Below are 57,671 nucleotides of genomic sequence, written 5' to 3'. Positions count from 1 at the left end.
GCGACAGGACACGCTGGAGGACTACGCGACGTACCTCCGCGCCCTCGTCGACCTGACCTCGATCCGCCCCCTGAAGGTCGTCGTCGACGCGGGCAACGGCATGGGCGGACACACCGTCCCGACCGTGTTCTCCGGCCTGCCGCTGGAGCTCGTCCCGATGTACTTCGAACTGGACGGCACCTTCCCGAACCACGAGGCCAACCCGCTCGACCCGGCGAACATCGTGGACCTCCAGAAGCGCGTCCGCGAGGAGGGCGCCGACCTCGGCATCGCCTTCGACGGCGACGCCGACCGCTGCTTCGTCGTCGACGAGCGGGGCGAGCCGGTCTCCCCGTCCGCGATCACGGCGCTGGTCGCCGCACGCGAGCTGGCCAAGCACGGCGGCGGCACGGTCATCCACAACCTCATCACCTCCTGGTCGGTCCCCGAGGTCGTCCGCGAGCACGGCGGCACTCCGGTCCGCACCCGTGTCGGCCACTCCTTCATCAAGGCCGAGATGGCGAGCTCCGGCGCGATCTTCGGCGGCGAGCACTCCGCCCACTACTACTTCCGTGACTTCTGGAACGCCGACACCGGCATGCTGGCCGCCCTCCACGTCCTCGCCGCCCTCGGCGGTCAGGACGGCCCGCTCTCCGGCCTCGTCGCCGAGTACGACCGCTACGCCGGCTCCGGCGAGATCAACTCCACCGTCGACGACCAGGCGGCCCGCCTCGCCGCCGTCCGGGCCGCCTACGAGGGCCGCGAGGGCGTCACCATCGACGAACTCGACGGTCTGACCGTGACCTCCCAGGACGCCTGGTTCAACGTCCGCCCCTCCAACACCGAGCCCCTGCTCCGCCTCAACGCGGAGGCCCGCGACGAGGCGACGATGGCCAAGGTGCGGGACGAGGTGCTGGAGATCATCCGAGGCTGAGGGTTCCTCGTCCGGACCGTCGGCGGCCGACTGCCGACGGGCCGGCGAGGGCGAACACGGGACGCGGGCCGCAGAGGGCCCGCGGACCCGCCCGCACGCCTCCACCAGCCGGTGCCGCACCCCGGCATCAGGCTTCCCGCAGCGGTACCCTGACCAGGCCGCATCCACCGTTTCGGAAGGACACCCCATGCCGCTCGAAGCCGGCCTCCTGGAGATCCTCGCCTGCCCGGCCTGCCATGCCCCGCTCAAGGAGCAGGAGACCGAGCTGATCTGCACGGGAGCGGACTGCGGCCTCGCCTACCCGGTCCGCGACGGCATCCCCGTACTCCTGGTCGACGAGGCCCGCCGCCCCGCGTGAGCGACACGGTCGCCCCGCCGACAACGGCGTCGCGACCGCCGCGCGCGAGGCGACAGCCGCGCCGTCCCCGCCCGCGGACTTGCCGACGGCGCGGCAGGCACGACGACACCCGACGACAGGCGACAGCGCCGCCGCCCGCACGGACAACGGCGACGCCGCCGCACCGATCGGCGACCGGCGCACACCCGGCCGGCACCCGGTCCGACCCAGCGCCGCTCGTCAGCTCGCGCGAGCGACCCCGTGCAAGCGACCCCGGCGGCTCACGCGCAAGCGCCGCCCCGGCGACCGGAGGCTCCCGACCCCATGCTCGACGAATCGCTCCTCGACGATCCTGACGCGCTCGCCCGGGCCGACCGGCGGGCGCTGCTCCGTGGCGCGGCCGAGGCCGGCGCCCGGGTGCGCACCGCGGTCCGGCACGCCACCGAGGCCGGCGTCTCCGAGCTGAAGCCGGACGGCCGCCCACGCGCCGTCCTGATCGCCGGCCCCGGCATGGCCGCCACCGGCGTCGCCGAACTGCTCGGCACCCTCGCCGGAGCGAGCTGCCCCCTCACCCGGCTCACCCCCACGGGAGTCGCTCCCGCCGGGGGTGCCCTGCGCTGGGAACTGCCCGGCTGGGCGGGCCCCGTCGACCTCCTGCTGATCGCCACCCCCGACGGCAGCGAACCCGGCCTGGAACTGCTCATCGAGCAGGCCTACCGGCGCGGCAGCACCGTCGCCGCCGTCGCCCCCGGCGGCTCCCCCCTCGCCGAGTGGGTGGAAGGCAGCCACGGCCTCTTCGTACCGATGGCGACCGCCCCGTACGAGCAGGACGAGCCCCTGGCTGCCTCGGCCCCCGGCGTGCTCTGGGCCCTGCTCACCCCGCTGCTCGCCCTCCTCGACCGCACCGGCCTGGTCTCGGCCCCGCCGGAGGCCCTGCAGAAGGTCGCCGACCGCCTCGACCGCGTCGCCGAGCGCTGCGGCCCCGCCATCGCGGCGTACAGCAACCCGGCCAAGACCCTCGCCGTCGAACTGGCCGAGGCGCTCCCGGTGATCTGGACGGAGGGCACCTCGGCGGGCCCGGCGGGCCGCCGCTTCACCGCCGCGCTCGCCGAACTCGCCGGCCGCCCCGCGCTCACCGCCGAACTCCCCGAGGCGCTCGCCTCGCACAGCGTGCTGCTCGCCGGCGCGCTCGCCGCCGGCGCGGACCCCGACGACTTCTTCCGCGACCGCGTCGAGGAGGCCCAGGCGCTGCACGCGCGCGTGGTGCTCCTCCGCGACCGTCCGATCGGCGGGATCAGCGCCGCACCCGCCGCCCGCGAACTCGCCCTCGGCCACGACACCGCGATCAGCGAGCTCGAACCCGAGGAGGGCGGCGAACTGGAGACCCTCGCGGAACTGATCGCCATCACGGATTTCGCCGCCGTTTACCTGGCGCTCGCTTCGGGGGCCTGATCTTGGGCGGGACCTCCGGCCGGCGCCCGTCGCCGCCGGATCCCGTGACCGGCGCCCCTGACGCCACGCCTCCCGGCCAGCATCAGCGCCCGCACGCAGTGGGCCGAGCAGCGCACGTATGGAGAAGAAGACAGCCATGGACCGCCTCGACAACACCGTCCGCCCCTACGCCTGGGGTTCGACCACCGCCATTCCGCGGCTGCTCGGCCTGGAGCCGACCGGCGAGCCGCAGGCGGAGATGTGGATGGGCGCCCACCCGGGCGCACCCTCGCGCACCGGGCGCGGTCCGCTCAACGAGGTCGTCGCCGAGGACCCGGAGAAGGAACTCGGCCGCGCCGCAGTCGCCAAATTCGGCCCCCGCCTGCCGTTCCTCCTGAAGATCCTCGCCGCCGGCGCCCCCCTCTCCCTCCAGGTGCACCCCGACCGCGAACAGGCACGGGAGGGCTACGAGGACGAGGAGCGGCGCGGAGTCCCGATCGACGCCCCGCACCGCAACTACAAGGACGCCAACCACAAGCCCGAACTGATCTGCGCCCTCACCGAGTTCGACGGCCTGTGCGGCTTCCGCGCCCCCGAGGAGGCCGCCGGACTCCTCGCGGCCCTCGACGTCGACTCCCTCAAGCCGTACGTCGACCTGCTGCGCGCCCACCCGGAGGAGGCGGCGCTCCGCGAGGTCCTGACGGCGGTACTGGGCGCCGACCCCGACGACATGGCCCGTACGGTCACCGAGACCACGGCCGCCTGCGCCCGGCTCGGCGGCGACTACGCCCCGTACGCCGACCTCGCCCACCACTACCCGGGCGACCCCGGCGTCATCGCCGCGATGCTCCTCAACTACGTCCAGCTGCAGCCGGGCGAGGCCCTGTTCCTCGGTGCGGGCATCCCGCACGCGTACCTGAACGGCCTCGGCGTCGAGATCATGGCCAACAGCGACAACGTCCTGCGCTGCGGTCTGACCCCCAAGCACGTCGACGTCCCCGAACTCCTGCGCGTGGTCCGCTTCGAGGCGGGCGACCCCGGTGTCCTGCGCCCCGAGGCGTCCCCCGACGGCGAGGAGGTCTACGCGACCCCCATCGACGAGTTCCGCCTCTCCCGGTATGTCGTCGCCGAGGGTGCCGACCCGCACGACCTCACCCGCGAGACCCCGCAGATCCTGCTCTGCACCTCGGGTTCCGTGCGCGCCGACGGCATCGACCTCACCCCCGGCGGATCGGTCTTCGTACCGGCCGGCGAAAAGGCCGAAGTGTCCGGGTCCGGCACGATCTTCCGTGCGACAGTGGTGGCCTGACGGGGCGACTGTGCTGGCCTGAGGCGCCGCCGACGGACCGGGCTGCAAGAATGGCGCACCGCAAAGGGCGGGCAAAGCCCGGACCGGGGTACCAGGGTACGAACGTGGTCCGGACGGCGTACGAAGGGACAGCAGGAGCAGATGAGCGCTTCAGGCGGCACCAAGGCGATCGTGGCGGCACTCGGTGCCAACCTCGCGATCGCGGCAGCGAAGTTCGTGGCGTTCGCGTTCAGCGGCTCCTCCTCGATGCTCGCCGAGGGCGTTCACTCGCTCGCAGACTCCGGCAACCAGGCGCTGCTCCTGGTCGGCGGAAAGAAGGCCCAGCGCGAGGCGACCCCGCAGCACCCGTTCGGCTACGGCCGCGAGCGCTACATCTACGCCTTCCTCGTCTCGATCGTCCTGTTCTCCGTCGGCGGCATGTTCGCCGTCTACGAGGGCTACGAGAAGATCAAGCACCCGCACGAGATCGAGCACTGGTACTGGCCGGTGGGCGTGCTGGTGTTCGCGATCATCGCCGAGAGCTTCTCCTTCCGTACGGCCATCAAGGAGTCCAACGAGCTGCGCGGCTCGCACTCCTGGTCCCAGTTCATCCGCCGCTCCAAGGCCCCCGAGCTGCCCGTCGTCCTCCTGGAGGACTTCGGCGCCCTCATCGGTCTGGTCCTCGCGCTCGGCGGCGTCGGCCTCGCCCTGCTCACCGGCAACGGCGTCTGGGACGGCATCGGCACGGTCTGCATCGGTGTCCTGCTCATCCTGATCGCGCTGGTCCTCGCCGCCGAGACCAAGTCCCTGCTGCTGGGCGAGTCGGCGGGCCCCGAGGACACCGAGAAGATCGAGGCGGCGATGGTCGACGGCGCCACCGTCACCGGCATCATCCACATGCGCACGCTCCACCTCGGTCCGGAGGAGCTCCTGGTCGCGGCGAAGATCGCCGTCAAGCACGACGACACGGCCACCCAGGTGGCCTCCGCGATCGACGCCGCCGAGTCCCGCATCCGCACCGCCGTCCCGATCGCCCGGGTCATCTACCTGGAGCCGGACATCTACAGCGAGACGGAGGCGGCCAAGGGCCCGGACCGCGAGGCGACTCCCGGCGGACCGTCGCAGTCGCCGGCCGATCACTGACACCACCCGCTCGTACGCCGTCGGGGCCCGCCTGAGATCTCAGGCGGGCCCCGACGGCGTGCATCTCCGCCGTTCAGCCCTGCCGATCGGTTCCGTTGTTCGGCTCCGCCGGCCGACTCACGTGTCCCGGTCCCCGGTACGGCCCACGGCGGCATCACGGGTACCACCCGCCCCCTGAACGGGCCGGTGCCGGGCCCGCCGGACTCCGCTCTGTGCATAGGCGGACTGGGGAGGGACGGGCCCACCGGTGTAGCTTGGTCGGTGAGCCAGACGTCGCTGCTGATGGCGGTCGGGCGGTCCCACCGCGGACCGGCCGAGGGAGAGAGGGCCTCCGACGGACTGCGCTGCGCGCACCGGGCACTGCTGTGCCCTGCCGGGGCACGTCCGTGCCCCGTCGGGCATGCGTTCGTGCCGACCGCCGCGCAGAACAGCCCTACCCACCTCGCCCCGATTCCGAGGAGCAGCTCGTATGACGACTGTCGACAACCGACAGGACTTCAAGGTCGCCGACCTCTCCCTGGCCGCCTTCGGCCGCAAGGAGATCACCCTCGCCGAGCACGAGATGCCCGGCCTGATGTCGATCCGCAGGGAGTACGCCGAGGCGCAGCCCCTCGCGGGCGCCCGCGTCACCGGCTCCCTGCACATGACGGTGCAGACCGCCGTCCTCATCGAGACCCTGGTCGCCCTCGGCGCCGAGGTCCGCTGGGCCTCCTGCAACATCTTCTCCACCCAGGACCACGCCGCCGCCGCCATCGCGGTCGGCCCGAACGGCACGCCCGAGAACCCGCAGGGCGTCCCGGTCTTCGCCTGGAAGGGCGAGACCCTGGAGGAGTACTGGTGGTGCACGGAGCAGGCGCTGACCTGGCCGAACACCCCCACCGGCGGCCCGAACATGATCCTGGACGACGGTGGTGACGCCACCCTCCTCGTCCACAACGGCGTCCAGTACGAGAAGGACGGCAAGGTCCCCTCGGTCGACACCGCCGAGTCCGACGAGCACCGTGTCGTCCTCGAACTCCTGCACCGCACCATCACGGACGGCTCGCAGAAGTGGACCCAGCTCGCCTCGGAGATCCGCGGCGTGACCGAGGAGACCACGACCGGCGTCCACCGCCTGTACGAGATGTACCGCGACGGCACCCTGCTGTTCCCGGCGATCAACGTGAACGACGCCGTCACCAAGTCGAAGTTCGACAACAAGTACGGCTGCCGCCACTCCCTGATCGACGGCATCAACCGCGCCACCGACACCCTGATCGGCGGCAAGACCGCCGTCGTCTGCGGCTACGGCGACGTGGGCAAGGGCTGCGCGGAGTCCCTGCGCGGCCAGGGCGCCCGCGTGATCATCACCGAGATCGACCCGATCTGCGCCCTGCAGGCGGCGATGGACGGCTACCAGGTCACGACCCTCGACGAGGTCGTCGACAAGGCCGACATCTTCGTCACCACGACGGGCAACAAGGACATCATCATGGCCGCGGACATGGCCAAGATGAAGCACCAGGCGATCGTCGGCAACATCGGCCACTTCGACAACGAGATCGACATGGCCGGCCTCGCCAAGATCCCCGGCATCGTCAAGGACGAGGTCAAGCCGCAGGTCCACACCTGGAAGTTCCCCGACGGCAAGGTCATCATCGTGCTGTCCGAGGGCCGCCTGCTGAACCTGGGCAACGCGACCGGCCACCCGTCCTTCGTGATGTCCAACTCGTTCGCGGACCAGACCCTGGCCCAGATCGAGCTGTTCACCAAGCCCGAGGAGTACCCGACCGACGTCTACGTGCTGCCCAAGCACCTCGACGAGAAGGTCGCCCGTCTCCACCTCGACGCGCTCGGCGTGAAGCTCACGACGCTCCGCCCCGAGCAGGCCTCGTACATCGGTGTCGAGGTCGACGGCCCGTACAAGTCGGACCACTACCGCTACTGAGCACGCCCGCCGAGCAGCGATACCACCGCTCGGCGTCCGGATGTCAGCAGGCCCTCGCCGTCCCGGCGGGGGCCTGTCCCCGATGAGGACCTGAACGCCCATGCCCCGCGGCCGTTATTCGCTCCATGATCCGCACGACCACACCCCCCTGGCCGAAGAACACTTCCACTGCGCGCCCGGTCCTTCCGGCTGGCGCTACGTCTCCCAACTCACCACCCCCTCCGGCACAGAACCCGACAGCGCCTCCCGGCAGGGCACGGTCACCGGCTCCGTCGACCTCACCCTCGACGAGCTCGGCCGCCCCATCCGCCTCGAACTCCATGCCGCCGACTGGCAGGTAAAGGCCGCCGCCCTCGACGGCGTGACCTGGGTCCGCACCGACCCGACCGGCACCGAGGCCACGGAAGGCAATGTGCCCGCCCATGCCTTCACCGGCACGTCCCCCGCGTTTCTCGTCGCCACCGCCCGTCTCCTCCGCCTCACCCCTTCCGCCGACGCCCCGGCGACCCGCGTACGCCTCGTCGCCTTCACCGACCCGGTCCTCGCCCCGCGCACCCTCGACCAGTCCTGGGCCTTGATCGCAAGCGAAACACACGCCACTGACAACGGTCCGCTGACCGTGGACGAATACCGGGTCACAGCGCTGGACACGGGGGAGCAGCACGCCGTGCACATCGCGGGAGACGTGGTGCTCGCGGCCCCCGGCATCGAACTGGAGCACCTCGAGTCACCACCGTCGGTGTTCACCTGACGGCGGTTTCGCGCTGCTGTGCCGGCCTGGGATGCCGAGCTCGGCGGTGCACGCGGCTACGCGGGCGGCGCGAAGCCGGTCGTCGGACGCTCGGCCTCGTCGCCCCGCTCGGCCGGGCGGACCGGACTGACCGGGCCGGCCGTGGGCGGGGAGGTCTGCGGGGCCGCGGGCTGTCGAGCGGTGACCGGATACCCGGCAGGGACCGGTCCGACCGGATATCCGGTGGGGCCCGGTCGGCCGGCGTGGGCACCGGGTCCCGGCTGGAAGGGATACCCGGCAGGGGCACCTGGTCGGCCGGGATGGCCGACGGGACTGCCCGGCTGGACGGGATAGCCGGGTTGGACGGGATACCCGGGCTGGACGGGGTAGGCACCGGCTCCCGGTGCCGCGAACGGGCTCGGCGCGCTTCCGAACGCCCGACGAGCCTCCCGGGTCTGCCTCTCCTGCACCACGGCCGCCAGATACGCCCCCGCCGGCACACCCTGCGGCGCCGGAACTCCGGTACGAGCCGCGAGGTCCACGGCGAGCCGTTCCGCCATCGCCCCACCGACCTGCGGATCCAGCTGCTGCATCCGCGTCAGGTACTGGCGAATGGCCAGCCACAGCCCGTCCGGAACGGCGGACAGATCGAGCTCCGCGAACCGTCCCGCCAGCCAGGGCGGCGGCGGAGGAACGAACGGCATCCGTCCCACCGGTATCCGTTCCCGTACGACAAGGGTCCCCCCGAAGACGTCCCCGAGCCGCCGCCCACGCTCCGACACCAGCGAGGCGATGCAGGCGACGATTCCGAACGTCATCAGGATCTCGACCACACCCACCGCTCCGCGCACCAGCGCGTGCCGGAACCGGATCGGCCCGCCGTCGTCCCGGACCACCCGCAGCCCGCACGCCAGCTTCCCCAAGGACCGGCCGTGGCTGAGCGTCTCGACGGCTATCGGCCCCCCGACCAGCACAAGAAGGAAGCTCGCGATCGATATGGCGATCTGCGCCGCCTCGTCCAACGCGGCGGTCGACGCGACCAGACCGATGGTCACGACGATGTAGACCATCACCGCCACGGCCAGATCGAGCAACACGGCCAGCGCCCGGCTCGGCAGTTTCGCGGGGCGCAACTCCAGCGCCACCGCCTCGCCCGTCACTAGCTCACTCACGCTCGCCGTCCTTCCCCTGACCTGCCCCGAGAACAGCCAGTCTGCCAAGCTGAGGGCACATCGCGCCGCAGTAAGACAAGCTGACATCCAAGATGAGCAGCCGACGAGCAGCCGAGGAGCAGGCAAACCGATGGACCTCGACGTCTTCGTCTCCTCCCACCGAGCCGAGTGGGACAGACTCGACGCCCTGCTGCGCCGCCAGCGCCGCCTCACCGGAACCGAGGCAGACGAACTCGTCACCCTGTACCAGCGAACCGCCACGCATCTCTCGCTGATCCAGTCCAGCGCGCCGGACCCCCAGCTCACCGGGCGCCTCAGCCAACTCGTGGCACGCGCGCGCAGCGCCGTGACAGGCACCCGCCGAGCCTCCTGGCGCGATGTCGTCCGCTTCCTGACACACGGTTTCCCGGCAGCGGTCTACCGCTCCCGCCACTGGTGGGTGCCCACGGCGCTCCTGTCCACGGCGGTAGCGGCCCTCCTCGGGTGGTGGATCGGCACCCACCCCGAAGTCCAGGCCTCCATCGCCGCGCCCAGCGAGCTGCGTGACCTCACCCGGCCCGGTGGCGAGTACGAGACCTACTACTCCAGCCACCCAGCGGCCTCCTTCGCCGCCCAGGTGTGGACGAACAACGCCCAGGCCGCGGCGATGTGCCTGGTGCTAGGCATCTTCCTGGGCATCCCGGTCCTCTGGATCCTCTTCCAGAACATGCTCAACCTGGGCGTCGGCATCGGCCTGATGTCATCGGCCGGCCGCCTCGACACCTTCCTGGGGCTCGTCCTCCCGCACGGCCTGCTGGAACTGACCGCCGTGTTCGTCGCCGCCGGCACAGGAATGCGCCTGGGCTGGACCGTGATCGACCCGGGCCCGAGATCCCGTCGGACCGCCCTGGCGGAAGAGGGCCGCGCCGCGCTGGGCATGGCGATAGGCCTGGCCCTGATCCTCTTCGTCTCCGGGGCCATCGAAGGCTTCGTCACGCCCTCGGGTCTTCCCACATGGGCCCGAATCGGCATCGGAATCGCGGCTGAACTGGCCTTTCTTCTGTACGTCTATGTCCTTGGAGGTCGCGCGGCACGCTCCGGCGACACCGGTGACGTCGCGGCATGGGAGCGCAGCGCCACTCTCCCGACGGCCGCCTGATGTGCGTACACACCCGCTGACCTGCTAGTCTCCTCTTCGCCCCAGAAAACCCGTTGACAGAGGTAGACTGGGGAGGTAGATTCGAACAGTTGCCTAGAACTGGACACGTCCGGCGGCAGCGGTTAGAGTCTGCTCGCTTCTCAAAGCAATCGACACGTCGATTCAGAAGAAGCCCCTCCTGATGATTCAGAAATGGTCGCCGGTCAATCCGGTCCACGGATTCTGATAAAGTCGGAGCCGCTGGAAAGGGAAACGCGAAAGCGGATTACCTGGAAAGCACCGAGGAAACCAGGCCCGAAAGGTTCTGATAGAGTCGGACTCGCCGGAAAGGGAAACGCGAAAGCGGGAACCTGGAAAGCACCGAGGAAATCGGATACGGAAACGGTCTGATAGAGTCGGAAACGCAAGACCGAAGGGAAGCGCCCGGAGGAAAGCCCGAGAGGGTGAGTACAAAGGAAGCGTCCGTTCCTTGAGAACTCAACAGCGTGCCAAAAATCAACGCCAGATATGTTGATACCCCGTCTCCGGCCGATCGGTCGGGACGAGGTTCCTTTGAAAAAGTCCTGCCGGGCACTGCCTGGTAGGCGCATCAGCGAGGACGCTGTGAACGCCGGTCCTATTCCGACCGGTTGTTCCGCTCTCATGATGTTTCACCGGATTACCGGTAAACATTCACGGAGAGTTTGATCCTGGCTCAGGACGAACGCTGGCGGCGTGCTTAACACATGCAAGTCGAACGATGAAGCCCTTCGGGGTGGATTAGTGGCGAACGGGTGAGTAACACGTGGGCAATCTGCCCTTCACTCTGGGACAAGCCCTGGAAACGGGGTCTAATACCGGATAACACTCCTGCCTGCATGGGTGGGGGTTAAAAGCTCCGGCGGTGAAGGATGAGCCCGCGGCCTATCAGCTTGTTGGTGAGGTAGTGGCTCACCAAGGCGACGACGGGTAGCCGGCCTGAGAGGGCGACCGGCCACACTGGGACTGAGACACGGCCCAGACTCCTACGGGAGGCAGCAGTGGGGAATATTGCACAATGGGCGAAAGCCTGATGCAGCGACGCCGCGTGAGGGATGACGGCCTTCGGGTTGTAAACCTCTTTCAGCAGGGAAGAAGCGAAAGTGACGGTACCTGCAGAAGAAGCGCCGGCTAACTACGTGCCAGCAGCCGCGGTAATACGTAGGGCGCAAGCGTTGTCCGGAATTATTGGGCGTAAAGAGCTCGTAGGCGGCTTGTCACGTCGGTTGTGAAAGCCCGGGGCTTAACCCCGGGTCTGCAGTCGATACGGGCAGGCTAGAGTGTGGTAGGGGAGATCGGAATTCCTGGTGTAGCGGTGAAATGCGCAGATATCAGGAGGAACACCGGTGGCGAAGGCGGATCTCTGGGCCATTACTGACGCTGAGGAGCGAAAGCGTGGGGAGCGAACAGGATTAGATACCCTGGTAGTCCACGCCGTAAACGGTGGGAACTAGGTGTTGGCGACATTCCACGTCGTCGGTGCCGCAGCTAACGCATTAAGTTCCCCGCCTGGGGAGTACGGCCGCAAGGCTAAAACTCAAAGGAATTGACGGGGGCCCGCACAAGCAGCGGAGCATGTGGCTTAATTCGACGCAACGCGAAGAACCTTACCAAGGCTTGACATACACCGGAAAGCATTAGAGATAGTGCCCCCCTTGTGGTCGGTGTACAGGTGGTGCATGGCTGTCGTCAGCTCGTGTCGTGAGATGTTGGGTTAAGTCCCGCAACGAGCGCAACCCTTGTTCTGTGTTGCCAGCATGCCCTTCGGGGTGATGGGGACTCACAGGAGACTGCCGGGGTCAACTCGGAGGAAGGTGGGGACGACGTCAAGTCATCATGCCCCTTATGTCTTGGGCTGCACACGTGCTACAATGGCAGGTACAAAGAGCTGCGAAGCCGCGAGGCGGAGCGAATCTCAAAAAGCCTGTCTCAGTTCGGATTGGGGTCTGCAACTCGACCCCATGAAGTCGGAGTTGCTAGTAATCGCAGATCAGCATTGCTGCGGTGAATACGTTCCCGGGCCTTGTACACACCGCCCGTCACGTCACGAAAGTCGGTAACACCCGAAGCCGGTGGCCCAACCCCTTGTGGGAGGGAGCTGTCGAAGGTGGGACTGGCGATTGGGACGAAGTCGTAACAAGGTAGCCGTACCGGAAGGTGCGGCTGGATCACCTCCTTTCTAAGGAGCATCTAGGCCGCCGAGTTCGCTTGGTGGTCCAGGGCCATTACGTCGGCACACGTTCGACGGTGGTTGCTCATGGGTGGAACGTTGATTATTCGGCACTCTCAGTCATCTCGGGCTGCAAGTACTGTTCTTCGGAGCGTGGAAAGCTGATCATGAGTGGCGAGGGTGTCGGGCACGCTGTTGGGTGTCTGAAGGTACGGCCGAATGTTGGCTGCCTTCAGTGCCGGCCCCAGTGCACTCGAACTACTGGTTCGGGGTGATGGGTGGTTGGTCGTTGTTTGAGAACTGCACAGTGGACGCGAGCATCTGTGGCCAAGTTTTTAAGGGCGCACGGTGGATGCCTTGGCACCAGGAACCGATGAAGGACGTGGGAGGCCACGATAGTCCCCGGGGAGCCGTCAACCAGGCTTTGATCCGGGGGTTTCCGAATGGGGAAACCCGGCAGTCGTCATGGGCTGTCACCCACTGCTGAACACATAGGCAGTGTGGAGGGAACGCGGGGAAGTGAAACATCTCAGTACCCGCAGGAAGAGAAAACAACCGTGATTCCGGGAGTAGTGGCGAGCGAAACCGGATGAGGCCAAACCTTGTATGTGTGAGACCCGGCAGGGGTTGCATGCAAGGGGTTGTGGGATCTCTCTTTCACAGTCTGCCGGCTGTGAGGCGAGTCAGAAACCGTTGATGTAGGCGAAGGACATGCGAAAGGTCCGGCGTAGAGGGTAAGACCCCCGTAGTCGAAACATCAACGGCTCGTTTGAGAGACACCCAAGTAGCACGGGGCCCGAGAAATCCCGTGTGAATCTGGCGGGACCACCCGCTAAGCCTAAATATTCCCTGGTGACCGATAGCGGATAGTACCGTGAGGGAATGGTGAAAAGTACCGCGGGAGCGGAGTGAAATAGTACCTGAAACCGTGTGCCTACAAGCCGTGGGAGCGTCGCGCATTGAGTTTACTCAATGCGTCGTGACTGCGTGCCTTTTGAAGAATGAGCCTGCGAGTTTGCGGTGCGTTGCGAGGTTAACCCGTGTGGGGAAGCCGTAGCGAAAGCGAGTCCGAATAGGGCGATTCAGTAGCGCGCTCAAGACCCGAAGCGGAGTGATCTAGCCATGGGCAGGTTGAAGCGGCTGTAAGAGGTCGTGGAGGACCGAACCCACCAGGGTTGAAAACCTGGGGGATGACCTGTGGTTAGGGGTGAAAGGCCAATCAAACTCCGTGATAGCTGGTTCTCCCCGAAATGCATTTAGGTGCAGCGTCGTGTGTTTCTTGCCGGAGGTAGAGCACTGGATAGGCGATGGGCCCTACCGGGTTACTGACCTTAGCCAAACTCCGAATGCCGGTAAGTGAGAGCGCGGCAGTGAGACTGTGGGGGATAAGCTCCATGGTCGAGAGGGAAACAGCCCAGAGCATCGACTAAGGCCCCTAAGCGTACGCTAAGTGGGAAAGGATGTGGAGTCGCACAGACAACCAGGAGGTTGGCTTAGAAGCAGCCACCCTTGAAAGAGTGCGTAATAGCTCACTGGTCTAGTGATTCCGCGCCGACAATGTAGCGGGGCTCAAGCGTACCGCCGAAGTCGTGTCATTGCAGCAATAGGGCCAACGCCCGCTGTGATGGGTAGGGGAGCGTCGTGTGCCGGGTGAAGCCGCGCCGGAAGGCAGTGGTGGACGGTTCACGAGTGAGAATGCAGGCATGAGTAGCGATACACACGTGAGAAACGTGTGCGCCGATTGACTAAGGGTTCCTGGGTCAAGCTGATCTGCCCAGGGTAAGTCGGGACCTAAGGCGAGGCCGACAGGCGTAGTCGATGGATAACCGGTTGATATTCCGGTACCCGCTGTGAAGCGTCAAACATTGAACCAGGCGATGCTAAGTCCGTGAAGCCGCCCCGGAGCCTTCGGGCAAAGGGGAGTGGTGGAGCCGACGGACCAGACCTGCAGTAGGTGAGTGATGGGGTGACGCAGGAAGGTAGTCCATCCCGGGCGGTGGTTGTCCCGGGGTAAGGGTGTAGGCCGTGTGATAGGCAAATCCGTCACACATCAAGGCTGAGACCTGATGCCGAGCCGATTGTGGTGAAGTGGATGATCCTATGCTGTCGAGAAAAGCCTCTAGCGAGTTTCATGGCGGCCCGTACCCTAAACCGACTCAGGTGGTCAGGTAGAGAATACCGAGGCGTTCGGGTGAACTATGGTTAAGGAACTCGGCAAAATGCCCCCGTAACTTCGGGAGAAGGGGGGCCATCACTGGTGATCCGATTTACTCGGTGAGCTGGGGGTGGCCGCAGAGACCAGCGAGAAGCGACTGTTTACTAAAAACACAGGTCCGTGCGAAGCCGTAAGGCGATGTATACGGACTGACGCCTGCCCGGTGCTGGAACGTTAAGGGGACCGGTTAGTCACTCTTCGGGGTGGCGAAGCTGAGAACTTAAGCGCCAGTAAACGGCGGTGGTAACTATAACCATCCTAAGGTAGCGAAATTCCTTGTCGGGTAAGTTCCGACCTGCACGAATGGCGTAACGACTTCTCGACTGTCTCAACCATAGGCCCGGTGAAATTGCACTACGAGTAAAGATGCTCGTTTCGCGCAGCAGGACGGAAAGACCCCGGGACCTTTACTACAGTTTGATATTGGTGTTCGGTTCGGCTTGTGTAGGATAGGTGGGAGACTGTGAAGTCATGGCGCCAGCCATGGTGGAGTCGCCGTTGAAATACCACTCTGGTCGTGCTGGATGTCTAACCTGGGTCCGTGATCCGGATCAGGGACAGTGTCTGATGGGTAGTTTAACTGGGGCGGTTGCCTCCTAAAGAGTAACGGAGGCGCCCAAAGGTTCCCTCAGCCTGGTTGGTAATCAGGTGTTGAGTGTAAGTGCACAAGGGAGCTTGACTGTGAGACCGACGGGTCGAGCAGGGACGAAAGTCGGGACTAGTGATCCGGCGGTGGCTTGTGGAAGCGCCGTCGCTCAACGGATAAAAGGTACCCCGGGGATAACAGGCTGATCTTCCCCAAGAGTCCATATCGACGGGATGGTTTGGCACCTCGATGTCGGCTCGTCGCATCCTGGGGCTGGAGTCGGTCCCAAGGGTTGGGCTGTTCGCCCATTAAAGCGGTACGCGAGCTGGGTTTAGAACGTCGTGAGACAGTTCGGTCCCTATCCGCTGTGCGCGTAGGAATATTGAGAAGGGCTGTCCCTAGTACGAGAGGACCGGGACGGACGAACCTCTGGTGTGCCAGTTGTCCTGCCAAGGGCATGGCTGGTTGGCTACGTTCGGGAGGGATAACCGCTGAAAGCATCTAAGCGGGAAGCCTGCTTCGAGATGAGTATTCCCACCCCCTTGAGGGGTTAAGGCTCCCAGTAGACGACTGGGTTGATAGGCCAGATCTGGAAGGCGGGCAACCGCTGGAGGTGACTGGTACTAATAGGCCGAGGGCTTGTCCTCAGTTGCTCGCGTCCACTGTGTTGGTTCTGAAACCACGAACAACCGTCGTAGCTATGCCACGGCTCCGGTTGACAGTTTCATAGTGTTTCGGTGGTCATAGCGTGAGGGAAACGCCCGGTTACATTCCGAACCCGGAAGCTAAGCCTCACAGCGCCGATGGTACTGCAGGGGGGACCCTGTGGGAGAGTAGGACGCCGCCGAACAAATTTTGAAGAAAACCCCCGTACCGGGAAACCGGTCACGGGGGTTTTCTGCGTTTGTGGTCCTTTTCCCGGGACCCCAAAGGGCCGGTCCTTTCTGTATTCGCTTACAAGCGGCCTGCGGACTTCAGCGCCAGATAGGCGTCCGCGAGAGCCGGCGCCAGGTTGTCCGGGGTCGCGTCGACGACCGTGACTCCGCGGCGTTGCAGTTGCTCGGCCGTGCGTCGCCGCTCGGCCTCGGCCTGGGCCGCCGCCGCTGCCTCGTACACCGCGTCGGTGTTTCCCCTGGCCTTCGCCATACGCGCGATGTGCGGGTCCGCGACGGATGCCAGCAACACCGTGTGACGCTGGGTGAGGCCGGAGAGGACGGGGAGCAGGCCCTCTTCGATGGGGGCCGCGGCGAGGCTCGTCAGGAGCACGATCAACGAGCGGCGTGGGGCCGTACGCCGGGCGGTGGCGGTGAGACCACGGGCGTCCGTCTCCACGAGCTCCGGTTCCAGGCCGGCCATCGCGTTGACCAGGGACGGGAGGACGTCGCCTGCCGCGCTGCCCTGGACGAGGGCGCGTACCCGACGGTCGTAGGCGAGGAGGTCCACGCGGTCTCCGGCGCGAGAGGCCAGGGCGGCGAGGAGCAGGGCCGCGTCCATGGAGGCGTCGAGGCGAGGGGCGTCGCCGACGCGGCCCGCGGAGGTGCGGCCGGTGTCGAGGACGAGAAGGATGTGCCGGTCGCGCTCGGGACGCCAGGTGCGTACGGCGACCGTCGTCCGGCGGGCTGTGGCGCGCCAGTCGATGGAACGGGTGTCGTCGCCGGGGACGTACTCGCGCAGGCTGTCGAACTCCGTGCCCTCACCCCGCGTCAGCACGCTGGTGCGGCCGTCGAGTTCGCGGAGCCGAGCCAGTTTGGAGGGGAGATGCTTCCGGCTGGTGAAGGGGGGCAGGACGCGTACGGTCCAGGGGACCTTGTGACTGCCCTGGCGGGAGAAGAGGCCGAGGGGGCCGTAGGAGCGGATGGTGACGCGGTCGGCCTGGCGGTCGCCGCGGCGTGTGGGGCGCAGACGGGTCGTCAGGCGCCGGCGTTCGCCGGCGGGGACCGTCAGGTGCTGACGGGAGGCCGTGACCTCGGTGCCGGGTTCCCAACTGCTCGGCGGCCAGGCGTCGCGGAGGTGCGCGCGCAGGGGGCGGCCGGAGGGATTGGTGACGGTGAGGGTGACGTCCGCGGACTCGCCCAGGCGTACCGAGGTGTCGCCGGAGCGGGTCAGGCCGAGGCGCCGTACGGGAGCCGCGAGGGCGGCGTCGCAGGCGCAGGCCAGGGCCAGGGGGGCGTTCACGGCGAGGATGCCTGTCCAGCTGGGTTCCCAGATGCCGACGGGGAGTGCGCCCAGGGCCGCCAGGAGGGCGGCGCGTCCGGTGAGTGCCATCAGCGGGGGACGGGGACGTGGGCAAGGATCGCGTTGATGACGGAGTCGGCCGTCACGCCCTCCATCTCGGCTTCGGGGCGGAGTTGGATGCGGTGGCGGAGGGTGGGCAGGGCCAGGGCCTTCACGTCGTCGGGGATGACGTAGTCGCGGCCGGTCAGCCAGGCCCAGGCGCGGGCTGTGGCGAGCAGAGCGGTCGCGCCGCGCGGGGAGACGCCGAGGGTGAGGGACGGCGACTCGCGGGTGGCGCGGCAGATGTCGACGACGTAGCCGGTGATCTCGGGGGAGACGGACGTCTTGGCGACCGCGGCGCGGGCGGCTTCGAGGTCGGCGGCGCCGGCCACGGGGCGCAGACCGGCGGCGCGCAGGTCGCGCGGGTTGAAGCCCTCGGCGTGGCGGGTGAGGACGTTGATCTCGTCCTGGCGGGAGGGCAGAGGGATCGTCAGTTTGAGCAGGAAGCGGTCCAGTTGGGCCTCGGGGAGGGGATACGTTCCCTCGTACTCGACCGGGTTCTGGGTCGCGGCGACCAGGAACGGCTCGGGAAGCGGTCGGGGTGTGCCGTCGACCGTGACCTGGCGTTCCTCCATCGCCTCGAGCAGCGACGCCTGGGTCTTGGGAGGCGTGCGGTTGATCTCGTCGGCGAGCAGGAGGTTGGTGAACACCGGGCCGGGCTGGAAGGAGAACTCGGCGGTGCGTGCGTCGTAGACGAGTGAGCCGGTGACGTCGCTCGGCATCAGGTCGGGTGTGAACTGGACGCGTTTGGTGTCGAGTTCCAGTGCGGACGCGAGGGCGCGGACGAGCAACGTTTTGGCCACTCCGGGGACTCCTTCGAGGAGAACGTGTCCGCGGCAGAGGAGGGCGACGACGAGACCGGTCACGGCGGGGTCCTGGCCGACCACGGCTTTGGCGATCTCGGCGCGCAGGGCCTCCAGGGAGGAGCGGGCGGTGTCCGCGTCCCCGGAGTACCCGGCGTACCCGGCGTTGTCAGTGGTCGGGTCCATCATGAAATGCGTACCTCTCTTTCGAGGGCGTCGAGTTGGTCGGCAAGGGAGACGAGGGCCGCGTCGTCGCGGGGCGGCGGCCCGAAGAGGAGCGGGAGCAGGGCCTGTCCGTCGCCTTGGAGGCGGGCGGACAGGGCGGGGAGCAGGGCTTCGGGCGCGTGGGCCTGGGCCGGGGGCACGCCGATGAGGGGGGCGAGGCGGGTGCGGGTGGCGGAGCGCAGAGCGGAGGCCGCGCGGTCGCGGGCGTTGGCCTTGCGGTAGAGGCGGGCGCGGCCTTCGGCGGTTTCGGAGGCGCGGATCGCGACGGGGAGGCGTTCGGGTACGAGGGGGCCCATCCGGCGTGCCCGCCACAGGGCGGCCAGGATCGCCGCGATGAAGAGCTGCAGTGTGCCCCAGAGCCAGCCCGAGGGGAGCAGGTCGAAGAAGCTCTGGTCGCCCGCGTCGGTGGCCGAGTCGTCGGAGAGCGAGGGGAGGTACCAGACCAGGTGGGAGCGGGAACCGAGGAGTTGGAGCGCGAGCGAGGCGTTGCCCTGCTCGTCGAGGCGGTCGTTGTAGAGGATGTCGGGGGCGCCGAGCACGACGGTGTCGCCGCTTCCGGTGGTCGCCGGTACACGCAGGAGCGTGGGGAGGCCGTCGCTGGGGTAGCAGGCGTCGGTGCCCGCGGCGCCGGAGGTGTAGCGGACGCCGCCCGTGTCGGCGCCGCCCGCTCGAATTGCGGCGGGCAGGGTGCAGTCGGGGGAGAGCGTCGAGTCGAAGCTCACCGCTGGATCGGCGGAGACTCCGGGGACGAGGGTGCCGACGGAGGGCGATCCGGGGGTGATCAGGACCGTGCGGCCGTCGGAGGTCTCCAGCGCCCGCTTCAGGAGCCTCTGCTGACGTTTGGCCAGCAGGTCGGGAGCGGCGATGAGCAGGGTGGTGTCGGCGGCGGCGGCCGCGCGGGCCTCGTCGAGGGTGGTGACCACGCGCGTGGAGACCCCCTGCTCGGCGAGGAGTTCGGCGACGGCTCGGCTGCCGTAGGGGTCGGCGGAGCGCGGGTCGAGTTGGCCGTGCCGGGCGTCCGAGCGGACCGCGGCCATCACGACGGCGGCCGTCAGCAGAAGGACGAGCGCGAGGACGACTCCGCGCGCGCGGGTCCACCACTGGCCGGCGGTGGGCGAGGCCGAGGTGGAGGTGAGGGTGGCCTCGGTCATGAGGCGGCCCCCTGGTGGCTGTCGCGGTTCGTGTTGCGGTTCGTGCTGTGGGCGCTGTCCGTGAGTACGGGCTTGGTGCGCTCCAGGTCGCGGTCGAGCTCGGTGAGGCGCTGGTACGCGCGTGGGTCGCCGGCCCGGCCCCCGTACGTGACGTCGTCGAAGTCCCTTGCCGCGGCGCGCAGTCGGTCCGTGTGGGCGGGCAGGGTGCGGCTCGCCTCCGCGGCTGCCTCGTCGGCCGTGCGGCCGGGGCGCGGGTCGAGCAGGGCGCGTTCCTCCAGGGAGCGGACGATGGCGCGCATCCGCTCCTGGACGGCCTGGTTCCAATGGCCCTGGGCGGCCTGGGCCTCGGCGGCGGCGCGGTGTTCGGCGGCGCTCCTGGGGCGGTCGTCGAAGAGCGTGGCGGAGGAGACGGGGGTGCGGTGCGGGGTGCCCAGGCGCCACCACAGGGCGGCCACGACCGCCATCACGGCGAGGACGATGACGAGGAGTCCGAGCGTCCCGCCGGGTGTCGCGGCGGAGGCGGCGCCGAACAGTTTGTCGACCCAGTCCCAGAAGGCGTTCAGGGCGCGCTGGACCAGGCCGGGGTCGTTCTCGTGGTACATCCGCTTGGACAGCTCGCGTTTGGCCGCCTCCCGCGCGGGATCGCGCGGCGTCGTCACCGGTGGTTCGTCTCCGCGCGACAACGCGAGGACGGCTGTCGCACCGGTGTGCGGCCCTGCGAGCAATGCTGTGAGGACGCCCCCCGCCCCGTTCACCGCATCAACTCCCCGGTGTGGTGCCGGAAGCCCCGGTGCCGTAGCCCTGGACACCGGCGGCTCGGGCCAGGTCGAGGTCGAGGGCCTCGCGGCGGATGCGCTGGTCGATGTAGAGGAGCACCGTGACGCCCGCGGTGATCGGGAAGGTGAGCATCGATCCGATCACCGAGCCGACACCGGTGACGATGAGGAAGGTCCAGCCGACGTCTCCGGTGTTGTCGAAGAAGCCGGAGAGGCCGTCGCCGCTCAGCGCCGCGGCCAGGACGGCGAAGGGGATCACGATGATCGACGCCACGATGTTGGCGATGATCGTGGCGAGGAGCTGGATGCCGAACACCCGCCACCAGGAGCCGCGTACGAGTTTCGCGGAGCGGCTCATCGACTTCAGGACGCCCTGCTTCTCCAGCATCAGGGCGGGAGAGGCGAGCGAGAAGCGGATCATCAGCCAGCCGGCGACGAGGACGGCGGCCAGTGCGCCGAGGACGGCGAGCGCGGCACCGGCGTCACCCGAGCCGCTCAGAGCCGCGAGCAGACCGGGGAGGGCGCCGACGAAGACGATCACGACGGCGATGAGCGGCAGCAGGAGGGTCAGGCCGAACAGCTTCGGCAGCTGGGGACGGGCGTCCCGCCAGGCCTCGCTCGTGGTGACCGGCTTGCCGAGTACCGCGCGGCTCGTCACCGACGTGAGCAGGGCCGTCGCGACGATGGTGCCGAGCAGGGTGATGATCAGGACGGCACCGGTGCTCAGCATGGTGTCGCCGAGGGCCCGGCTCAGCTCTTCGACGGTGGCGCTCGGGTCGTTGAGCGCGTCCGTATTGGCGTTGTCGTCCAGGACGAAGCCCTGGAGCAGGATGACCGCGATCTGCGTGACGACGGCGACGGCCAGCGAGATGCCGAGGACCGTGCGCCAGTAGGCGCGCATGGTCGAGACGGCGCCGTCGAGGATCTCGCCGACGCCGAGCGGGCGCAGCGGGATGACGCCGGGCTTGGCGGCGGGCGGTGGGCCGCCCCAGTTGCCGCCCCAGCCGGCGGGACCACCGGGGCCGCCGTATCCGGGGCCTCCCCAGCCGCCGGGGCCGCCGCCCTGGCCGCCGGGCCGCTGACCGCCCCAGCCCGGACCGGGCGGAGGGGGCGGCGGAGCCTGGCCGGGGCCTTGCGTGCCGGGAGCGGACCACTGGGCGGGTGGGGGCTGCTCCTTGGACCACTTCGACGGCTGCTCGGGTTGGTTCGCTCCGCCCTGGCCGACGGGCTGCGGGGTGCCGGAGGAGTCCGGCTCCTCTCCGCCGGAGGGGGCAGATCCGGGCGAGGCCCAGCCCGGAGAGTCGTTCATCGTCGCTCCTTCACGGTGCCCGTCCCGCGGTCGCGGCGGCAGGTTGGCAGCCATCGTGCCACGGTGTGCGCGGGAGAGGACCGGCCCCCGTATGGGCTGCACACCTTCAATTGTCCGCCGGGTACGGGGCAGACTGGGCGGATGGCTGATCACTACGCGCAATCCCGCGAGGACAGCGGGCCGACGGAGATACCCGCGATCCGCTGGCACGAGCCGCCCGAAGGCCCTGTTCTGGTCCTTCTCGACCAGACGCGGCTTCCCGCCGAGGAGGTCGAGCTGGTGTGCACCGACGCGCCCGCGCTGGTGGAGGCGATCCGCACGCTCGCGGTGCGCGGGGCGCCGCTGCTCGGGATCGCCGGGGCGTACGGCGTCGCGCTCGCCGCCGTACGCGGCTTCGACGTGGACGAGGCCGCTCTCGCGCTGGCCGGTGCCCGGCCGACCGCCGTGAATCTCGGGGTCGGGGTGCGCCGGGCGCAGGCCGCCTACCGGGCGGCGCTCTCCGGAGGCGGCGATCAGGACGCGGCCGCCGCGGCCGCGCTCGCCGCGGCGCGGGCGCTGCACCGGGAGGACGCCGAGGCCAGCGCGCGCATGGCCGAGCACGGTCTGGCCCTGCTCGACGAGCTGCTGCCGGGCGGCGGGCACCGGGTGCTCACGCACTGCAACACCGGGGCGCTGGTGTCCGGCGGGGAGGGCACGGCGTTCGCCGTGGCGCTCGCGGCGCATCGGGCGGGGCAGCTGCGGCGGCTCTGGGTGGACGAGACGAGGCCGTTGCTGCAGGGCGCTCGCCTGACGGCGTACGAGGCGGCTCGCAACGGAATGGCGTACACCTTGCTCACCGACAGCGCGGCGGGTTCGCTGTTCTCGACCGGTGAGGTGGACGCGGTGCTGATCGGTGCCGACCGCATCGCGGCCGACGGTTCGGTGGCGAACAAGGTGGGGAGCTATCCGCTCGCGGTACTGGCGAGGTATCACCATGTGCCGTTCATCGTGGTGGCGCCGGTGACGACGATCGACCCGGACACGCCCGACGGGGCGTCCATCGAGGTCGAGCAGCGCGCCGGCCATGAAGTGACGGAGATCACAGCACCGCAGGTGCCGGTGGTGGGAGTCGAGGCGGGAGGCGGTATACCTGTGGCACCCCTGGGGACCCAGGCGTACAACCCGGCGTTCGATGTGACGCCGCCGGAGTTGATCACGGCGATCGTCACCGAAGAGGGCGTTGTTTCGCCCGTGACGGCTGAGGCTCTCGCCGAGCTGTGTGACTTGTCACGCCAGGTAACGATTTAGTTAATGGGATGATGTCGTTTATGAAGGGACGAGTCCTTGTCGTCGATGACGACACCGCACTGGCCGAGATGCTCGGCATTGTGTTGCGTGGTGAAGGTTTTGAGCCGTCTTTCGTAGCCGACGGCGACAAGGCGCTGGCCGCTTTCCGCGATGCCAAGCCCGACCTGGTGCTCCTGGACCTGATGCTGCCCGGACGGGACGGCATCGAGGTATGCCGCCTGATCAGGGCGGAGTCCGGGGTACCGATCGTGATGCTCACGGCGAAGAGCGACACCGTCGATGTCGTGGTCGGCCTCGAATCGGGCGCCGACGACTACATCGTGAAGCCGTTCAAGCCAAAGGAGCTGGTGGCGCGGATCAGGGCGCGGCTGCGCCGTTCGGAGGAGCCGGCACCCGAACAGCTGTCGATCGGCGATCTCGTCATCGACGTCGCCGGTCACTCTGTGAAACGGGACGGCATGTCCATCGCGCTGACGCCGCTGGAGTTCGACCTGCTGGTCGCGCTGGCGCGCAAGCCGTGGCAGGTGTTCACGCGGGAGGTCCTGCTCGAGCAGGTGTGGGGCTACCGGCACGCGGCGGACACCCGTCTGGTGAACGTGCATGTCCAGCGGCTGCGCTCCAAGGTCGAGAAGGACCCGGAGCGTCCGGAGATCGTGGTGACCGTCCGAGGTGTCGGTTACAAGGCAGGGCCGAGCTGACATGTCACGGGACAGTGCCGCTTCGGCGCCCGCTGAGCAGGGGGACCGTTCGGGGCGGCCTGTCGGCCGGAACATGACGGGTTCACGCTGGGAACGGTTCTTCGAGGGAGGGCTGCTCCAGGGCGGAGTCCAGGGCAGCCCGGTCCTTCGGCTGTTCATACGCTGGGTGCGTCGTCCGCTGCTGCCCGTGATGCGGCTGTGGCGGCGCAACATCCAGCTCAAGATCGTCGTGACGACGCTGCTGATGTCGCTCGGTGTCGTCCTGCTGCTGGGCTTCGTCGTGATCGGGCAGGTGCGCAACGGCCTGCTCGACGCCAAGGTGAAGGCCTCGCAGAGCCAGGCCACCGGTGGTTTCGCGGCGGCCAAGCAGCAGGCGGACGGGGGAGTGACAGCGAGCGGCGACGACGGCTCGACCGCCGACGGCCGCTCGTCCAAGAACGTCAGCCAGTGGATGACCGACCTCGTCGTGTCCCTGTCCAGTGGTGGACAGGGCGCGTTCGACGTGGTGACGCTCAACTCCACCGCGTCGGGCGACGGCAGTGGTGGCCTCGCGCCGCGGTACTCGGGTCAGGTCGACCCGACGGTGAGCGTGCCCGAGAATCTGCGTGCCCGGGTCGACGAGAGCACGGCCGCCGCGCAGAGCTACACCCGTGTCGTCTACAAGGACGGCCGTGAGTCCCAGCCGGCGCTGGTCATCGGCAAGCAGGTCACCGACCCCAACGGGGACGCGTACCAGCTCTACTACCTCTTCCCGCTGACGCAGGAGGAGAAGTCGCTGAGCCTGGTCAAGGGGACGCTCGCGACGGCCGGACTGTTCGTCGTGGTGCTCCTCGGCGCCATCGCCTGGCTCGTGGTGCGCCAGGTCGTCACACCGGTGCGGATGGCGGCCGGGATCGCCGAACGGCTCTCCGCCGGACGCCTCCAGGAACGTATGAAGGTCACCGGCGAGGACGACATCGCGCGCCTCGGCGAGGCCTTCAACAAGATGGCGCAGAACCTCCAGCTGAAGATCCAGCAGCTGGAGGACCTCTCGCGGATGCAGCGGCGGTTCGTCTCCGACGTGTCGCACGAGCTGCGGACGCCGCTGACGACCGTGCGGATGGCAGCCGATGTCATCCACGACGCGCGTGTGGACTTCGACCCGGTGACCGCGCGGTCGGCCGAGCTCCTCGCCGACCAGCTGGACCGGTTCGAGACGCTGCTCGCGGACCTGCTGGAGATCAGCCGGTTCGACGCGGGCGCGGCGGCGCTGGAGGCCGACGCGATCGACCTCAGAGAAGTCGTACGACGGGTGGTCGGCGGAGCCGAGCCGCTCGCCGAGCGCAAGGGCACGCACATACGCGTCGTCGGCGACCAGCAGCCGTTGATCGCCGAGGCGGACGCCCGGCGGGTCGAGCGGGTGCTGCGCAACCTCGTCGTCAACGCCGTGGAGCACGGCGAGGGCAAGGACGTCGTCGTCAGGCTCGCCGCGGCGGGCGGAGCGGTCGCGATCGCGGTCCGCGACTACGGCGTCGGGCTCAAGCCCGGCGAGGCGACCCGGGTGTTCAGCCGCTTCTGGCGGGCCGACCCGGCACGCGCGCGTACCACCGGCGGCACGGGTCTCGGCCTGTCCATCGCTCTGGAGGACGCGCGGCTGCACGGCGGCTGGCTGCAGGCCTGGGGCGAGCCGGGCGGCGGTTCGCAGTTCCGGCTGACCCTGCCGCGGACGGCCGACGAGCCCCTCAGGGGATCGCCGATACCGCTGGAACCCAAGGACTCCCGGCGCAACCGCGGACTCGACGACGCCGGTCTGCCGCACGGCGGCGGTACCAAGCTCGCGACGGTGCCCGTACAGCAGCCCGGAGCCGGGTCGGGTTCCATACCGCCGCCCGGATCCATGGCCCCACGGCTGGCCGGGGCGTCGCCCACGGCCGATCCGACGGCGCTGCCGGGCAACGGCGCACGCGTGGTGCCCCGGCCCGCCGGGGCGGTGCGCCGCCAGGAGGAGACATCCGGCACCGGCCGGGAACGGACCGCGCAGGAGCGGGGGCGGGGCGGCGACAGGCCGGAGGAACTCGGACATGGGGAGGCATTTCGTGGGCGCTGACCGCGGGGGGAACGGTGTCCGCGGACGCCGTCCGGTACGCGTCATGGTGTACGCGGGTTGTGGAGCCCTGCTGCTGGCGGGGTGTGCCTCGATGCCGGACAACGGGGACCTGCGCGGGGTCGAGTCGACGCCGCGCCAGGACTCCCAGGTCCGCGTCTACGCCATGCCGCCGCATCCCGGGGCCTCGGCGGCGGAGATCGTGCAGGGCTTCCTCGAGGCGCTGACCAGCGACGACGCCAAGTACGAGACGGCCGGCAAGTACCTCACCGACGGCGCTCGCAAGGCATGGGATCCCTACCATTCCACGACGGTCCTCGCGGACGCGCCGAATCCGGTGCCCTCGGAGGCCAAGGACGGCAGTCGCGACGTCGCGTTCCGGCTGAGCGGCAGCAAGGTCGCCAAGGTGGACGTGCGGCACGCGTACGAGCCGGACGCCGGCCAGTACAGCGGGTCGGTGCACCTGACCAGGCTGAAGAGCAACAAGCAGTGGCGCATCGACTCGCTGCCGCAGGGTGTCTTGATGGGCACGTCCGACTTCCAGCGCAACTACGTGTCCGTGAACAAGTACTTCTACGCGTCGAACGGCACCTCCGGCAGCGGCCGTCCCCTGCGCACCGTCGCCGACCCGGTCTATGTACGCGCGCAGGTGGACCCGATGACGCAGATCGTGCGCGCGCTCCTGAAGGGGCCCACGAGCTGGCTGGACCCGGTTGTCAGGTCGAGCTTCCCCTCGGGCACGGAGCTGAAGAACAGCGATGTGTCGCTGGCGCCCGACGACCGCAACAGGGTCACGGTGCCGCTGAACGACAAGGCGGACCGTGTCGGACTCCCCAAGTGCCGTCAGATGGCGGCCCAACTCCTCCTCACGCTCCAGGACCTGACTCCCACCGGCGTCGACGAGGTGGAGTTCCAGAAGTCGGACGGCACGCAGCTGTGCGTGCTGAACAAGAGCCAGGCCGAGGGCGTCGCTTCGCACGGTACGGGCGAGCACCCGGGGTACCAGTACTTCATCGACCACGAGCAGCGGCTCGTCCGGATGCCCCGTGAAAACAGTGACAAGAAGCCCGAGCCGGTGCCCGGTGCGCTGGGCGAGGGCGGCAAGAAGCTGCGGGCGGCAGCGGTGTCGCGGGACGAGGGCACTGCGGCCGGGGTGTCGGCCGACGGCCGGAACCTGTACGTCGGGTCGCTGGTGTCGGGCGGTTCGCTCGGCGAGCCGGTGGTGCAGAGCCAGGGCAGGACGGCGGACGACCGGCTGACGACGCCCAGCTGGGACGCGCGGGGCGACCTGTGGGTGGCCGACCGTGATCCGAAGAACCCCCGGCTGCTTCTGCTGCAGAAGGGTGCGGGCGAGCCCATCGTCGTCGGGGCGTCGCAGCTCGACGGGCGTATCGAGGCGGTGCGGGTGGCCGCCGACGGCGTGCGGATCGCGCTGATCGTCGAGAAGGACGGCAAGAGCTCGCTGCAGATCGGGCGCATCCAGCGATCCGGGCCCGACGATCCGCGCGGCGCGTTCGTCTTCGATCCGCGCTCCGTGGCACCCCAGCTGGAGGAGGTCACGGCCATGTCCTGGGCCGGGGACAGCCGGCTCGTGGTGGTCGGCAGCGAGAAGGGCGCCGTGCAGCAGATGCGGTACGTCCAGGTCGACGGTTCCACGCCGCTGGGCACCTCGCCCTCCGCGCTGGCCAACGTCAAGGAGATCGCCGCCTCCGAGGACGAGCAGCTGCCTCTGGTGGCGCACTCGGAGACGGACGGGATCGTGCGGCTGTCGGCGGGGGAGCAGTGGCAGAAGGTGGTCCAGGACGGGACGGCCCCTGTCTATCCCGGGTAGCGCCAGGGTTCTGCGTCGGCGGGCTCGTCCGGTTTCCGGACGGGCCCGCCGACGTTTTGCGCCCGCCTGCTCACCGGGGGCCGTGCGCAGGCCCGGCGGCTCCCTCGTCCGCCCTGCGATGTGCCGGCGTACAGCCGCTCCGGGGGTTGTCCACAGGGGTTGTCCACAGGGGTGGCCGAGCGGGGCGGGCGTTGGCACAGTGGTGGCCATGCGGGGGTGGTGGCAGGACCTCACGGATCTGGTGCTGCCGGCCGAGTGCGGAGGCTGCGGTAGGCCTCGCGCGGTGCTCTGCCCCGAGTGCCGTGCCGCCCTGAGCGGGGCCGCTCCGTGCCGGGTGCGGCCGGTGCCCGAGCCGGCGGGGCTGCCTGTCGTGCACGCGGCGGCTCCCTACGAGGACGAGGTGCGGGCCACGCTCCTCGCCCACAAGGAACGCGGTGCGCTGGCACTGGCGGCACCCCTGGGAGCGGCCCTCGCGGGGGCTGTGCGGGCGGGTCTGGGGCCGGTACGACGTCCTGGTCCGGCCGGGCGGCCCACGGCTTCGCAGGGGCGGCTGAGGCTCGGGAAGGGGGAAGCGCGGGGCGGGCCGGGGCGGCCCGGGAACGGAGGCGCGGTGGTCCGGGGTTCGGGAGCGGGGCGCGGGCCCGTGCTGCTCGTCCCCGTGCCCTCGGCGCGGAGGGCGGTTCGGGCGCGGGGGCATGATCCGGCGCGGCGGATCGCGCTCGCGGCGGCGGGCGAACTGCGGCGCACGGGAACGCCTGCCCGGGTCCTCGGCGTGCTGCGCCAGAGGCGTGCCGTGGCCGACCAGTCGGGGCTGAACTCCCGGCAGCGGCTGGCCAATCTGACGGGGGCCCTGGAGGTCGTCGCCGGGGCCGAGCTGCTGCTCGCCGAGGGAGGCCGGGTCGTGCTGGTGGACGACCTGATGACGACCGGGGCCTCGTTGGCGGAGGCGGCGCGGGCCGTTCGGGCCGCGCAGTCGGGTGTGCGGGCGGTGCGATGGACGGGTGACGGAGCGGAACTGTCGGAAGTGGAAGGGCGGATCGCGGGTAGGGAGCAGGCCGGAGGAACGAGCGGTGACACGGTCTGCTCGGCCGTGGTCGCCGCACCTCCGGACGCTTTCGAAATAAACCGGAACTGACCGAGAACTTGCATCGTTGCAGGTAATGAGTGGGTCAATTCACCTGAACGGAGGTACGTCTCAGTAGAGGGTGACGACATCCGTCCAGGCGAGATATGTTCGGTTGTGAGGGAATGGCGCAGGCCGTCCCTCGCGCATCCGAGTGCCGTACCGCGGGTTTTCAGCAATCACCCGCATCGGTGGGGTGGAGATCTTGTCCTTGGGGGAGGAGGAGGTGAAAGTCACCGAGTCCGAGGTTCCGGTGCTCACCGGAACCTGGTGCAAAAGGGAGATGCTCCGCCAGTGGAGCGGGGCTATCCGGGAACGGAGTTCTGCGTGGACATCGTCGTCAAGGGCCGCAAGACCGAGGTGCCCGAGCGGTTCCGCAAGCACGTGGCCGAGAAGCTGAAGCTGGAGAAGATCCAGAAGCTCGATGGCAAGGTGATCAGCCTCGACGTCGAGGTGTCCAAGGAGCCCAACCCCCGACAGGCCGACCGCAGTGACCGGGTGGAGATCACGCTCCACTCCCGCGGACCGGTGATCCGGGCGGAGGCAGCGGCAAGCGACGCGTATGCAGCACTCGACCTGGCCGCGGACAAGCTCGAGGCCCGGCTGCGCAAGCAGCACGACAAGCGCTACACCCGCCGTGGGACCGGCAGGATCTCGGCAGCCGAGGTCGCCGACCGCGTCCCGGGTGCAGCGACGCTCAACGGCGACGGCAGCGTCGTCCACGACGACGAGCCGGACGCGGTACCGACGAAGAAGATCGGCTCTCTCGAGATCATGGGCGAAGGCCCCTGTGTCGTCCGCGAGAAGACCCATGTGGCCGCACCGATGACGCTCGACCAGGCGCTCTACGAAATGGAGCTGGTCGGGCACGACTTCTACCTCTTCGTCGACTCCGAGACGAAGGAGCCCAGTGTCGTCTACCGGCGGCACGCGTACGACTACGGCGTCATCCACCTCAGCACGGACCCGATGGTCACCCAGGGCGGAGCGGACGCGCCGGGCGGCGCGCTCGGCGGCTGACCACCCCCGGTGACGGCTGAGCCGGTGCCCCTGGAGCGCGAGTGCGCCCCCAGGGGCACCGGTGTGCGACCACTTCACGTTCCGCGATGTCACCGCGCTGCCGCCCCGGCATGGAATCATGGCCGCACCGGCCCAACCGGTGGGCCGTTGCCTTGGGTTGGCGATGGCACGGAAACACAGGCCACGGCCTTCAGGGGGAGGAACGATGGCGGACAGCTTCGGACCGATGCGTGACCGTGATGCCCACGACGGCGTCGTCGCCACCGGCCTGGACGCGGGCTCTCCGCGCAAGGAGCCCATCAGGGTCCTTGTCGTGGACGACCACGCCCTCTTCCGCCGAGGTCTGGAGATCGTTCTCGCGGCCGAGGAGGACATCCAGGTCGTCGGCGAGGCGGGGGACGGGGCGGAGGCGGTCGACAAGGCCGCCGATCTGCTGCCCGACATCGTGCTGATGGACGTGCGGATGCCCAAGCGCGGCGGTATCGAGGCGTGCACCTCCATCAAGGAGGTGGCCCCCAGCGCGAAGATCATCATGCTGACGATCAGCGACGAGGAGGCCGACCTCTACGACGCGATCAAGGCGGGCGCGACCGGGTATCTCCTCAAGGAGATCTCCACGGACGAGGTGGCCACGGCCATTCGCGCGGTGGCCGACGGGCAGTCGCAGATCAGTCCCTCGATGGCGTCGAAACTCCTCACCGAGTTCAAGTCGATGATCCAGCGGACGGACGAGCGCCGGCTGGTGCCCGCGCCGCGGCTCACCGATCGCGAGCTGGAGGTCCTCAAACTCGTGGCCACAGGGATGAACAACCGCGATATCGCCAAGGAGTTGTTCATCTCCGAGAACACCGTGAAAAACCATGTGCGCAACATCCTGGAGAAACTGCAGCTGCACTCCAGGATGGAAGCCGTGGTGTACGCGATGCGGGAGAAGATCCTCGAGATCCGCTAGGCGTCCCCCGAGGACCAGTTCCGTCAGGAGCTACCCGAGGACGCGGACGAGTTCCCCGATGAGCGGCTCACGCAGTTCCGGGGCGTCCACCCGCTCGACCCGCACATCCGTGCAGTCCACCCAGCTCGCGGCCTCCGCCAGGGCCTGAGCCACCGCCGGGACCGCCTTGGCGCCGTCCAGGGTGACCTGCCTGGCGACCAGCGTGCGGCCCTCCCGGGCCGGGTCCACCCGGCCGACGAGCCGGCCGCCGGCCAGGACCGGCATCGCGAAGTAACCGTGGATCCGCTTCGGCTTGGGTGTGTACGCCTCCAGGCGATGCGTGAAATCGAAGATCCGCTCCGTGCGCGCCCGCTCCCAGATCAGGGAGTCGAACGGCGACAGGAGCGTCGTACGGTGGCGGCCGCGCGGAACCGTCTCCAGTGCCACCGGGTCCGCCCACGCGTCCCCGACCGGTCTCGCGCCGAGGCCCCTGGCTCCGCCCTTCTGGGCCGCGGGCCTGCCCCAGCCCTCCACCGTCACCGGGACCAGGCCCGAGTCCGCGATCACCGCGTCGACCTGCTCGCCCCTGAGGCGGTGGTAGTCGGCGATGTCCGCCCGGGTGCCGACACCGAGGGACTGGCCGGCCAGGCGGACCAGTCGGCGCAGGCACTCCGCGTCGTCCAGTTCGTCGTGCAGCAGCGACTTCGGGATGGCGCGCTCCGCGAGGTCGTAGACCCGCTTCCAGCCGCGCCGCTCCACGCACACCACCTCGCCGTACATCAGCGCGCGCTCGACGGCGACCTTGGTGCCCGACCAGTCCCACCACTCGCTGGTCTTCTTCGCTCCGCCCAAGTCCGTGGCCGTGAGGGGGCCTTCGGCGCGCAGTTGCTTGACGACCTGGTCGTAGGCGCCGTCGGGCAGGTCGTGGTTCCAGTGCGGGCGGGCGCGGTAGGAGCGGCGGCGGAACGCGAAATGCGGCCACTCCTCCACGGGCAGGATGCAGGCCGCGTGGGACCAGTACTCGAAGGCGTGCGGTGCCGGGGGTGTGTCGGCGGCCGGCGCCGACGTCCAGTAGGCCTGCTCGACGGTCTTGCGGCCGACGGCGCCGAGACGGGCGTACGGAATGAGCTCGTGGGAGCGGGCGAGGACGGAGATGGTGTCGAGCTGGACCGCGCCGAGGTGCCGCAGGACTCCGCGGACGCCCGCCCTGCGGTCCGGGGCGCCCAGGAACCCCTGGGCCCGCAGGGCGATGCGGCGGGCTTCGTCCGCCGAGAGTTCGGTGATGGGAGGCGGAAGACTCGTCATGCCCACACGTTAGGCGGTGCCACTGACAACGGGGCCCGGCCGGGCGACCGAGCCGATGACCGGACGTCGTGGCCGAGCCCGTGGCCGCCGTGGCCGAGCCCCGCGGCCGAGGACGACGACCGAGCCGGTGGGCGATGCCGGTGACCGACCCCGGTCACCAGGCGCGTCGTCCGCGCCCCGTCGGGCTCACCTGGCCGGCAGGTACGGCGCCGTCGACGGCAGGCCCAGGTCCGACGGGAGCAGCGAGCCCACCCAGCAGTCCCTTCGTACGCCCTTGTTGTTGATGGCGGAGCGCAAGGTCCCTTCGATGGTGAAGCCGGCGCGCTCCGCGACCGCGCGGGAACCGGTGTTGCCGACTTCGGCACGCCATTCGACCCGGTCGACGGACAGGTCCGTGAAGGCCCAGCGGGAGGCCGCGACGGTGGCCTCGGCGATGTAGCCGTTGCCGCGGTGCTCCTTCGTCGCCCAGTAGCCGACCTCGCCGACGCCCAGGGAACGCATGGTGATGGAGAGCATGCCCACCAACTCCCCGGAGGGGAGGAAGACGCCGAAGGCGAAGGCGGAGCCGTCCGCCCAGCCCTCGGGCACCATCTGGTCCGTGAAGCCCGTCGCGTGCTCGCGCAGATAGGGCGACGGGATCGTGGTCCAGCGCTGGATGTCGGGATCCTGGGCGGCCTCGTAGACGGCGTCGGTGTCGTCCGCCCCCACGATGCGCAGGACGAGACGGTCGGTGGTCAGCGTGACGGGGTCCATCGGCCGATTCTGCTCGGGCATCGGGACAGACGCCATTCCTTTGCTGTGAGTGAGGGGTTCGCTACTTTTCGCTGGGTGAACGCGGCACCTTCGGCAACGCCGGTCCGTTGTCCTAGTGGCTGTCACCGGCAGACCTCCCGGCGCGGTGTGGTCCTCGCTTACGATGGCCGTTGCTCAAGCTGTGATTTGAAACTGCCATTGAAACCGACCGTCCCAGGCCCGACCGGCAAGGAGACAAACCCCCGTGTCCGTCCTCTCGAAGATCATGCGTGCAGGCGAAGGCAAGATCCTGCGCAAGCTGCACCGCATCGCGGACCAGGTCAACTCCATCGAAGAGGACTTCGTCGACCTCTCCGACGCCGAGCTGAGGGCCCTCACCGATGAGTACAAGCAGCGGTACGCCGACGGCGAAAGCCTCGACGACCTGCTGCCCGAGGCGTTCGCCACCGTCCGTGAGGCTGCCAAGCGCGCCCTTGGCCAGCGTCACTACGACGTGCAGATGATGGGTGGCGCCGCGCTCCACCTCGGCTATGTCGCGGAGATGAAGACCGGTGAGGGCAAGACGCTCGTCGGCACCCTGCCCGCGTATCTGAACGCTCTCTCCGGCAAGGGCGTCCACCTCATTACGGTCAACGACTACCTGGCCGAGCGCGACTCCGAAATGATGGGCCGCGTCCACAAGTTCCTCGGGCTCGAAGTCGGCTGCATCCTCGCCAACATGACCCCGGCCCAGCGCCGCGAGCAGTACGCGTGCGACATCACGTACGGCACGAACAACGAGTTCGGCTTCGACTATCTGCGCGACAACATGGCGTGGTCCCAGGACGAGCTCGTCCAGCGCGGCCACAACTTCGCGATCGTCGACGAGGTCGACTCCATCCTCGTCGACGAGGCCCGTACGCCGCTGATCATCTCCGGCCCGGCCGACCAGGCCACCAAGTGGTACGGCGACTTCGCCAAGCTGGTCACCCGCCTCAAGAAGGGCGAGCCCGGCAACCCCCTCAAGGGCATCGAGGAGACCGGCGACTACGAGGTCGACGAGAAGAAGCGCACCGTCGCCATCCACGAGCCCGGCGTCGCCAAGGTCGAGGACTGGCTGGGCATCGACAACCTCTACGAGTCGGTGAACACCCCGCTCGTCGGTTACCTGAACAACGCCATCAAGGCCAAGGAACTGTTCAAGAAGGACAAGGACTACGTCGTCATCGACGGCGAAGTCATGATCGTCGACGAGCACACCGGCCGTATCCTCGCCGGCCGCCGCTACAACGAGGGCATGCACCAGGCGATCGAGGCGAAGGAAGGGGTGGACATCAAGGACGAGAACCAGACGCTCGCCACGATCACCCTCCAGAACTTCTTCCGCCTCTACAAGCGCCAGGACCACAACGGCAAGGAAGTGCCCGGTCTCTCCGGCATGACCGGTACGGCGATGACCGAGGCCGCCGAGTTCCACCAGATCTACAAGCTCGGCGTCGTCCCGATCCCGACCAACAGGCCGATGGTCCGCAAGGACCAGTCCGACCTGATCTACCGCACCGAGGTCGCCAAGTTCGAGGCGGTCGTCGACGACATCGCCGAGAAGCACGAGAAGGGCCAGCCGATCCTGGTCGGCACCACCTCGGTCGAGAAGTCCGAGTACCTCTCGCAGCAGCTCGCCAAGCGCGGTATCCAGCACGAGGTGCTGAACGCGAAGCAGCACGACCGTGAGGCGCCGATCATCGCCCAGGCCGGCCGCAAGGGCGCCGTGACCGTCGCCACCAACATGGCCGGTCGTGGTACCGACATCAAGCTCGGCGGCAACCCCGACGACCTCGCCGAGGCGGAGCTGCGCCAGCGCGGCCTCGACCCCGAGGAGCACATCGAGGAGTGGGCGCACGCTCTGCCCGCCGCCCTGGAGCGTGCCGAGAAGGCGGTGAAGGCGGAGTTCGAGGAGGTCAAGGACCTCGGCGGGCTCTACGTCCTCGGTACCGAGCGCCACGAGTCGCGGCGTATCGACAACCAGCTGCGCGGTCGTTCCGGCCGTCAGGGCGACCCGGGCGAGTCCCGTTTCTACCTCTCCCTGGGCGACGACCTGATGCGCCTCTTCAAGGCGCAGATGGTCGAGCGCGTGATGTCGATGGCGAACGTCCCGGACGACGTGCCGATCGAGAACAAGATGGTCACGCGCGCGATCGCGTCCGCCCAGTCGCAGGTCGAGCAGCAGAACTTCGAGACCCGCAAGAACGTCCTGAAGTACGACGAGGTGCTCAACCGGCAGCGCGAGGTCATCTACGGCGAGCGCCGTCGCGTCCTGGAGGGCGAGGACCTCCAGGAGCAGATCCAGCACTTCATGGACGACACCATCGACGCCTACATCGGGGCCGAGACCGCCGAGGGCTTCGCCGAGGAGTGGGACCTCGACCGGCTGTGGGGCGCGTTCAAGCAGCTCTACCCGGTGAAGGTCACCGTCGACGAGATGGAGGAGGCGGTCGGCGACCGTGCCGGTCTGACCGCCGAGTTCATCTCCGAGTCCATCAAGGACGACATCCACGACCAGTACGCGGCCCGCGAGGAGCAGCTCGGCTCCGAGATCATGCGTGAGCTGGAGCGCCGGGTCGTGCTGTCGGTCCTGGACCGCAAGTGGCGCGAGCACCTCTACGAGATGGACTATCTCCAGGAGGGCATCGGCCTGCGCGCGATGGCCCAGAAGGACCCGCTGGTCGAGTACCAGCGCGAGGGCTTCGACATGTTCAGCGCCATGATGGACGGCATCAAGGAGGAGTCCGTCGGCTACCTGTTCAACCTGGAGGTCCAGGTCGAGCAGCAGGTCGAGGAGGTCCCGGTCGACGACTCCGCGCCGTCCCTCTCCAAGCGGGACGCCGTTCCCGCGGGTGCGATGCGGCCCGAGATCCGCGCCAAGGGGCTCGACGCCCCGCAGCGTCCGGACCGGCTGCACTTCTCCGCGCCGACCGTCGACGGTGAGGGCGGCATCGTCGAGGGCGACTTCGCCAACGGCGACGAGCCCGTGCGCTCCGAGGCGGACGGCCTCACGCGCGCGGAGCGCCGCAAGCAGCAGAAGGGCGCCCGCCGGCGTAAGAAGTAGGGCGTGAGGGTCGCGAGCGGGCGGTGACCGCCGCCGCGCGCGACCGGTGACACGTCGGAAGGGCCGGGCACCTGGTGCCCGGCCCTTCGTGTTTGCCCGGGACGGGGCGGCGTGACGGTCGTGCGGGCCGCCGGGGTCACGGCCGGGAGGCACGAGATCGCCGGCTGTCCCGGCTCGGTCGTCGCCGTTCAGTCCTTCGGGTGGGGCATGCGGGGGCCGCCTAGTTCGATCGCCGTGCAGCGCCAGCGGAGGTCGGGGCCCTGCTCCAGCCGGAAGGCCATGGCGCGGAGCTGGTCGCCTGCGCCGATGCGGGCGAAGGCCTCGACGGCGCCGGGGCGCGCGACGTAGTAGCCGATGTCCCGGACGACGGGGCGGGTGCCGCGGGTACGGAGGGGGCCGCGTTCGGCGAGCCAGGCCAGTTCGTCGTACGCGCGGCCCGCGGTGTGGCGCAGCATGCAGTGCACGGGACGCGCGCCGCTCAGTACGGCCAGCAGACGCTCGGCGAAGACGTCGGTGGGGCGGGGCTGGGGAGCGGGCGGGCGAGGTGCTTCGGCGGATGCCGTGCCGAGCGGTCGGGCGCCGCCCCGCGCCGTTGCCGGGACCCGGCTTCCGGCCGGTACCGCCGAGGGGCGGCCCGTGGACGGTGCCGTCGCCGGGGACGGGCGGCCCGTGGTCGGAGCGGCGGCCGGGAGGCCCGTGGGGGGTGACGGGGCCGTGGCCGCGCCGCCCGGCGCCGGGCCGCCGCCCGGAGGCCTGGTGGGGGTGCCCGTGCCCGGGGTGCGGGGTGGGGTGCTGCCGGGGCGGCGGGTGTCCTGGCGGCCCGGCGGACGGGTACCCGGGTGGCGCCGCGTCCTGGTCATCACCTTGTTCATACGTCGTCCCCGCTCGTCGGGACCGATCGACACCGGTCGCTGGAACCGATCTCTACCGGTCGGTAACTTTCGTGTTGGGGATCTTGTACGAGGCGGGAGCGGCCCTCCGCAAGGACGGCTGGCGCGTGTCACGGCGCCGGGAGAGTTCACCTATCAGGGTGGCCGGGAGGGGGCGAACCCTTGGTGGCACAGGGGTGCACCGGGTGAATCGCGGGCCCGGGGTGGACGCCGCGGAGGGTGCGGCCGGGACCTCGAAAGGGGACGCCCGCACGTATCCTGAAGGCCCTCCCCGGAGGCGCGGGACCGCTCTCCGGAGCGCCGGGACCGCGGACCCTCGGAGTCCCCGACTACGAAAGCGGCCAGCCATGCGCGTCTACGTCCCCCTGACCCTCTCCGGTCTCGCCGAGGCGTACAAGACGGGAGAGCTGGAGGCGGGACCGTTCGTCGCGTACGCGGTGACCCCCGCCCTGCGCGAGTGGTATCTCTCCGACGACATCGAGGAGCTGGAGTACGCGGCGCTGAGCCGTGCCGCGCTGGCCTCGCTGCGGCTCCTCGCGGTCGATCCCGGGGCCGTACGGCGCCGGGTCGTCGTCGCGGTCGACGTTCCGGACGGTGCCGCGGTCGCCGACCCCGACCGGGGGCTCGACCCCGGGGCGCTCGGCGAGGTGCGGGTCTCCCGGACGGTGCCGTTGGCCAAGGCGGCCGCCGTGCACGTCGACTCGGACGACGCGGAGGCTGATGTGACCGCGGCAGCGGCGGCGCTGGGTGCGGCGGACGTCGGGGACGACGACGCCCAGTTCGTGGTCGACGGGGCCGAGGACCACGAACTGCTCTGGTTCGCCAGGCAGGAGATCCCCAACCTGGTCGGGCTCGGGGAGTAACCGCCCGTTCCCGCCCGCGATGAGGCGTTGTCGGTGGCGGCGGGTACGTTCTTGGTATGGGGAAGCAAGGAAACGCGCACATTGTGTGGGACTGGAACGGCACGCTGTTCCACGACAATGTCGCGATCATCGGGGCGACGAACGCGGCATTCGCCGAGCTGGGTCTTGAGCCGATCACGCTGGAGCGGTACCGGGCGATGTACTGCGTGCCCGTGCCGAAGTTCTACGAGCGGCTGATGGGGCGGCTGCCCACGGACGCCGAGTGGCAGATCATGGACGACACCTTCCACCGGTACTACGCCGAGCACCGCCGAACGTGCGAGCTCACCGCAGGGGTGCCCGCGCTCCTGGCCGGATGGGGAGCGGCGGGTCGCAGCCAGTCCCTTCTGAGCATGTACGGCCACGAGGAGCTGGTCCCGCTGGTGCGGGGCTTCGGCATCGAGCCCCACTTCGTCCGGGTCGACGGGCGGACCGGGCCCTCCGGCGGCAGCAAGGCCGAGCACATGGTGCGGCACCTCGGGGCGATCGCGGGTGTCGAGCCGTCCCGCGTCGTGGTGATCGGCGATGCCGCGGACGACGCGATCGCCGCACGGCACGTCGGGGCCGGGGCCGTCCTCTACACCGGCGGTTCCCACAGCCGCGCCAGCCTGGAAGTGGTCGGCGTTCCCGTGGTGGACAGCCTGGAGGAGGCGGTCGAGGAGGCCGAGCGGCTGGCGGCCTGAGCCGTCCGGGAGACCTGACGGCAGCCAGGGGGCGTTCGGCGGGTTCCGAGGCGGGTTTCCGGCGAGGGGACCCTCTCGAGCCCCTCGCCCGGTCCGCACGTCCTGCCCGTGAGCCGGTCGTGCCTCCTCAGCCCACCGGGGCCTTCGCGCGCAGCACCTTGAGGAACTCGCGCATCCAGGCGGAGTGGTCCGGCCAGGCGCGGGCGGAGACGAGGGTGCCGTCGACGACGGCCTCCGCGTCCTGGAAGGTCGCGCCCGCCGCCTGCATGTCGAGTTCCAGCGCGGGGTACGCCGTGACGCGGCGGCCGCTCAGGCTGTCGACGGCCGCGGTCAGCAGGGGACCGTGACAGATCTGCGCCACCGGCTTGTCCGCGTCGAAGAAGGACTTGAGGATCTTGCGGAGCTCTGGGTCGTTGCGGAGGTACTCCGGGGCGCGTCCACCGGGGATGACGAGGGCGACGTACGCGCCGGGGTCGACCTCCGAGAACGCGAGGTCCGCCGGCCACGTGTATCCGGGCTTCTCGGTGTAGGTGTCGAAGCCCGGCTCGAAGTCGTGGACCACGAACTGGAGCTTCTTCTGGGTGGGGGCGGCGATGTGGACGTCGTAGCCCTCCTCGCGCAGGCGCTGGTAGGGGTACAGGACCTCCAGTGACTCCGCCGCGTCGCCGGTGACTATGAGGATCTTCGCTGCCATGATGCTGCGCTCCCGTCGGCCGTCTCGCGTGTTCCGTTGGTCGTCCCGGTCAACCTGCCTCCGGGAGAGGTGCTTGCCAAGGGGGCGTGCGCTCTTCGGGGCACCCGCGGTGGGGCCCGCCCGCGCATCCCGGCCGCCACAGGACTCCGCGGCCGCCGCAGAACACCGCCTGTAGTACGACGGTAGCCCGCAGTCGGCCCGCACTGCATGTCCTCGCCCCATTCGTGCCTGTGCATAGTGTCAAAGTTCCACCCCCGGTTTTGTACACATACGGCTCATGACGACCCCGGGGTGGGGGGCGATAGCCTGGTGGCGTGATCAGCGCGATATCTCGCGGGGGCATCGTCGCCCCTGCCCCGCGCCCGGAGCGCACGGACGACATCCGTGACCGGGCGGTAGTCGCTGATCTTCGCGGGCGGGACGGGATGACGGCGGACGCCGTGGGCGGACGCGGAAACGCGGCGAGCGCCGACGGCAATGCACCCCGTACGTCGATGGCACCCCGGGAACGGACGTCGCCGAGAGCAGCGTCACAGTCTCCGAGGGCGTCGAGAATGACCGATAACCTCCCGCTCATCTCACCTTGCGGCATAGCGTCGAAGCAGACCGGACACCCCGCGTCACGGCGTTGCGTCGGAAGCGACGAGACCGCACTTCCTTCAACGTCACGCAACGGCGCGCGACAGGAGCCAGAGGACAATGCAGACCAAGCTGGACGAAGCCAAGGCCGAGCTGCTCGAACGGGCCGCCCGGGTAGCTGAGAACAGCCCGGTCGGGGGGCACCTACCGACTGGGACGACGGGCGAGGGCACCCCCGACCGGGACACCGTGCTCGCGTTCCTCCAGCGCTACTACCTGCACACGGCCCCGGAGGACCTCACCGACCGAGACCCGGTCGATGTCTTCGGAGCGGCCTTCTCCCACTACAGACTGGCCGAGAACCGCCCTCAGGGCACGGCCAACGTGCGCGTGCACACCCCCACCGTCGAGGAGAACGGCTGGACCTGCAGCCACTCCGTCGTCGAGGTGGTCACGGACGACATGCCCTTCCTCGTCGACTCGGTGACCAACGAGCTGTCCCGGCAGGGCCGCGGCATCCATGTCGTCATCCACCCGCAGGTCGTCGTGCGACGCGACCTCACCGGCAAGCTCATCGAGGTGCTGCCCACGCGGCCCTCCGCCGAGGACCTGCCGCACGACGCGCACGTCGAGTCGTGGATCCACGTAGAGATCGACCGCGAGACCGACCGCGCCGACCTGAAGCAGATCACCGCCGATCTGCTGCGCGTCCTGTCCGACGTCCGTGAGGCCGTCGAGGACTGGGAGAAGATGCGCGACGCGGCGCTGCGGATCGCCGAGGAGCTCCCCAAGGAGCCGACCGCCGACGATCTGCGCGACCAGGAGGTCGAGGAGGCCCGTGAGCTGCTGCGCTGGCTCTCGGGAGACCACTTCACCTTCCTCGGGTACCGCGAGTACCAGCTGCGCGACGACGACTCGCTGGCCGCCGTCCCCGGCACCGGGCTCGGCATCCTGCGCTCCGACCCGCAGCACGGCGAGGACAGCCACCCGGTTAGCCCGTCCTTCGAGCGACTGCCCGCCGACGCCCGCGCCAAGGCCCGCGAGCACAAGCTGCTGATCCTGACCAAGGCGAACAGCCGGGCCACCGTGCACCGGCCGTCGTACCTGGACTACGTCGGGGTCAAGAAGTTCGACGAGAACGGCGAGGTCATCGGGGAGCGCCGCTTCCTGGGCCTGTTCTCCTCGGCCGCGTACACCGAGTCCGTGCGCCGTGTGCCCGTCGTCCGCCGCAAGGTCGACGAGGTCCTGCGCGGCGCCGGGTTCTCGCCCAACAGCCACGACGGGCGCGACCTGCTCCAGATCCTGGAGACCTACCCGCGCGACGAGCTGTTCCAGACCCCCGCCGACGAGCTCCGGGCGATCGTCACGTCCGTCCTGTACCTCCAGGAGCGGCGCCGGCTGCGGCTCTACCTGCGCCAGGACGAGTACGGGCGCTACTACTCGGCCCTCGTCTACCTCCCGCGCGACCGCTACACCACCGGTGTGCGCCTGCGGATCATCGACATCCTCAAGGAAGAGCTCAACGGCACCAGCGTCGACTTCACGGCCTGGAACACCGAGTCGATCCTGTCCCGGCTGCACTTCGTGGTCCGGGTCGAACCGGGCACCGAGCTGCCGCAGCTGTCCGACACCGACAAGGAACGCATCGAGGCGCGTCTCGTCGAGGCCGCCCGTTCCTGGGCCGACGGCTTCGCGGAGGCGCTGACCGCCGAGTGCGGCGAGGAGCGCGCCGCCGAACTGCTGCGCCGGTACGGCAACGCCTTCCCCGAGGGCTACAAGGCCGACCACTCCCCGCGCTCCGCCGTCGCCGACCTGGTCCACCTCCAGGCCCTCGGACAGGAAGGGAGCAAGGACTTCGCGCTCAGCCTGTACGAGCCGGTCGGCGCGGCACCCGGCGAGCGCCGCTTCAAGATCTACCGCACCGGCGAGCAGGTCTCGCTCTCTGCGGTCCTGCCCGCCCTGAACCGCATGGGCGTCGAGGTCACCGACGAGCGGCCGTACGAACTGCGCTGCTCGGACCGTACGACGGCGTGGATCTACGACTTCGGGCTGCGCCTGCCGAAGTCCCTGAACGGCAACGGCGACTACCTCGGCGACGATGGCCGCGAGCGGTTCCAGGAGGCCTTCGCCGCCACCTGGACCGGGCAGGCCGAGAACGACGGCTTCAACGCCCTCGTGCTGAGCGCCGGGCTGACCTGGCGGCAGTCGATGGTGCTGCGCGCCTACGCGAAGTACCTGCGCCAGGCCGGTTCCACCTTCAGCCAGGACTACATGGAGGACACCCTCCGCAACAACGTCCACACCACCCGGCTGCTCGTCTCGCTCTTCGAGGCGCGGATGTCGCCGGAGCGCCAGCGCGCCGGTGTCGAGCTGACCGACGCCCTGCTGGAGGAGCTGGACGCCGCGCTCGACCAGGTCGCCTCGCTGGACGAGGACCGGATCCTGCGGTCCTTCCTCAACCTGATCAAGGCGACCCTGCGTACCAACTTCTTCCAGCAGGCGATCGGCGGCAACCCGCACGAGTACGTCTCCATGAAGTTCGACCCGACGGCCATCCCGGACCTGCCGGCGCCCCGCCCGGCGTACGAGATCTGGGTGTACTCGCCGCGCGTCGAGGGTGTGCACCTGCGCTTCGGCAAGGTCGCGCGCGGCGGTCTGCGCTGGTCCGACCGACGGGAGGACTTCCGCACGGAGATCCTCGGCCTGGTCAAGGCGCAGATGGTGAAGAACACCGTCATCGTGCCCGTCGGCGCCAAGGGCGGCTTCGTCGCCAAGCAGCTGCCCGACCCGTCCGTGGACCGCGACGCCTGGCTGGCCGAGGGCATCCGCAGCTACCGGACCTTCATCTCCGCGCTGCTCGACATCACCGACAACATGGTGGCCGGCGAGGTCGTCCCGCCCGCCGACGTCGTCCGGCACGACGAGGACGACACCTACCTCGTGGTCGCCGCCGACAAGGGCACGGCGACGTTCTCGGACATCGCCAACGAGGTCGCGGAGAGCTACGACTTCTGGCTCGGCGACGCCTTCGCCTCCGGCGGCTCCGCCGGGTACGACCACAAGAAGATGGGCATCACCGCCCGTGGCGCCTGGGAGTCCGTGAAGCGGCACTTCCGGGAGCTGGGCGTCAACACCCAGACGCAGGACTTCACCGTGGTCGGCGTCGGAGACATGTCCGGCGACGTGTTCGGCAACGGCATGCTGCTCTCCGAGCACATCCGCCTGGTCGCCGCGTTCGACCACCGGCACATCTTCATCGACCCGAACCCGGACTCGGAGACCTCCTACGCCGAGCGCCGCCGCCTCTTCGAGCTGCCGCGCTCCTCGTGGGCCGACTACAACACCGAGCTGATCTCGGCCGGTGGCGGCGTCTTCCCGCGTACCGCCAAGGCCATCCCGGTCAACGCGCACGTCCGCGAGGCCCTCGGCATCGAGTCCGGCGCCGCGAAGATGACGCCGGCCGACCTGATGAAGGCGATCCTCCAGGCCCCCGTCGACCTGCTGTGGAACGGCGGCATCGGCACCTATGTGAAGTCGGCCGCCGAGTCGCACGCGGACGTCGGCGACAAGGCCAACGACGCGATCCGCGTCGACGGCGCCGACCTGCGCGTCAAGGTCGTCGGCGAGGGCGGCAACCTGGGTCTGACCCAGCTCGGCCGGATCGAGTTCGCCCAGCACGGCGGCAAGATCAACACCGATGCCATCGACAACAGCGCGGGCGTGGACACCTCCGACCACGAGGTGAACATCAAGATCCTGCTCAACGCGGTGGTGGCCAACGGCGATCTGACCGTCAAGCAGCGCAACAAGCTGCTCGCCGAGATGACCGACGAGGTCGGTGCCCTGGTGCTGCGCAACAACTACGCGCAGAACACGGCGATCGCCAACGCGCTGGCCCAGTCCCCGAGCATGCTCCACGCCCAGCAGCGGTTCCTCCGTCATCTGGTCCGGGAGGGGTTCCTCGACCGGGCCCTGGAGTTCCTGCCCAGCGAGCGGCAGATCCGGGAGCGGCTCAACGCCGGTCAGGGGCTGACCGGTCCGGAGACGGCCGTCCTCCTCGCCTACACGAAGATCACGGTCTCCGTCGAGCTGCTCGCGACCTCGCTGCCCGACGACCCGTATCTGCAGAGCCTGCTGCACGCGTACTTCCCGACGGCCCTGCGCGACAAGTTCCGTGAGCAGATCGACGGGCACGCGCTGAGCCGCGAGATCGTGACGACCGTCCTGGTCAACGACACGGTCAACACGGGCGGTACGAGCTTCCTGCACCGCCTCCGCGAGGAGACGGGTGCCTCGCTGGAGGAGATCGTCCGGGCGCAGACCGCGGCCCGCGCGATCTTCAACTCCAGCGCGGTGTGGGACGCGGTGGAGGCACTCGACAATGTCGTCGCCGCCGACGTCCAGACCCGGATCCGGCTGCACTCGCGCCGCCTCGTCGAGCGCGGCACGCGCTGGCTGCTCAACAACCGGCCGCAGCCGCTCCAGCTCGCCGAGACGATCACCTTCTTCAGCGACGGTGTCGAGCAGGTGTGGTCGGAGCTGCCCAAGCTGCTCCGCGGCGCGGACCTGGAGTGGTACCAGCAGATCTACGACGAGCTGTCGAGCGCCGGCGTGCCGGACGAACTGGCCACCCGCGTGGCCGGGTTCTCCTCCGCCTTCCCGGCGCTGGACATCGTCTCGGTGGCCGACCGCATGGGCAGGGACCCGATGGCCGTCGCCGAGGTCTACTACGACCTCGCCGACCGTCTGAGCATCACCCAGCTCATGGACCGGATCATCGAGCTGCCGCGGGCCGACCGCTGGCAGTCCATGGCCCGCGCGTCGATCCGCGAGGACCTGTACGCGGCCCACGCGGCGCTCACCGCCGATGTTCTCGCGGTGGGCAACGGCTCCTCCACGCCCGAGCAGCGCTTCGAGGCCTGGCAGGAGAAGAACACGGCGATCCTCGGACGGGCCCGCACCACCCTGGAGGAGATCCAGGGCTCGGACTCGTTCGACCTCGCCAACCTGTCGGTGGCGATGCGGACGATGCGGACGCTGCTGCGCACGCACTCCTAGGCGGTAGGCGAACGGGGGCGCACCGGGCCGCAACGGCTCGGGGCGCCCCCGTCGCGCGTGCGCCGCATCCGTTGTGCGAACGGCGCCCCGGCGAGCACGTGGTGCCTCGCCCCTCTTCGAAGTGCCCGGACCGTGCGGTCCGGGCACTTCGCCGTTCCGCCGGTTCCTGGCGCTTCTCTGACGGTTTTCTGGTGAAACTCCGGCTCGCGATTTACCTATACCTGGTAAATAGGACATTTAGCTTAAGGTGAGTTCGACCGACGGACAGACGTGTGGAGGACCCGGACCCGTGACAGTGCACCTCTCCGAGAGGCCGGCCCCCGTGGCGGCCCTGCCCGTCATCCACCCCCGGTACGCCCCGAAGGTCCCGAGGGTCCGCCGGCTCGCCCTGGAGGTGGCCCGCTTCTCTGTCGTCGGCGGCAGTGGGGTCGCCGTCAACGTCCTCTTCTTCAACCTGGCGCTGCACGGCCTGATGTGGGCCCCGATGACCGCCACGGTGATCGCCAGCTGTGTCGCCATGGGGACGAACTACCTCGGCTTCCGCTTCTTCGCCTATCGGGACCGGGCCTCGCGCACCCGGCGTCAGATCGCCCTCTTCTTCGCCTTCAGTGGGCTCGGTGTCGCCATGGAGAGCGCGCTGTTCTATCTCGGCTATCACGGCCTGGGGATGAGTGGCCCGCTCGGCTCGAACCTCGCCAAGGCGCTGTCGATCGTGCTGGCCTCGGGATTCCGCTTCGTGGCGTACCGGACATGGGTGTTCCAACACGCGAAGAGCGCACGATAAGGCAGCAAAAAGGGTCACAGTCTCTACGATTAATAGGATGAATGTGGATCAGCACCGCGCGTCCGAGCACGGGACCGAGTTCGACGAACACGGGACCGAATCCGCCGAGCCCGGGGCCCGGTCCGCCGAGTACGGGACCGCGTCCGGCGCGCGACGGCCGGCCGTCTCCGTGGTCGTCATCGTCTACAACGACGCCGCCAGGCTGCCCACGGCCGTGCGCTCCGTCCTGGGGCAGACGCTGCACGACGTCGAGGTCGTCGTCGTGGACGACCGGAGCACCGACGGCTCGTACGAGGTGGCGCGGGGACTGGCCGCCGCGCACCCCGACCGTGTCCGCGCCTACCGGCTGCCCGAGAACAGCGGAGGCTGCGGCGCCCCCCGCAACCGCGGCATCACCGAGGCCCGGGGTGACTACGTCCTCTTCCTCGACAGCGACGACGTCCTGGAGCGCAACGCCTGCCGCAACATGCTGGAGGCCGCCGAGGCCACCGGCGCCGACCTCGTCTCCGGGCTGTGCGTGCGCGTGCACATCGACTCGCGCACGGGCAAGGAGGTCAAGTGGTACCCGTGGCTGTACGAGCGCACCCGCACCCTGGAGTCGATCTCCGAGCTGCCCGACCTGATGGTCTTCGACACGCTGTCGACCAACAAGTGCTATCGCCGGCGCTTCCTGCTCGACGAGGGGCTGCGCTTCGCGGTCGGCATCCACTACGAGGACCTGCTCTTCTCCGCCCAGGCCTACGCCACCGCCCGTCGCATCACCCTCATCCCCAACCGGGTGTACGACTGGAGGGTCGCGGACAAGGCTGCGGCGAAGTCCATCAGCAACCGGCGTGACGAGATCGCCAACTTCACGCACCGCATGGAGATCCACCGGCGGGTCGACCGACTCCTCGCGGACAGGGACCTCCTGGAGCTGAAGTTCGCCAAGGACGTCAAGTTCCTCAAGCACGACCTCGTGCTGCATCTGCGGGAGCTGCCCTTCCGGGACGAGGCATTCCGCGAGGAGTTCGCGGCGATCGCCCGGCAGTACCTGGAGTCGATCGACCGGGCCGCCTTCGACGAGGCCGAGCCCATCCACGCCATCTGCGCCTATCTCCTCCAGCAGAGCGACTGGGACAATCTGCTGCCCGCCGTGGACACGCTCACCAACCGCGACAAGATCTCCTCGCCGCTCGTCGAACGCGACGGCCGCGTGTACTGGTGCGCCGAGCATCTCGACGATCCCTTCGGCCGGCACATCCTGGACGTCACCGACCTCGGTCACCACGCCAAGCCGATCGAGAGGATGTTCCTGCGCAATGTGCTGACCTCGTACGAGAGCACCGCCGGCACCGTCCGGCTCGCCGGGCGCATCACCAACCCGCTCGGTGTGATCCCGCCCGGCGCCCGGCTCGCCGGACAGCTGGAGTTCTACGCCCGCCGCCGCGGGGTGCGCTTCCAGACCTTCCGCTTCCCCGTGGCGAACGTGTGGCACGCGGGCGAGTCCATCGCCTGGAAGGGTTCGGCGGACCTCGCGTCCGTGCGGCCGCTGGGCATCGTGGACGCGGTGTGGGACGTACGGCTCCACCTCGACGTCGACGGCGTGCGCACCACCACCCGGCTCACCGCGGCCGAACCCGGCCTGGCCACCGGGCAGTTGCCCGTCCGGCCACGGCTCACCCGGCTGGTCGCCGACCGTATCGAGCCGGTCGTCTCCTCGCGCGGGCACCTGTCCTTCCGGCTGGTCCCCGACAAGAAGGCGAACGCCCTCGTGCAGCGCGGCGTGCACGGCCGGGCCGGAACGCTCGCCAAGTCGGGCTACCGCAAGGCCCGTTCCCTGCGGAAGGAACTCACCTCGGGGGAGACCAAGATCCGCCTCTACCACGAGGTGTTCAGCCGGCTGCCCGTGCGGAAGGGGCTCGTCGTCTTCGAGAGCCACCTGGGCCGCCAGTACAGCGACAGCCCCCGGGCGATCTACGAGGAGATGCGCCGCCAGGGCCTGGAGTTCCAGGCGGTCTGGTCGTACACGGGCGGTCCGGCCGGGTTCCCGGAGGACGCCACTCTCGTACGCCGCTGGTCGCTGCCCTACCTCAGGGCGCTCGCGCAGGCCGAGTTCTGGGTCGACAACCAGAGCTACCCGCTGAAGCTGACCAAGCGGCCGAGGACGACGTACATCCAGACCTGGCACGGTTCCGCGCTCAAGCGGATGGGCTTCGACGAATCCGAATGGAAGCTCAAGTCCCGTGAGGAGCAGGCCGAACAACAGCGCACCCTGGACCGCTTCGACCGGTTCCTGATCCGCTCCGAGCACGATGTGCGCACCCTCGCCCGGGCGTTCCGGCTCCAGGAGCGGACCCTGCTGCGCGTCGGCTACCCGCGCAACGACGCGCTCGCGCAGGCGAGGCGGCGGGAGGAGGCCGAGGGGCGACGCGAACGCGGGCCGCTGGCGGCCGAGCTGGGCATCCCCGAGGACAAGCAGATCCTTCTGTACGCCCCGACCTTCCGGCAGCGCGGCAGCGGACAGCGGCGGTTCGAGCTGCCCTTCGACGTGGAGCGTTTCGCCGGCGAATTCGGTGACCGCTACGTCCTCCTCGTCCGCTCCCACTACCTCAACCACGTCGTGCTCCCGCCCTCCGTGCGCGGCCGGGTCATCGATGTCACCGCGCACCACGACATGACCCCCCTGCTCGCCCTCGCCGACGGGCTGATCACCGACTACTCGTCCGTGATGTTCGACTACGCACTCCTCGACCGCCCCATGTTCTTCTTCGTGTACGACTACGACGCGTACGTGCACGAGGGGCGGGGCACCTATTTCGACCTGCTGGAACGGGCCCCCGGACCCGTCGTGCGCACCGAGGACGAACTGCACGCGGTGCTCGGTTCGCTGGAGGAGCAGGCCGTCAAGTACGGGCCCAGAAGAGAGCAGTTCACCGCCGACTTCGGCGAGTACGACCAGGGCACGGCGGCACGGAGCGTCGTCGACGAGTTCTTCGCGCAATGGAGGCGTTGATGACCGGCCGTCCGCAGCGGGACGTCTTCTTCGTCTCCAACAGCGTCGACGAACTGGGCGGGGTGACGAGCTGGTCGCACCAGATGGCCCGCCTGTTCACCGAGCGGGGTCACCGGGTGCACGTCATCGGCATCACGGAGCCCGCCGTCCCCCAGGAACTGGGCGACCTCCCGTACCCCACCACGACGTTGTACGACGCCCATCCGCCGCGCGTCGGACCGGCGCGCGGACTCAGGGGGCGGCTCGACGTCACCGAGCGGAGACTGCGCGCCGAACGGGCGGCGGGCATGCGCGAGCGGGCCGCCGAGCTGACCGCGCTGTTCCGGGCCGCGCGGCCCGGCGCCGTCGTGATCGTCACCCAGGTGTGGGCCATGGAATGGGTGGAGCTCGCCGACACCAACGGGCTGACCGTCATCGGGATGAGCCACGAGTCCTGCGCCTACAGCCGGACGACCTCGCGCTTCCGGCGGGTCCTGAAGCACTACAAGGACGTCGACCGGATGCTGGCGCTCACCCGCGAGGACGCCGACCTGTGGATCAGGCAGGGCATGAACAACGCGTCGTTCATGCCGAACCCCCTTCCGTTCATGCCCGAGGTGCCCTCGCCGCGCACCGGGAACGTCGTCGTCAGCATCGGCCGGCTGCACGACCAGAAGGGCATCGACATGCTCCTCGACGCCTGGGCCGAGACCGCGCCGAGCCACCCCGACTGGCGGCTGCGGATCTACGGCTCCGGGGAGGACGAGGAGATCCTGAAGAAGCAGTGCACGGCGCTCGGGCTCGACGGTTCCGTGGACTGGATGGGGCGGACGGGCGACGTGCCGGGCGCGCTGCGGGGCGGTTCGGTCTTCGTGCTCTCCTCACGGGGCGAGGGCTTCCCGCTCGCCCTCATGGAAGCCATGGCCGCCGGTCTGCCGTGCGCCGCCTTCGACTGCGCGCCCGGCGTCCACGAGATCGTCCGGGACGGCGAGGACGGCCTGCTGGCCACCCTCGGCAACACAGGTGAACTGGCCCGCCGACTGGACACGCTGATGTCCGACAAGGTCCTGCGGGACTCCATGGGCGACGCGGCGCGCGTGAACGTCCAGCGCTTCGCGACGGAGGAGATCGTCCGCAAGTGGGAGGAGCTGTTCGCGTTCCTGGAGCGCTGAGCGGGCGCCGCCGCGCGGAACGACCGGAGGCGGAGCCGTCCCGCGGCTCCGCCTCCGGCGTCGTTCGAGCGCTACTTGCCCGTGAACTTCTCGTACTCCTTGAGGACCTCTCCGGTCGGTCCGTCCATGCGCAGTTCTCCGCGCTCCAGCCACAGGACCCGGTCGCAGGTGTCCCGGATCGACTTGTTGTTGTGGCTGACCAGGAAGACCGTGCCCGCGGTCTTGCGCAGTTCGCGGATGCGGGCCTCGGACCGCTTCTGGAAGGAGCGGTCGCCGGTCGCCAGGGCCTCGTCGATCATCAGGACGTCGTGGTCCTTGGCCGCCGCGATGGAGAACCGCAGCCGGGCGGCCATACCGGAGGAGTAGGTCCGCATCGGCAGGGTGATGAAGTCGCCCTTCTCGTTGATGCCCGAGAAGTCGACGATCTCCTGGTAACGCTGCCTGACCTGCTCGCGGGACATCCCCATGGCGAGGCCGCCGAGGTGGACGTTCCGCTCGCCCGTGAGGTCGTTCATCAGGGCCGCGTTGACGCCGAGCAGCGAGGGCTGGCCGTCGGTGTAGATCCTGCCGTTCTCCACGGGGAGCAGGCCCGCGACCGCCTTGAGCAGCGTGGACTTGCCGGAGCCGTTGGTGCCGATCAGGCCGATTGCCTCGCCCCGGTACGCGGTGAAGGAGACGCACTTGACGGCGTGCACCTTGCGGACCCCCGCCGCCTTCTCGCTCTGCTTGCGGCGCAGGATGCGGTTGAGGGCGGCGGTCGCGCTGCCCCGGCCGGCGCCGGTGCCGTTGACGCGGTAGACGATGTCGACGCGGTCCGCGATGACGGTGGGGATGCGCTCGGCGCCGGTCGCGGCGGTGTCCTCGGCCGTGACCTCGGGGCTCTGCGGCCGGATGTCCTGCGTGATGATGTCAGCCACGGCCGTACGTCTCCTCAGCCTTCCAGAAGTAGATGAAGCCGCCGACGCCGGCGAGCAGCGCCCAGCCGACCGCGAGCGCCCAGACGTGGTGCGGCAGCTGGTGCGCGTGGAAGCTGTCGATCAGCGCGAAGCGCATCAGGTCGATGTACACGGCCGCCGGGTTGCTCTCCAGCAGGACCATCGCCCAGTGCGGCAGGTCGCTGCGGCTGAGCACCTTGTCGATGCTCCACATGACACCCGAGACGTACATCCAGGTGCGCAGGATGAACGGCATGAGCTGCGCGATGTCCGGCGTCTTGGCGCCCATCCGCGCCACGATCAGCGCGAGGCCGGTGTTGAACGTGAACTGGAGCACCAGCACGGGCGCCGCGAGCAGCCACGAGACGCTGACCGGGACGCCGAAGCACAGCAGGATGACGACCAGTGCGGCCATCGAGAACAGCAGCTGCTGGAGCTGCTGGAGGGCGTACGACACCGGCAGCGCGGCGCGCGGGAAGTGCAGGGCGCGGACCAGGCCGAGGCTGCCGGAGATCGCCCGGGTGCCCGCCATGATCGAGCTCTGGGTGAAGGTCCAGACGAAGACGCCGGTGACCAGGAACGGGACGTAGTCCGGCACGTTGTGCTTGGTGCCGAGCAGGACACCGAAGATGAAGTAGTAGACCGCCGCGTTCAGCAGCGGGGTCATCACCTGCCACACCTGGCCGAGCTTGGCCTGGCTGTACTGCGAGGTGAGCTTGGCGGTGGCGAACGCGGTGATGAAGTGGCGCCGTGCCCACAGCTGGCGGACGTACGCGGGCAGGGTCGGGCGGGCGCCGCTGACGGTGAGGCCGTACCGGGCGGCGAGGGCCGCGGCGTCGTCGGCGGGGGCGGCCTGCGTCGCTGTCGGGGGCGGGGTGTGGAGGACCTGGCTCACATCCGTTGCTTTCGCTCGGGGGTGGGGTGCGCGAGGTCCGTCCGTGACGCTTCCTGCGCTGTTCTTGCCGTTCTCTTACGTCGGGACGGGACCGTATCGTCGCAACGCGAGCGTAGGCCTTATCGACGTCGGAACGCAACCGTTTCGTCGTAACGGCCTATGCTGGCCCGTATGACGACGAACGCCGACAACGCCGCGAGTGCCGCCACGCCCGCGCCTGCCGCCGGAAAGGCCCCGCGTCGCCGGGCTCCCGCCGGTGCGGCCGTCCTTCGTGAGGATGTGACCGAGGCCATCCGCGCCGCCGTCTTCGAGGAACTCGCGTCCGTCGGCTACGCCCGGATGTCCATCGAGGGCATCGCGCGCCGCGCGGGGGTCGGCAAGACCGCGGTGTACCGGCGCTGGCGCTCCAAGCTCCATCTCGTGCTCGACCTGGTCTCGGCGGTCGCCGTGCAGGGGCTGCCCGCCCCGGACACGGGCTCTCTGGAGGGCGACCTGCGGCTGCTGTACGAGGTCACCTCGCGCGCCCTGCGGCATCCGGTGGCCGGCCAGATCATCCCCGACCTCCAGGCCGAGGCGGCCCGCAACCCCGAGATCGCGGACGCGATGCAGAAGGCGCTGCGGGAGGGCCAGCAGGGTGTCGCGAGCGGGATCGTCGCGGCGGCGACCGCCCGGGGCGAGGTGCGCGAGGGCGTCGACCTCGACCTCGCGCTCGACCTGATGTCCGGGCCGCTGTACTGGCGCGCGGTGGTGGTCCGCGGCCCCAAGGTGCCGAAGGGCTACCTGGCGAGCCTGGCCCGCGCGACGGCGGCGGCGCTGCAGGCACTGTGACCCCGGGCGCTGCCGGCCCGGCCGAGGCTCCTCGCCTTTCCGGGGCTCCGGTTCCGCCGGTTCCTCAGTCCTTCACGGCCGCGAGGCCGAAGAGGTCGGGGACTCCGCCCGGGCCGGCCTCGGCGGTGTGCACCAGTCGGAGGCCCGCCGCGGTGGTGGCGTTGAGAAGGTCCGCGAGCGGCAGGTGCCAGGCGCCGACGCGGGCCCTGACACCCGCCGGGTTCCACGCCTCGAAGCTGCGGGCACGGTCGGCGTACCGCGCGTCGACCACGATCCTCGGGCGCTCGCTCCAGTCGGCGAAGGCGCCGATGTAGCAAGGGTGCACCCCGAGGTGCACGAACCGTCCGCCGGGCCGCAGGACCCGGGCGACCTCCCTCAGCACGGCGGCGTAGTCCGGCACATCGGTGTGGGCGAGCACGCACGCGGCGGCGGGCAGGGAGCCGTCGCGGAACGGCAGCGAGGTCGCGTCGGCCCGCACCACGGGCAACCGCCCCGCGGCATGCCCCAGTTGGCCGGCCGACAGATCCACGCCCACGGGTGTCCAGCCCCGCTCGGCCAGGGCGGACGCGTGGGCCCCCGTGCCGCAGCAGACGTCGAGGCAGGTCCCCGTGCCGGGGTCCAGCAGCTCCCCGATCGTGGCGTGCACCCGCGCCATGTACTCCCCGGCCGTGCCCGCCGACATGAAGTCGTTGTACCAGTCCGCGTGTGCGTCGTACGTCGCCCCGGATCCCATGTGCCGATGGTAGGGAGGCGGCTCCGTTCTCCGAACGGCGTTCGCTCAGGGCATGTGCTCCCTGGCGGGCCGCCGCTCGGCCAACCGGCCCGCCAGGTCGGTGAGTTCGGCCGCCCGCAGAACCCGTCCGCCCGAGCCCGGCAGGGGCACGTGCAGCACCTCGGTCCACCGTTCGGGGATGGATTCGTGGCCGTGCACCGCTCCGGCGAGCGCGCCCGTGACCGCCGCGACCGTGTCCGTGTCGCCGCCGAGGTCGATCGCCGCGCGCACGGCGTCCTCGTAGGACTCCGTGGTCCGCAGGGCCCACACGGCCGAGCCGAGACAGGGCCACACGGCGCCGTTGAACTCCGTGGCCCTGTCCGGGTGCCAGTCGCCGGCGAGAACGGTGGCGTAGCGGGCCCGGTGGTCCGGGTGGACGGCGTCGAGGGTGTCCGGAAGCGCGGTGAGGGGGTCGTGCCCGAGCAGGGCGACGCGGATCAGTTCGTGGAGGATCGCCGTGCCCTCCCAGGCCGCGCGGTCGCCGTGGGTGAGCGCGGCGATGCGGCGGGCGGCGGACATCGTGGCGTCCCGGCCCTGCGGGGCGAAGAACACCGCGGACGTCGAGGCCCGCATCAACGAGCCGTTCCCGGCCGCGCGTTGATTCACCTGGAAGTGCAGGGCGGCCGCCAGGTCCCAGGGATCCCCGCTGGTGAGGACGGCCTCGGTCTGGAGGCCGATGTCCTTCGGGTCGGACACCGCCCACCGCCGGAACTCGCCGAACATGTCGGGGAGTTCGAGGCGGCCGAACCGGATCAGTGACTCACCGACCAGTACGGCCATCTGCGTGTCGTCGGTCGCCTCGCCCGGGTCCCAGCCGCCGCCCCCGCACATCTCGCCGCCCTGCCCGGGCACCGGGAAGCGTTCCGTGAACGCGCCTTCCGGGCCGAACTCGAACGGGGCGCCCAGCGCGTCGCCCACCGCGGAGCCGAGGATGGTGCCGGTGGCGGTCATGGGGCGAGCGTACGGGGATGGCCGGGAGCCGGGAGCCGGGAGCCGGGAGCCGGGAGCCGGGAGTCGGAGCGGGTCGGCCGGCGCCCGGAGGTGATCCGCCTCCCGCCCCGGCCCCGATCCGTGACCGTGCTACGCCCGGCCGGCTCCCGGGTGGTGGCGTACCCAGCCCGACCAGGCCGAGGTGATCATGTCTTCGACGTCGTAACGGGCCTTCCAGCCCAGTTCGGTGGCGATGCGGTCGGCGGAGGCGACGACGCGGGCCGGATCGCCGGGGCGGCGCCGGGTGGTGACCGGGGGGCGGTCGTAGCCGGTGAGGGCGTTGATGCGGTCGATCATCTCGCGGACCGAAACGCCCTCGCCGCGGCCGATGTTGAGGGTCAGGGCGGCGCCGGGGGAGGACTGGAGAGCGCGGGCCGCGGCCACGTGTGCCTCGGCCAGGTCGACCACGTGGATGTAGTCGCGGACGCAGGTGCCGTCGGGCGTCGGGTAGTCGTCGCCGAAGATGCGGGGCGGGGCCTTGTCCGTCAGCTTCTCGAAGACCATGGGGACGAGGTTGAAGACGCCCACGTCGGCCAGTTCGGGGGCGGCGGCTCCGGCCACGTTGAAGTAGCGCAGGGAGGCCGTGGACAGGCCCGTGGCGCGGCCGGTCGCCCGCACCAGCCACTCGCCCGCCAGTTTCGTCTCGCCGTACGGGCTCATCGGCGCGCACGGTGTCTCCTCCGTCACCAGCTCCACGTCCGGCATCCCGTACACCGCGGCCGAGGACGAGAAGACGAACGAGGACACGGACGCCGTGGTCGCGGCCTCCAGCAGGACGCGCAGGCCCTCGACGTTCTCCCGGTAGTAGAGCAGGGGCAGGTCCACGGACTCGCCGACCTGCTTCTTCGCCGCCAGATGGACGACTCCGGTGACCGCGTGGTCCGTGAGCGTCCGGGCCAGCAGTTCGCCGTCCAGGGTCGAGCCGACCACCAGCGGAACGTCCGACGGCACCCGCTCGGCGATGCCCGTGGACAAGTCGTCGTAGACCACGGCCTGTTCGCCCGCCTCGCGCAGCGCGCGGACAACGTGCGCTCCGATGTAGCCGGCGCCGCCGGTGATCAGCCAGGTCATGTGCGGCCGTTCCCCTCGTCAGTGATCCCGTGGTGTGGTGTTCCAGCCGGTTCGGAGACGGGCGTGCGCGTACGGCGTCCGCGTTCGCGCGTCGCGTCTCCGCGTCCGCGTATCAGTGAAGCAGGCGGCCGAGCCTTCGGGCCACCACTTCGGTCATTCCTCGCCAACCGGACGCCGTGCGCAGGGCCAGTGCCCCCGCGTGCGTCCGGTACGGCCGCACGAGGAGAACGCCGGGAACGCCGAGAACCCCATGGTGGACGTCGGGTATCGCGCGGCGGCGCAGCAGTCCGGGGCCGCCGCGGGCGTGCGCCGTCACCTCCCGGCTCGCGCCGTCGCGAAAGCGCACGGTGAGGCGCAGGTCCCAGGTGCCCGCGCCCAGTGCCGACAGTTCCACCGGGGCCTCGGCCGACCAGGTGTCGCGGTGGCGGTCGGCCAGCAGGGGCGCCGTGCCGCGCAGGCCCACCCGTCCGTCGTCCCGGTGGGTGAACTCGACGTCCACCGAGGCCGGACCGGCCTCCGCCATCCGCCCGTACAGCTCGTGCAGGCGCAGCCGCAGCAGGGTGCCCCGCGCGCGGGGCCGCAGTTCCGCGTCGACGGCGGCGGGCAGAAGGTGGGCCGGGCGGTGCAGGAAGTGGTCCAGGGTGACCTGGGGGAGGTCGGAGGACCAGACGGGGGTGCCGTCGGAGGAGCGGGCGTACGGCGGGAGCAGCCGCGCGGGGCGGGCCGCCAGTTCCCTGAGGCGGGGCAGGTCGCGTGGGGTGGGTGAGGCGAGGAGTACGCGCGCCACGAGCCGACCGGGGGCGGCCGGGTTGACGGTGAAGTCGGTCGCGTCGAAGGTCGCCAGGTACGCGCGCGTGAGGTCCCACCAGGCGCGCCGGTACTCGGGAGTGCGCAGTTCCAGTTCGCGCGTGTACATCCGCAGCTCGTGGTCGAGGAACTTGGTGTGCACGGCTCGCGCGAGTTCCTTCTCCCCGGCGCTCAGGAGGATCTCGTACGCCGCCCGGTTCGCCTCGGTCCGTGCCCGCCAGTTGCCGACGTCGGAGCGGTCGAGCGATATGGACAGGCGGTCGGCGGTGCGCCGGACGTTCCAGACGTACACCGTGTCGGGTATCAGCGCGATGCGCGGCGCGGCGGCCAGCACGCGCGCGGTGAACACGAAGTCCTCGTAGGGGTGGCGGCCTTCGGGGAAGCGGATGCCGTGTTCGCGCAGGAAGCCGGTGCGGTACAGCTTGTTGACGCAGAGGGTGTCGTGCGCGAGACGGAGGCGACGCGAGGGGTGGGGGATCAGGGCGGGCCGCGCGTAGAGCGCGCGCTCCCAGGGGATCTCGCGGCCCGAGGGCAGTTCGCGGCGCACGCACAGCCCGGCCGCGACCTGGGCGCCGTGTTCCTCGGCGGCGCCGAGCAGCGCGTCCACCGCGCCGGGCGGCAGGACGTCGTCGCTGTCCAGGAACATCACATAGGGGGCCGTGGCCGCGTCGATGCCGTCGTTGCGCGGACTGCCGCAGCCGCCGCTGTTGGCCGGGCGGTGGATCACCGTCAGGCGTGGCTCTCCGGCGGCGAGGGCGTCGAGGAGGGCCGCGCTGCCGTCCGTCGAGCGGTCGTCCACGGCGATCACCTCGCGCACGGCCGCGCCCTGCGCGAGCGCCGAGCGCACGGCGTCCGTGACATGGGCGGCGTCGTCGTACCCGATGACGACGATGCTGACCTTCGCGCGGTGAGGGTTCATGGGATCCATGGGGCGAAATCGTAGGTATTGCGGGTAATTCTCTGTTAAGAGGTGCTCACTGTCTTGTTCGGAGAGTGGTCGGAATCCGGTGTGGGCCGCGCGCCGGTCCGTCCGGCACGGTGCGGGGCCGCCGTGGGCAGGCCCGACCGCCACAGCCGTACGAGCGACACTCCCGCCGCGGTGGCCAGCAGGCCGTTGCGTACGAGCATCAGCAGGCAGCCCGTCCAGGTGCTGTGCACCACCTCCCCGTACAGCCCCGGGTACACGGCCGTGCTGACCGCCGTCGCCGCCACGATCAGCGCGGCGACGGGGCGCTGTGTGGTGTGCCGCGAGGTCAGGCAGACGGCGGCGAGGCCCAGCAGCCACACCATGTACTGGGGGCTGATCACCCGGCTCGTCACGGTGAACAGCAGGACGGCCGTGAGCGCGGCGTCGTACGGGGTGGCCGTGGTCCAGCGCCGCGCCCGTACCCGCCACAGCAGCACGAGCCCGAAGGCGGCGGCCGTCAGGGCGAGCGAGCCGGCCGCGACCACGCCGACGTGCGGCCCGACGAACTCCATCGCGCCGTACTGGTAGCGGGCCGTCCCCGGCCATCCGGCACGGCGCGCGAAACCCAGTACGGTGCCGCCGAGGGACTCGATCTGCACGCCCCGGCCGCTCTGCTGGCGCAGGAAGTCGAACGGGCCGCTGAAGACGGCCGTCAGGACGGCGAGCAGTGCGGCCGCGGTGACCAACGCCGACGTCACCGCCTCCCGGGTGGTGCGGCCCCTGGGTGTGCCGATCAGCGCCAGCGCGGGCCAGACCTTCACCAGGGCCCCCATCGCGGCGAACGCTCCGCACGCGCGCGTGGAGCGCGAGAGCGTCAGCAGGGAGACGACGGCGAAGGCGGTGACCTGAACGTCGTACCGGGCGAGCGGGATGTGCAGCAGGAGGGGCAGGCCCAGCACCCAGAGCCCGGCGCCGCCCAGGCTGCGGCCGGGCCGTGTCCCCGCGCGC

General features: G+C 69.7%; 40 protein-coding genes and 3 rRNA genes (2 of these 43 running past the window's edge). 26 read left to right on the top strand and 17 right to left on the bottom strand.

Going from position 1 to position 57,671, the window contains the following annotated elements:
• The 7 genes from OG788_RS19485 to OG788_RS19455 all read left to right on the top strand — a co-directional run.
• On the top strand, positions 1-913 hold the 3' portion of the coding sequence (locus OG788_RS19485; protein ID WP_406372357.1) for a phosphomannomutase/phosphoglucomutase. Its footprint begins 449 nt before the window's first position; 913 of the gene's 1,362 nt are visible here — the last part of the coding sequence; the start codon falls outside the window, past its left edge; its stop codon occupies positions 911-913.
• Between the two features lie 187 nt (positions 914-1,100).
• On the top strand, positions 1,101-1,271 hold the full coding sequence (locus tag OG788_RS19480; protein WP_078943765.1) for a Trm112 family protein: 171 nt from the start codon (positions 1,101-1,103) through the stop codon (positions 1,269-1,271).
• Positions 1,272-1,574: 303 nt separating this feature from the next.
• A complete protein-coding gene (locus tag OG788_RS19475; protein ID WP_356461851.1) occupies positions 1,575-2,702 on the top strand; it encodes an SIS domain-containing protein in 1,128 nt (375 codons plus the stop codon).
• 136 nt (positions 2,703-2,838) lie between these two features.
• Positions 2,839-3,990, top strand: coding sequence for a mannose-6-phosphate isomerase, class I (gene manA / locus OG788_RS19470; RefSeq protein WP_406376788.1), 1,152 nt, complete (start codon positions 2,839-2,841; stop codon positions 3,988-3,990).
• A gap of 141 nt (positions 3,991-4,131) precedes the next feature.
• Entirely contained in the window at positions 4,132-5,112 is a 981-nt protein-coding gene (locus OG788_RS19465) for a cation diffusion facilitator family transporter (RefSeq protein WP_351550691.1), read from the top strand.
• Positions 5,113-5,581: 469 nt separating this feature from the next.
• Positions 5,582-7,039 (top strand): adenosylhomocysteinase, encoded by a 1,458-nt coding sequence (ahcY, locus tag OG788_RS19460; protein WP_351550694.1) that lies wholly within the window; start codon positions 5,582-5,584, stop codon positions 7,037-7,039.
• A gap of 100 nt (positions 7,040-7,139) precedes the next feature.
• Positions 7,140-7,790 carry a hypothetical protein gene (locus OG788_RS19455; protein ID WP_351550701.1) on the top strand — a complete coding sequence of 217 codons (651 nt, stop codon included), beginning with the start codon at positions 7,140-7,142 and terminating at the stop codon, positions 7,788-7,790.
• 56 nt (positions 7,791-7,846) lie between these two features.
• Here OG788_RS19455 and OG788_RS19450 read toward each other — a convergent pair whose 3' ends face one another.
• Positions 7,847-8,941, bottom strand: a complete 1,095-nt coding sequence (locus OG788_RS19450) for an RDD family protein (RefSeq protein WP_406372354.1) — start codon at positions 8,939-8,941, stop codon at positions 7,847-7,849.
• 130 nt (positions 8,942-9,071) lie between these two features.
• On the opposite strand from OG788_RS19450, the gene OG788_RS19445 reads away from it, so the two are divergent.
• The 4 genes from OG788_RS19445 to rrf all read left to right on the top strand — a co-directional run bounded on the left by OG788_RS19445 (position 9,072) and on the right by rrf (position 15,918).
• On the top strand, positions 9,072-10,079 hold the full coding sequence (locus OG788_RS19445; RefSeq protein WP_406372352.1) for a stage II sporulation protein M: 1,008 nt from the start codon (positions 9,072-9,074) through the stop codon (positions 10,077-10,079).
• Positions 10,080-10,750: 671 nt separating this feature from the next.
• A 16S ribosomal RNA gene (locus OG788_RS19440) occupies positions 10,751-12,276 on the top strand.
• 316 nt (positions 12,277-12,592) lie between these two features.
• A 23S ribosomal RNA gene (locus OG788_RS19435) occupies positions 12,593-15,715 on the top strand.
• An 86-nt stretch (positions 15,716-15,801) separates the two neighbouring features.
• Positions 15,802-15,918, top strand: a 5S ribosomal RNA gene (rrf, locus tag OG788_RS19430).
• The 16S, 23S and 5S rRNA genes sit together here, the layout of an rRNA operon.
• Before the next feature lie 104 nt (positions 15,919-16,022).
• Here the strand turns inward: rrf and OG788_RS19425 are convergent.
• From OG788_RS19425 to OG788_RS19405, 5 genes are read right to left on the bottom strand one after another with little or no spacing between them, the layout of a single operon-like run.
• Positions 16,023-17,333, bottom strand: coding sequence for a DUF58 domain-containing protein (locus OG788_RS19425; protein WP_406372350.1), 1,311 nt, complete (start codon positions 17,331-17,333; stop codon positions 16,023-16,025).
• Complete coding sequence (locus OG788_RS19420; protein WP_351553946.1) at positions 17,333-18,331, bottom strand: MoxR family ATPase; 999 nt, start codon at positions 18,329-18,331, stop codon at positions 17,333-17,335. Before OG788_RS19420 ends, OG788_RS19425 begins: the two co-directional genes overlap by 1 nt.
• On the bottom strand, positions 18,331-19,521 hold the full coding sequence (locus OG788_RS19415; RefSeq protein WP_406372348.1) for a DUF4350 domain-containing protein: 1,191 nt from the start codon (positions 19,519-19,521) through the stop codon (positions 18,331-18,333). Before OG788_RS19415 ends, OG788_RS19420 begins: the two co-directional genes overlap by 1 nt.
• Positions 19,518-20,276, bottom strand: coding sequence for a DUF4129 domain-containing protein (locus OG788_RS19410; protein WP_406372346.1), 759 nt, complete (start codon positions 20,274-20,276; stop codon positions 19,518-19,520). The genes OG788_RS19415 and OG788_RS19410 overlap by 4 nt, the downstream gene beginning before the upstream one ends.
• A 4-nt stretch (positions 20,277-20,280) precedes the next feature.
• Complete coding sequence (locus OG788_RS19405; protein WP_406372344.1) at positions 20,281-21,606, bottom strand: glycerophosphoryl diester phosphodiesterase membrane domain-containing protein; 1,326 nt, start codon at positions 21,604-21,606, stop codon at positions 20,281-20,283.
• Between the two features lie 141 nt (positions 21,607-21,747).
• Here OG788_RS19405 and mtnA point away from each other — a divergent pair, with 141 nt between their 5' ends.
• The 7 genes from mtnA to OG788_RS19370 all read left to right on the top strand — a co-directional run bounded on the left by mtnA (position 21,748) and on the right by OG788_RS19370 (position 30,600).
• The gene (gene mtnA, locus OG788_RS19400; RefSeq protein ID WP_351553935.1) at positions 21,748-22,893 is read left to right on the top strand and encodes an S-methyl-5-thioribose-1-phosphate isomerase; all 1,146 of its coding nucleotides are present in this window, start codon (positions 21,748-21,750) and stop codon (positions 22,891-22,893) included.
• 8 nt (positions 22,894-22,901) lie between these two features.
• On the top strand, positions 22,902-23,591 hold the full coding sequence (gene mtrA / locus OG788_RS19395; RefSeq protein WP_209441191.1) for a two-component system response regulator MtrA: 690 nt from the start codon (positions 22,902-22,904) through the stop codon (positions 23,589-23,591).
• Position 23,592: 1 nt separating this feature from the next.
• A complete protein-coding gene (gene mtrB / locus OG788_RS19390; RefSeq protein ID WP_351553931.1) occupies positions 23,593-25,677 on the top strand; it encodes an MtrAB system histidine kinase MtrB in 2,085 nt (694 codons plus the stop codon).
• Positions 25,667-27,505 carry an LpqB family beta-propeller domain-containing protein gene (locus OG788_RS19385; protein WP_406372342.1) on the top strand — a complete coding sequence of 613 codons (1,839 nt, stop codon included), beginning with the start codon at positions 25,667-25,669 and terminating at the stop codon, positions 27,503-27,505. The genes mtrB and OG788_RS19385 overlap by 11 nt, the downstream gene beginning before the upstream one ends.
• Before the next feature lie 208 nt (positions 27,506-27,713).
• Positions 27,714-28,640: a ComF family protein gene (locus OG788_RS19380; RefSeq protein ID WP_406372340.1), complete on the top strand. Its 927-nt coding sequence runs from the start codon at positions 27,714-27,716 to the stop codon at positions 28,638-28,640.
• A 315-nt stretch (positions 28,641-28,955) separates the two neighbouring features.
• Positions 28,956-29,648 carry a ribosome hibernation-promoting factor, HPF/YfiA family gene (gene hpf / locus OG788_RS19375; protein WP_406372339.1) on the top strand — a complete coding sequence of 231 codons (693 nt, stop codon included), beginning with the start codon at positions 28,956-28,958 and terminating at the stop codon, positions 29,646-29,648.
• A gap of 205 nt (positions 29,649-29,853) precedes the next feature.
• A complete protein-coding gene (locus OG788_RS19370; RefSeq protein ID WP_406372337.1) occupies positions 29,854-30,600 on the top strand; it encodes a response regulator in 747 nt (248 codons plus the stop codon).
• A gap of 30 nt (positions 30,601-30,630) precedes the next feature.
• Here the strand turns inward: OG788_RS19370 and OG788_RS19365 are convergent, their stop codons facing one another.
• Together OG788_RS19365 and OG788_RS19360 are read right to left on the bottom strand one after the other, a co-directional pair.
• Positions 30,631-31,884: a winged helix-turn-helix domain-containing protein gene (locus tag OG788_RS19365; RefSeq protein WP_406372336.1), complete on the bottom strand. Its 1,254-nt coding sequence runs from the start codon at positions 31,882-31,884 to the stop codon at positions 30,631-30,633.
• 186 nt (positions 31,885-32,070) lie between these two features.
• Complete coding sequence (locus OG788_RS19360) at positions 32,071-32,637, bottom strand: GNAT family N-acetyltransferase (RefSeq protein WP_406372334.1); 567 nt, start codon at positions 32,635-32,637, stop codon at positions 32,071-32,073.
• A gap of 244 nt (positions 32,638-32,881) precedes the next feature.
• Here OG788_RS19360 and secA point away from each other — a divergent pair, with 244 nt between their 5' ends.
• Complete coding sequence (gene secA, locus OG788_RS19355; protein ID WP_351553914.1) at positions 32,882-35,722, top strand: preprotein translocase subunit SecA; 2,841 nt, start codon at positions 32,882-32,884, stop codon at positions 35,720-35,722.
• 188 nt (positions 35,723-35,910) lie between these two features.
• On the opposite strand, the gene OG788_RS19350 is transcribed toward secA, so the two are convergent.
• Positions 35,911-36,594 carry an Rv3235 family protein gene (locus OG788_RS19350; RefSeq protein WP_406372332.1) on the bottom strand — a complete coding sequence of 228 codons (684 nt, stop codon included), beginning with the start codon at positions 36,592-36,594 and terminating at the stop codon, positions 35,911-35,913.
• A gap of 365 nt (positions 36,595-36,959) precedes the next feature.
• On the opposite strand from OG788_RS19350, the gene OG788_RS19345 reads away from it, so the two are divergent.
• Together OG788_RS19345 and OG788_RS19340 are read left to right on the top strand one after the other, a co-directional pair.
• Positions 36,960-37,475 (top strand): DUF6912 family protein, encoded by a 516-nt coding sequence (locus OG788_RS19345; RefSeq protein WP_351553908.1) that lies wholly within the window; start codon positions 36,960-36,962, stop codon positions 37,473-37,475.
• Between the two features lie 56 nt (positions 37,476-37,531).
• Complete coding sequence (locus tag OG788_RS19340; protein ID WP_351553905.1) at positions 37,532-38,197, top strand: HAD hydrolase-like protein; 666 nt, start codon at positions 37,532-37,534, stop codon at positions 38,195-38,197.
• A 127-nt stretch (positions 38,198-38,324) separates the two neighbouring features.
• Here OG788_RS19340 and OG788_RS19335 read toward each other — a convergent pair whose 3' ends face one another.
• A complete protein-coding gene (locus OG788_RS19335; RefSeq protein ID WP_351553902.1) occupies positions 38,325-38,891 on the bottom strand; it encodes a DJ-1/PfpI family protein in 567 nt (188 codons plus the stop codon).
• 699 nt (positions 38,892-39,590) lie between these two features.
• On the opposite strand from OG788_RS19335, the gene OG788_RS19330 reads away from it, so the two are divergent.
• The 4 genes from OG788_RS19330 (at position 39,591) to OG788_RS19315 (ending at position 49,458) form a co-directional block, all read left to right on the top strand.
• Positions 39,591-44,528, top strand: a complete 4,938-nt coding sequence (locus tag OG788_RS19330) for an NAD-glutamate dehydrogenase (protein ID WP_406372329.1) — start codon at positions 39,591-39,593, stop codon at positions 44,526-44,528.
• 289 nt (positions 44,529-44,817) lie between these two features.
• Positions 44,818-45,312 (top strand): GtrA family protein, encoded by a 495-nt coding sequence (locus OG788_RS19325; protein WP_356757432.1) that lies wholly within the window; start codon positions 44,818-44,820, stop codon positions 45,310-45,312.
• Between the two features lie 37 nt (positions 45,313-45,349).
• Positions 45,350-48,307: a CDP-glycerol glycerophosphotransferase family protein gene (locus OG788_RS19320; RefSeq protein WP_406372327.1), complete on the top strand. Its 2,958-nt coding sequence runs from the start codon at positions 45,350-45,352 to the stop codon at positions 48,305-48,307.
• Positions 48,307-49,458, top strand: coding sequence for a glycosyltransferase (locus OG788_RS19315; protein ID WP_406372325.1), 1,152 nt, complete (start codon positions 48,307-48,309; stop codon positions 49,456-49,458). The genes OG788_RS19320 and OG788_RS19315 overlap by 1 nt, the downstream gene beginning before the upstream one ends.
• A 71-nt stretch (positions 49,459-49,529) precedes the next feature.
• On the opposite strand, the gene OG788_RS19310 is transcribed toward OG788_RS19315, so the two are convergent.
• Positions 49,530-50,351, bottom strand: a complete 822-nt coding sequence (locus OG788_RS19310) for an ABC transporter ATP-binding protein (protein ID WP_356757452.1) — start codon at positions 50,349-50,351, stop codon at positions 49,530-49,532.
• Positions 50,352-50,367: 16 nt separating this feature from the next.
• Positions 50,368-51,288, bottom strand: coding sequence for an ABC transporter permease (locus tag OG788_RS19305; protein ID WP_406372323.1), 921 nt, complete (start codon positions 51,286-51,288; stop codon positions 50,368-50,370).
• Between the two features lie 171 nt (positions 51,289-51,459).
• Between OG788_RS19305 and OG788_RS19300 the strand changes: the two genes are divergently transcribed.
• Positions 51,460-52,116: a TetR/AcrR family transcriptional regulator gene (locus tag OG788_RS19300; protein WP_356757436.1), complete on the top strand. Its 657-nt coding sequence runs from the start codon at positions 51,460-51,462 to the stop codon at positions 52,114-52,116.
• Between the two features lie 64 nt (positions 52,117-52,180).
• Here the strand turns inward: OG788_RS19300 and OG788_RS19295 are convergent, their stop codons facing one another.
• The 5 genes from OG788_RS19295 to OG788_RS19275 all read right to left on the bottom strand — a co-directional run.
• Positions 52,181-52,849, bottom strand: coding sequence for a class I SAM-dependent methyltransferase (locus OG788_RS19295; protein ID WP_406372320.1), 669 nt, complete (start codon positions 52,847-52,849; stop codon positions 52,181-52,183).
• Positions 52,850-52,894: 45 nt separating this feature from the next.
• The gene (locus tag OG788_RS19290) at positions 52,895-53,839 is read right to left on the bottom strand and encodes an ADP-ribosylglycohydrolase family protein (RefSeq protein ID WP_406372318.1); all 945 of its coding nucleotides are present in this window, start codon (positions 53,837-53,839) and stop codon (positions 52,895-52,897) included.
• Positions 53,840-53,968: 129 nt separating this feature from the next.
• A complete protein-coding gene (gene galE, locus OG788_RS19285; protein WP_406372316.1) occupies positions 53,969-54,949 on the bottom strand; it encodes a UDP-glucose 4-epimerase GalE in 981 nt (326 codons plus the stop codon).
• Positions 54,950-55,061: 112 nt separating this feature from the next.
• Entirely contained in the window at positions 55,062-56,684 is a 1,623-nt protein-coding gene (locus OG788_RS19280) for a glycosyltransferase family 2 protein (protein ID WP_406372315.1), read from the bottom strand.
• Positions 56,685-56,719: 35 nt separating this feature from the next.
• Positions 56,720-57,671 carry the 3' portion of a glycosyltransferase 87 family protein gene (locus tag OG788_RS19275; RefSeq protein ID WP_406372313.1) on the bottom strand. Its footprint extends 323 nt past the window's final position, so 952 of the gene's 1,275 nt are visible here — the last part of the coding sequence; its start codon lies beyond the right edge, outside the window — the gene reads right to left on this strand; it ends in the stop codon at positions 56,720-56,722.

The sequence above is a fragment of the Streptomyces sp. NBC_00647 genome (assembly GCF_045207245.1).
Taxonomy (GTDB): domain Bacteria; phylum Actinomycetota; class Actinomycetes; order Streptomycetales; family Streptomycetaceae; genus Streptomyces.
This window is presented reverse-complemented; position numbering and strand designations above follow the sequence as displayed.

Coding starts and splice junctions, on each gene's coding strand:
- mtrB (WP_351553931.1), top strand. CDS start 23,593: ATGTCACGGGACAGTGCCGCTTCGGCGCCCGCTGAGCAGGGGGACCGT.
- OG788_RS19330 (WP_406372329.1), top strand. CDS start 39,591: ATGCAGACCAAGCTGGACGAAGCCAAGGCCGAGCTGCTCGAACGGGCC.
- OG788_RS19340 (WP_351553905.1), top strand. CDS start 37,532: ATGGGGAAGCAAGGAAACGCGCACATTGTGTGGGACTGGAACGGCACG.
- OG788_RS19300 (WP_356757436.1), top strand. CDS start 51,460: ATGACGACGAACGCCGACAACGCCGCGAGTGCCGCCACGCCCGCGCCT.
- OG788_RS19445 (WP_406372352.1), top strand. CDS start 9,072: ATGGACCTCGACGTCTTCGTCTCCTCCCACCGAGCCGAGTGGGACAGA.
- OG788_RS19420 (WP_351553946.1), bottom strand. CDS start 18,331: ATGGACCCGACCACTGACAACGCCGGGTACGCCGGGTACTCCGGGGAC.
- OG788_RS19295 (WP_406372320.1), bottom strand. CDS start 52,849: ATGGGATCCGGGGCGACGTACGACGCACACGCGGACTGGTACAACGAC.
- OG788_RS19480 (WP_078943765.1), top strand. CDS start 1,101: ATGCCGCTCGAAGCCGGCCTCCTGGAGATCCTCGCCTGCCCGGCCTGC.
- OG788_RS19290 (WP_406372318.1), bottom strand. CDS start 53,839: ATGACCGCCACCGGCACCATCCTCGGCTCCGCGGTGGGCGACGCGCTG.
- OG788_RS19345 (WP_351553908.1), top strand. CDS start 36,960: ATGCGCGTCTACGTCCCCCTGACCCTCTCCGGTCTCGCCGAGGCGTAC.
- OG788_RS19455 (WP_351550701.1), top strand. CDS start 7,140: ATGCCCCGCGGCCGTTATTCGCTCCATGATCCGCACGACCACACCCCC.
- OG788_RS19425 (WP_406372350.1), bottom strand. CDS start 17,333: ATGGCACTCACCGGACGCGCCGCCCTCCTGGCGGCCCTGGGCGCACTC.
- OG788_RS19415 (WP_406372348.1), bottom strand. CDS start 19,521: ATGACCGAGGCCACCCTCACCTCCACCTCGGCCTCGCCCACCGCCGGC.
- OG788_RS19380 (WP_406372340.1), top strand. CDS start 27,714: ATGCGGGGGTGGTGGCAGGACCTCACGGATCTGGTGCTGCCGGCCGAG.
- OG788_RS19405 (WP_406372344.1), bottom strand. CDS start 21,606: ATGAACGACTCTCCGGGCTGGGCCTCGCCCGGATCTGCCCCCTCCGGC.
- OG788_RS19320 (WP_406372327.1), top strand. CDS start 45,350: ATGAATGTGGATCAGCACCGCGCGTCCGAGCACGGGACCGAGTTCGAC.
- OG788_RS19280 (WP_406372315.1), bottom strand. CDS start 56,684: ATGGATCCCATGAACCCTCACCGCGCGAAGGTCAGCATCGTCGTCATC.
- OG788_RS19370 (WP_406372337.1), top strand. CDS start 29,854: ATGGCGGACAGCTTCGGACCGATGCGTGACCGTGATGCCCACGACGGC.
- OG788_RS19360 (WP_406372334.1), bottom strand. CDS start 32,637: ATGGACCCCGTCACGCTGACCACCGACCGTCTCGTCCTGCGCATCGTG.
- OG788_RS19335 (WP_351553902.1), bottom strand. CDS start 38,891: ATGGCAGCGAAGATCCTCATAGTCACCGGCGACGCGGCGGAGTCACTG.
- mtrA (WP_209441191.1), top strand. CDS start 22,902: ATGATGTCGTTTATGAAGGGACGAGTCCTTGTCGTCGATGACGACACC.
- OG788_RS19365 (WP_406372336.1), bottom strand. CDS start 31,884: ATGACGAGTCTTCCGCCTCCCATCACCGAACTCTCGGCGGACGAAGCC.
- OG788_RS19475 (WP_356461851.1), top strand. CDS start 1,575: ATGCTCGACGAATCGCTCCTCGACGATCCTGACGCGCTCGCCCGGGCC.
- OG788_RS19315 (WP_406372325.1), top strand. CDS start 48,307: ATGACCGGCCGTCCGCAGCGGGACGTCTTCTTCGTCTCCAACAGCGTC.
- manA (WP_406376788.1), top strand. CDS start 2,839: ATGGACCGCCTCGACAACACCGTCCGCCCCTACGCCTGGGGTTCGACC.
- galE (WP_406372316.1), bottom strand. CDS start 54,949: ATGACCTGGCTGATCACCGGCGGCGCCGGCTACATCGGAGCGCACGTT.
- mtnA (WP_351553935.1), top strand. CDS start 21,748: ATGGCTGATCACTACGCGCAATCCCGCGAGGACAGCGGGCCGACGGAG.
- ahcY (WP_351550694.1), top strand. CDS start 5,582: ATGACGACTGTCGACAACCGACAGGACTTCAAGGTCGCCGACCTCTCC.
- OG788_RS19350 (WP_406372332.1), bottom strand. CDS start 36,594: ATGAACAAGGTGATGACCAGGACGCGGCGCCACCCGGGTACCCGTCCG.
- OG788_RS19465 (WP_351550691.1), top strand. CDS start 4,132: ATGAGCGCTTCAGGCGGCACCAAGGCGATCGTGGCGGCACTCGGTGCC.